The sequence below is a fragment of the Chryseobacterium electrogenes genome (assembly GCF_053553015.1).
This window is the reverse complement of record NZ_JBNPPB010000002.1, coordinates 519,043-576,713: the sequence shown is the minus strand read 5'-3', so window position 1 is coordinate 576,713 and position 57,671 is coordinate 519,043. Positions and strand designations below refer to the sequence as shown.

Below are 57,671 nucleotides of genomic sequence, written 5' to 3'. Positions count from 1 at the left end.
TTTTAAAGTCAATTCCTGAAATCTAGAACTCGGCATGATAAAGAAGTTATAAGCCCGGAGCTTTGTCGTATGTTCTATCGAGAAAAGATTGCCTTGCTCTATTGTCGGAACATTCTGATCAAAAAACTTAGTAAAGGTCAAAAAAGGTCTGCTCTTTTCGCCAATGATTTTATCTTTTAATTTCTCAGATTTAATAACAATTCCTTCTATGGCTGTTTCTTTTTTAGCTAAAACAATATTAGGATTAGCAAGTAATTGTTGATAACTTAATCGCTCTTCTGCATAACCATTAGTAGAGAATATGATTGAATCTTGAGCTGTGACATTCTCAGGAAAATCCAATTGATACGCGCCATCTTTCTTAGTTACACTTGCAATTTTAGAATCTTTAACACCAATAGAAACATAAGGCAAAGCCAGATTCTGGTCGTTAGTGACGCGACCAGAAATCTTACTTTGTGCGGGAGTTTTTACGATTGATAAAATTATCCCTAGTGTTAATATGAAAAATCTGAGTATTAGGTTTACCATAATTTAGAAGTCAATGTTCATTAATTCTATCCCAATTTGAATTCCGTTTTTATTAGGAATTGAAGCTTTATTATTAAAAATAGGCGTGAAATCTTTCTTGATAAATAGATTGAATCCTCTGTAACCTAACGACAATTTCCCACCGAAAAGAAATGGTTCTACGCCATTATCTAAAGTATATTGATACTTATCAAACTTACCTTCTGGATTATAATATTTAACTTTTACAATGCTTCTTGTATTAATACCAGCATAAGCGCCAATGCCTAATTTCCACATTTTTTTTCTTGTATCAAGATAAGAACCCCCTTCATATTCTGTATATTTAGGATTCAATACCAACTGAAATTCTACTGGTAATGTTAGGTAGACATTTCTTAGTTTTGATCTCTTAAGACTTCCATTTTGGAAATTCTCAAGCGATAATTGATTTTCATTTTGAACAAAAATCTGTGGCCTTTTCGGCATATAAGTATCAGCACGATAAGCCAATCCATATCTTATAAATAATGGGCTAGAAAGCGATCCCAGCTGTCTGTCCTTGCGATATTGTATCTCCACACTATGAGAATTGCCAATGCGCATCTCAGAATCCGTCTCAAAGGGATTAAAACTTCCTTTATCCTTAGCAAGATTCATAAATCCGTAACTTACACTAAGTGTGTTCTTATTGATTGATGGGCGACTATTTTTCTTTTTAACATTAATCCCCAAGCTTAATAAGCTGTTACTAGAATTGATCTGTTGATTTTCAACTTTATTAATCCCGAACACTGATGCTACAACAGAAGATTTTGTAATACTATCCATCTGTGTTCTTTGTTGCTCTATTCTATCGTTGATTTGGATTTCGTATCGTTTTGCGATGGCATCTTTCTGAGAAATCTGCTCATCTTTTGTAATCTGTCCAGAAAGAAAAGCATCGTCTACTTTTTGTAATTCGGCTTTCATTTTAGTTTTCTCTGTGATAACGATATTATCAATTTTTTTAGTATAATCTTTTACTTGATTATCGAGCGTAGTTTGTGCTGTAGCAAAGCTAGAAAGCAGTGCTAAAGATAGTAGTTTCAGTTTCATATATAAGTTTATTTTTTAGTTAAAGAATCACTTTCGTAGACTGTAATCCCGAATATTTTGAGGCTTTTCGGGCTAAAGTTATTTTGATCTTTTGGATGATGTTTCAGGTCATTAAGACCTAATTTTGAATTGGGTGAGGCTTGTTCTTTTCTACTTTTATCTATTTCTACTCCAAAAAGTAAATCCGAAGCGCTCACATATTTAGTCTTTTCTTTATTTTCTATCTTAGGTTGCGCAGCCAGTAAGTCCTCTTTTTTATCAATTGTTGTTGTAATCTTCGGTTCTACACTTAGAGAATTATGATTTTCAATATGCTCTAATTCTTTTGTAGGAGCTACAGCTTTATCCTTAGAATTAGTATGTTCTGCTACACTATTTTTTATATTATTTTCTGTAACATTTAGCTTAGTTTTATCAGGTTTCTCTGTAACAATTTCGGTTTTAATAATTTCTTTAACGATAACATTTTGCTCTTTTTCTTTAGGACTTAACATCCAGATAATATTTCCTAAAGTCAAAAGTAATATAGCTACAGCTGCATATCTACTCCACTTTTTTTCAAAAATATCTTTTTTCTCAGAAGGAAGATTGGATATAGGTTGATTTTGATTAAGTTGCTCTTCTAGCTTGTCCCAAAGCGAATCAGAAGGAAGTTCTTCTAATTTTTCATATTTTGATTTCAAATTATTCAGCATAATGTTTTTCCTTTTGTTGTTGAAAATAATCCAAAAGCCATTTTTTAGCTTTGTTTAATTGACTTTTACTTGTTCCTTCAGAAATATTAAGAATCTCTGCAATTTCTCTGTGTTTTTTATCTTCAAAAACCGAAAGATTAAAAACTAATCTATAACCAGCCGGCATATTGTGCAGAATTTCTTCGATGTTAATATCATTGTTTAATTCTGTTTCAATATCTGGTGTACTTTCTATAATCTGATCGTCAAACTGGGTTTCTAGATAAAGAATATTTCTATTCTTCCTGAGAAAAGAAATAGAGTCATTTACGACAATCTTCCGAAGCCAAAACGGAAAACTATTGGCATCTCGACAATCAGAAAGTTTACAAAAAACCTTATAGAAAGCCTGCAACAGGACATCTTCTGCATCTTGAGAATTACCAACATAAGATTTAGCAATTGCCAACATCCTCGGTGCATATTGCTCGTATATTATTTTCTGAGCATGCCGATTAAGTTGTTGCGCTTGTAAAAAAATAGCTTCGAAATTATCTTTCATAACTTAGTTCTATCTATAAGATGCAGAAATTAGAAAAAGGTTGCCTAGATTGTAAATTTTATATAAAATAAATTACTAAAAAACTGTTTTACAGCAATATAAATTCATTTAACTATATAGAAAAAAAATATTTTATCCGAAGCAACATGAGATTCAAAAATAAGAATTTTATATCAATTTAAAATTATTCTTAATTCATAAACATCCATAAGACTTCTTTACATAAAAAAAACGCTCTAATAAGAGCGTTATCAAGAACTAATGATAATTAAATTAGTTATATGTGCATCACAAATCCAAAGGACTTTTGATATTTCTTTTAGACAAATCCGTAATGTGCGTATAGATCTGGGTTGTAATTAGATTATTATGGCCTAATAGCTCTTGTACATATCTAATATCTGTACCGTTTTCTATAAGATGCGTTGCAAAGCTGTGTCTTAAAACATGTGGCGTAACAATTTTATTAATTTTCGCCAAAAAAGCAGCTTCTTTAACAAGTTGCTGAATGCTTCTTGCTGAATACGAGCTACCTTTAGCACCTTCAAAAAGATATACCTGTGGTTTATATTGCGTAAAATACTCACGTAGTAATGGCAATATACTTTGTGGGAGCATTACATAACGATCTTTTTTTCCTTTTGCTTGTACTATAGCAATGGTATTAGATTTAGAATCTATATCAGAAATCTTCAGATTTACTATCTCATTAACTCTCAATCCACATCCATATAACAGACTAATGATAGATTTATGCTTAATGTTATCAGTACATTTAAGCATCTTCATGATATCTTCTTTATGTAAAAATTTCGGTAATGAGTGTTGTACCCTTTTAGGATAAAGATGTGATACAGAAAGTTTTTTATTAAAGACAACTTCATAAAATAGTTTTATACCTCCCAATGTATGTTTTTGATAAGACTGAGAGATTTCTTTTTCTTTCACCATTTTATAAATATATTGTTCTACCACCAACTCATCTACATCCTCAATGTTGACACCTTTAATATCTCTAAAAAATAATGAAAGTGCAGAAATATAAGATTTTATCGTTGATTGGCTATATCTTAATACTTCTAATTTCTCTTTAAAAATGACAGAATATTTCATGTGATTATCCAATAACATTCGCAAATCTAAAAAATATATTATTAAAAAACAACGCCAACTATTTTATTTTAAAATAGTTATGAAAAATTATAAAATAAATCAAAATTAGGATTGACGCAAGTTATATAAATCGGATTGACGCAATGCGTAAATTTGATCGTTACCTGCCATATTATCCGACCATACGTCAAGACCGAACATCGAGAAAAAATCAGTAGCTTTGAACAAAATTTAACAAACGGAAATAATGAAATTATCAGGACAGGAACTTTATAATAAATTGGTAAACGAATACAAGATTATTGGAGAAAAAGGAATTATCAATTTTTCACTTAAAGACCTGACTATTTCTATTGAAACTAAAGATACTGTTGGAAATTTGCTTCAAGAATGGTTGAAAGCTTGGATGATGGTGGAAAAAATTGAATTTGAAGAAAATACAAATTCGCAAGTTTTCCCTGATTTCAATTTAGACAAACACAACAAAAAACTGGACTTGCTTGAAGTAAAAACTTTTGATTGGGACAGAGGTCCAGGTTTCGATTTGGCTAACTTCGACTCTTACTGCAATTCGCTTTTAACTTCAGCTTACAGACTTAATTCCGATTATCTGATTTTTGCTTACCAAATGAATGGAAGCGAAATAACGATTAAAAATGTTTGGATAAAAAAGATTTGGGAATTGGCTTGTCCGAGCGGAACTTATCCGTTAAAAGTTCAGGAGAAGAAAAGCGTCATTTACAATATTCGTCCTTCAACTTGGTATTCGGAAAGAACAACCTTTAAACCATTCAATTCGTTAGAAGAATTCCTTACTGCACTCAACGAAACACGTTACCAATATCCGCAGACACGCCACACCAACGGACATTGGTTACAAAATGTTTTGAAAAATTACGAAGAACATACTGGCGTTAAACTACAAGTTCGCTAACATAAACTTGGGCTAATTTGTTGGCTACAAATTCCACCACAGGAACCGCAACCGTATTTCCCAACAAATCAAAAGCATCGTATTCTTTTGTTGGAATTTCGTACCATTCTGGATAGCCAAACAAACGTAAACCTTCACGAATAGTCAATCTACGCAAACCGTTTCCGTCTGGAACAGCTAAGCGAGAAACATCTGTTGCTACCAAAGTTGGAGCAATATCTTTCGGGTCAAGTACTTTGTTGATTTCAAAACTCAATTTTCCAGTTACAATATTATAGCCTTTTGGTTTAGTTTCGTCATAAACTCGTGAAGTTGAAATACCATTTTCCGTTTGAAGTTTAACCAACTTTTTAGGATGCTCAAATTTCAAATATCCTTTTTTGGTAAGGTCTTCTAATAAGGTTTTTAATTCAGTTTTTGGCAAGTCTATGAACGTATTTATTTGTTCTAAAGTCAATGCCATTCCGTCCATCCAATCAATGCCAATTTCTTCTGCCCATTGTTTTTTACGTCTTTGTTTAAACAATTTATTAAGAATTTCGGCTTGTTGTTTTGACACACTTCCTTTAATTTCAATATCCCAACTGTGAATATTATTGTCGCCACCTCTTTTGTCTTTTATAGATTTTCCGTACAAATCTTCAAACGGAAAATGAGCCAGAAGCTTATCAATAAAATCAGATTTTAAGGTTGGTAATCCACTTTCTAAAACACTTTCCAAAGCTTTAAACCGTGGTTCGTTTCCGTTCAAATTAATCTTCTCATCTTTTGTTCCGACTATGAAAATTCTTTTTCGAGATTGAGCCAATCCAAATTCCAAACTATCAAAAACTTTCCAACTTGTTTTGTAGCCCAATTCATTTTCGAGTGTGTGCAAAATGGTTTTAAGTGTTCTGCCAATTTCATCATTTTTGTTTTCCAAATCGTGTTTTACTAAACCTTCTACATTTTCAAGAATAAAACCATACGGTTTTTTTTCTCTTAATATTCTTTCGATTTCAAAAAACAAAGTTCCTCTTGTATCTAAGAAACCTTGACGTTTTCCGCCTGCACTAAAAGGCTGACAAGGAAATCCACCTAAAAGAAAATCAAAATCGGGAATGAATTCATTGCGAATATCAAAAATATCACCAGCTAAAAATTCGTGACCGAAATTATGTTTCAAAGTCTTTACAGCATAAGGTTTTATTTCCGAAGTCATCACACATTCGGTTTTCATCCCTACATCTTTAAATGCTTTTTCAAAACCTAATCGAATTCCACCAAGACCTGCAAAAAGGTCAATGAATTTTACAGTATTGTTTTTCATTTTACACTTTTTTATAAGGTTCATTCGGTTCTGCAACCATTAATAATTGACTTTCGTAATCTTCAATTTCAATTTTCTGACAACCAATTACGGTAAGACATTGCAATAAAAAAGTAGCACTAAAACTGCCACGACTGATTTTACTATCAATGCCTGCCTTGGTTTCTTCAACACCAATTTCATTCAATAACAGAACCAAATCTGTGTTCGACACGCCACGTTTGACTAATTCTGACTTTAGTAATCGTTTTGCTTTATCATCCCAGTTTGACATAATTCAATGGATTTATATTGCAATATTCGACAATTATTATCATATATGCAAATAAAACAGCGAAAATAAAAATACGGCAGGTAACAGGGGTTTTGCGTAATGGCGGGCGAAGTGCTTCGTATGAAACTTTTTACTAAATTTGAACTTTGGTGCTTCGTATCAACAGTTGTACATAAAATCCGCCACTACGCAAAGCCCCAACCCGTTATCTGCCATTTTATAAAAACTATCGTACCAAAATAGGTTGACTAAAAATTAAACACTTTTAGTATCCTATGGAAACAGAAAACAACGACACCTGTCGAAAAAGAAATGGCAAAGAAACTTCATTTGAGTTCAAAATTTTCGTCATCAACCAAATTGCAAATGGACTAATATCGGCTAACTTTGCTTCGAAAAAGTACAACATTAGCAGAAGCACCATCGCCTATTGGCAAAAGAAATTAAGCAATTATATGACTGAGAAAAAATACAGAAGCAAAGACGACGAAATCAAAGCACTTCGAGAAAAAATCTACGATTTATAAGGCATTAAAGACTTTCAACAAGACATCATTATCGAGTTTGAACGCGTTACAGGAAAGGAACTCTCAAAAAAGTTCTTGCCCGAGAAATTGGCAAACGAGATTCAGCGAAAAAAGAAAAAATTAAAGGACTAAAGCCCTTTAAGAAACGTTGGATTTATCAATCTCTCGGGATCACTAAACAAGCCTATTACCAGAGAATAAAGGCAGAAAACACTCTTGAACATCAACATGAAATCGTTTTAAAAATGGTAGCAGAAATCAGACAAGAAAGACGAAAAACAGGAACTGTAAAATTATACGAAGAAATAGCTCCTAAACTTCAAGAAAACGGAATAAAAATGGGACGAAATAAACTCAACTCCCTACTCCGTTTTCATGGAATGCTGGTGAAGAAAACCAAACGCTTCCACATCACAACAGACTCAAAACATGGCTTTTACAAATCTCCAAACCGAATAAAAGAACTTGAAATAACCCATGCAGAACAGGCTTTAGTAGCCGATATTACCTACATTAAAACAGATCTGGGACATACTTATTTGGCTTTAGTTACGGATCTTTATTCGAAGAAAATAATGGGTTACGCTTATGCAGATCACATGAAGGTAGAACTCGTCTTAGATGCCCTGAAAATAGCTAAAAAGAATTGCAAATTTCATTTCAAAGACATAATTCATCATAGCGACAGAGGAATCCAATATTGTTGTCCAGCTTTCTCTGAGTATGCTGAAAGAAATGGTTTTGTGTTAAGCACTACTCAGCAATCAGACCCCTATGAAAACGCTGTTGCAGAACGAATTAACGGAATATTGAAATATGAATTTGGATTAAAAGAAACCATTAAAAACAAAGAAATAGCCTCTAAAATGATTGCACAAGCGGTCAGAATTTACAACGAAAAAAGACTGCATTGGTCCCTTCAATTTAGAACTCCAGAAGAGGCTCACAACAGTTACAATGAAGCAAAATATGTTTCTTATAAAAGAAAAACCGCATAATGTTGTCGAAAAACCTACGCACAGAGCGGGAAATAAAATGTGGGAAAATTGGATGGAAAAAGAAATGGAAATTTTTCCAAATTTTATTCTCGAAAAAAAACAAAAATCAACTATATTTGAATTTATAATTAACCCCAAAAATGGTCAACCTATTTTGGAACATGACAAAAAGCGTGCCAAATAGAACTTTAATATAATAAACAAATGAAAAAAACTATCTTGACTTTAGCGATTTCTTTCGCTTCTCTAAACTATGTAAATGCACAAATTAATGACACTTCAATTGAGGGAATTAATTTCAGCAAATATCCTGCAATAGTGGAAAATTCAAAAGCCAAACTTAATCTTGCAAGTCATTCTCTCGGAAAAACTTACAAAACTGCTATTTCTGAACAATATAAGTCTGAGCCAATAAATTTCGGAGGTCATTACGTAATGACTTTTTGGGGTGCTGGAATGGGAATGACACAAGGAGCAATGGTTGATGCAAAAACTGGAAAAATTATCCCTTTACCATTAACTGAAGAAAATGCAATTCGTGATTGCGCTTATAATGACAATGACAATATATTTCACAAAAAGAATAGTAATCTTTTTGTTACTTTTAAGTGCCAAAGAGTAGGTGAATATAATCAAAGCACAGATACACAAAAAATTAAATTGACATTTTACTATTACAAATGGGATGGAAAAAAATTCAATTTGATATCCACCAAAACGAAAAACGCTGTTGAGGATTAAAAAAAACGGCAGATAACATAGTATTGGCAAAATGCGGGAGAAAGTACAAAGTTGAAAGTTTTGAAAAATTTATCCGCCGATGCTTTTTCGTATTATATTTTTTGTAATTTAACAATCCGAAAAAAGCATCGGCTTCGTTAAGTCTAAATTGAACTTTTCGTTCCATTTAGCCCGCACTTCGCCAATACTTTTTCCGTTATCGGCAATTTTACCAAAAACACGTCTATGAACCAATTTCCTAAAAATGTAATTGAGAATTTAAAAAATTACGTTTATATTTATTCAGATCCAATAACAGAAAAAATATTTTACGTTGGAAAAGGAAAAGGCAATAGAGTTTTTGACCATTTGAAAGATAAAAAGGAATGCGAAAAAGTTGAATACCTCAATGAACTTCTTGAAAAAGGTCTTAAACCAAAAATTGAAATTTTAATTCATGGAATTGAAGATGATTCAGTTTTAAGAATTGAATCTGCAATTATTGATTTGCTGGGAATTAAAAATTTAACGAACAAACAAATTGGTTTTAAAAGTGCTGAATTTGGAAGAATGACTATAAAACAAATTATTTCTGCATATTCTAAGCAAAAAATCCAAATTGAAGAACCTTCATTACTTATTAGAATAAATCAAAATTTCAGATATTCGATGAATGAAATGGAACTTTATGACTTTACAAGAGGATATTGGAAATTGAATATTGATAGAGCAAAAAATGCAAAATATGCTTTTGCTGTGTATAATGGAATTATTCAAGAAGTTTACGAAATAAAAACCTGGTTAAAAGCTGGAGAATCAATGAGTGTGCGAGGGAAAATAGAAATAATTGATGATAGAGTCGAATTTATAGGAAATATTGCGTCAATAAATATTCAAAAAAAATACAAGTATAAATCCGTTGAAGATTATTTCAAAAAAGGAAATGCAAACCCAATAATGTATATAAATTGTTGATATGGAAAAAGAAGTTTATTCATATACAAAGTATTTTAAGGGAGAAAAAGAGAATCCTTTTAATGAAGAAGAAAATTATTGGGCTTATAAATATTGGTTTTATGAAAAAGATTATTTTGCCAATAATACAAAACCAAATGAAGAAGATTTCAAAGAATATATTTTGGGAGTAATTGAACATATTGCAGATTATTTCTATGCTCCTATTGAAAAGCATATAAAAAATTATTTTGGGAAAATATAAAAAACTGCCGATAACATTGTATTGGCAAAATGCGGGGTTAAATATAAAATAGAAAAAGCGGAAATATTTATCCGCCGCTGCTTTTCATATAATCTTTTTTTATTAACTTAGCTTATCTGAAAAAGCATCGGCTCCGTTTGGTCTGAACTTGAACATTTGTTCAAATTAAGCCCGCACTTCGCCAATACTTTTCCCGTTATCTGCAACCTTATATCGCTTATGGAAAAACAATTTATAGATATTTTTAAAGAATTTTTATTATCAAAAGGTTATCCTGAAAATAGTCTATTGTTTGAATTCAAATCCTCTAAAATTCACCCAAAATTCAGACCTGATTTATTAGTTATTGATACAGAAAATGACAATTTTTTATGTTTATTTGAATTTAAATCTTCAACTTCGGAAAAAAGTGATTTAATTAATGAAATAAACTATTATCAAGATGATTTTCTATCAAATTTACAAGAAGATATACCTGTTTATTTAGTTTTAAGTTTTGGATTTGGAAAAGATTTTCAAATTTTCGAATTGACAGATGGGGCCCTAAAACTAATTCCAGATGATGAATTCCCAAGATATGAAACCCTTGTATCACAGCAAAAAACTGAAGAAAAAATTGAAAAAGAAAGAATCCAAAAATATAAAATTGGAGACTTAAAAGAAAGAAAGAAAAGAATGTGGTTAAGCTCAATGCTTTCCATTTTAAGTCTTGTCGTTGGAATAATTACTGTGGTTTACTCACTAAATTTGAATAAAAAAACAAACAACTCCTCAACTTTTTCATCATCTTGCAATTGTGATTCGATTAAAACTGAAATAAAAAATTTGAAAACATTAATAAATCAAATTGACAAAAAAACAAATCAAAATGTAAGTTCGTCCAAGAATAACCCTGTAAATTCGGATATAGCAGATTTAACAAATAGAATAGAAGTTATTGAAAAAGGAATTTCAGATAATCCTGAAAAAACACTTTCGTTACTTAATATGAATAACGACATTTCTCAATTAGAAAAAAATGATGAATCTTTAAGGGAAATCAACAAAACAGAAATAGAATCTTTAAAAAATGAAATGGAAAATCAAAACTCGTGGATATCAGGATTACTAATTACAATTTTTGGACTTGTTTTAAGTTTTGCAGTTCCAAATCTTTTGGCAAATATTAAAGAAAATAAATAAAACTAAAAAGGCTGCAGATAACATTGTATTATCCAAAAACGATAAAAGTTTACCTTTAAATAAAGGGTTTTCTTACTTTTTATTAGCATTGGGTTAAACATAGGTAAAACAAATCAGAAAACATCGATGAACAGGTAGATTCCGAGGTGTTGTTGTTTTGCTTGAAATTCTAAACTCTGATAAATAGGGAGTTTTTCGCAATAATAATCGTGGCTAGCCTTTGCATAGCCATTTTTTATAAGTTCTTCATTCAAGCATTTGCCGTTTGGTAAGATAACATAAGCCAATTGGCGTTTCCAGAAATCGACTTGGTGTTTGGATTCAGTGATTAATGTTAGGCGTGTGCCGACAGGCACAAGCGTTAACATAAAATCTAAACTCATGAGTCCAAACTGCACCAACCTAAATGCAGGAACGTGGCTTTTGGCTTCATCTTGTAGCGTTTTACGGCTTATCTTTACTTCGGGAGCATCTAATCCATATAATTTTATTTCTTTGCTTATTTGCCCGAATTCTTCTTTCACAATTAAGCTATCTCCATCCAATACCCTTTCCACAATCATGTGGGTTTCGATTTGAATGTTTTTCATTAGAAAATAATTTTCTTGGTCTTGAGCCTTAAAGCTGCTCTTATTTTCCGTTTCATTTGGTGTAATTTCATTGTATTTCATTGGTTTACAGTATTTTAATTATTGTTTTTATAAAGTTAATTCAAGAAATTTATATCTGTCTAGACAACAGAGTTTTTCAATATTTTTTAACATTTAAAATTTAATATCATGGCAAGACAAAAAGGTCTTATGAAATACGTCGGAACGATTGGCGATGTAAGACATTTCAAAATCAAAGGGCAACAAGGTTTTTTCGCAGGTATGGTGGGCGGACCAACTGCAGAACAAGTGAAAACTGCCCCAGAGTTCGAAAGAACAAGAGAAAACATGAACGAGTTCGGAGGTTGTGCGAAAACAGGGAAATCTCTGAGAACGGCTTTATCTGCGTTAATGGGGAAATTTACTGATCCACAAGTTACAGGTCGATTGACTTCTATTATGAAGAAAATCAATTTGGAGGATGGAACGGAAGCCAGAGGCTACCGAAAAGTAGAAGTTTCTACCCAAAGAAAATATTTAGAAGGCTTTGAGTTTAACAAGAATCTTTCTATCAGTGGTATTTTCAATGCTCCTTATGATGTAAATCATGATGTAAGCCGCAATACTGCGGACTTTATCATTGCTGAATTTAACCCAGTTGATTTGATTTCTGCGCCATCGGGTTCTACGCATTTCCGTTTGCTTAACGCTTTGGCGGTTTTGTCGGACTTTACCTACAACCCTACTACAGGAACTTATGAGCCTGAAGATATGGTTAATAACGAATTAACTAACGTTGAATATTCAACTTATATTCCGTTAGATACTCCTTATGCAGGTTCTACCTTGACATCTTCGTTACCAGGTGCGCCAACATTAGGAGCCAATGTTTCGGTAGTTCAGTGTATTGGGATTGAGTTTTTCCAAGAGGTCAACGGTCAGTACTACCCTTTTGCGAGTGGTAACTGTCTCAAAATTGAGGAAGTTTTTTAGTTTGTGTTTAACAAGAGCCTTCCCAATTCGGGAAGGCTTTTTTAATTCTTAAAAGTCATGAGAACAAAAATAGTTAGAGTTGCCGAAGGCAAACAATCCACACTCTCCCATTTGTATATTGATGGCATTTTCCAATGCTTTCTTTTGGAGGATAAAATAAGAGCCGTAAAAATCATGAAACAAACTGCGATTCCTACAGGTTCATTTTATCTGACTTTAAACACTTGGGGCGGTAAGAATAAAGACTACGCCAATAAGTTTCCCGTTATGCATCGTGGCATGATTGAAATTGATGGTTTACCAACCTTTGACGCTGTGTATATCCATATCGGAAATACATTCACTCAAACGGCTGGATGTCCGCTTTGCGGACTTAGTTATATTAAAAAAGATGGTGATTATAAGGTTCTACAAAGTACCGATGCTTACAAAATGATTTATCCAAAGCTGCTCAATGTTGTACAAGGAAAAGATAAAAGCATCACTATCGAAAACAATTTTCAATTCTAAAATGTGGAAATCATGAATACAAGTTTGGATATCAACATTCTGTTTGGTTCTGTTTCCAGCCTATTGTTGGCGGTTGTGGCTTATTTTATTAAGCAACTACACTCCGATTTTAAGAATATGGAACGTGATATTTCTGAGGTCAAAACAATGGCATTGCTTATCAAAACAGAATTTAAAAACTCTCAAGATCTTCTCAATCAAAAAGTAGAATATTTAGAGCAAAGAGTCAATAAGTTAGAATTTAACGTATCAAAATTACAAGACAATGAAAACAAATAATTTGAATTTAGTAAGTCGGATTCAGGAACCCACACCAAAATGGTTTCGTATTATTCGCACAATTGGACTTACCCTTACCGCCGTTGGCGGTGTTTTAGTAGCTGCTCCGGTCGCTTTACCTACCGCAGTAGTAACGATTGGAGGCTATTTGCTTCTTGGTGGTACTCTCGCCAGTGCACTATCACAAACCGCCATTAAGTCGGAAGAATTCGGGAAAAATCCCGAAAAAATTCAAGAAAATCAATCTGCAGATCAAGATTCAGTACAGGATTTAAAATAATAAAATAGCGTTTAACCTCTTTTAAGCTCGGCAATTCGTCGGGCTTTTTTATTACGCTTCTATTGCATTCCTTTGCTTGCACTCCGTTATTTAAGAGGGTTAAATATGTTGCACTTATCTACCTTTCGAGGTGGGAATAATGTTCAAACAAATGAAAAGTCCCCGATGTGGGGACCTTAAAAATTTAGATTTTAAAATAATACTTTCGGACTAAAACGGAACGAAGTTCGTTAAGCTGTTTGAGTTGTGCAGTAAACTTTTGCTCCAACTGATAAACAGCTTTGATGTCGGAAAGGATTTTGGCATTTTCTTGCATCTTGGCAAGACTTGGAATGATGAAATTTTGCAGGATTTTCTTGAATTCAAACAAGCGAAGCATTTCGATAACACTACCGCATAAATACGGATGAAAAAAGCCGTTTTTCCAGAGTGTGAAAAATGTCCAATACAGATTTTCGCGTTCTTCTTGGTCGTTGCAATAAAGGATAAAACAGTTCGGACAAGGTTCAAAGAGTGGTTTTCCAGCGTTGTGTCCTCTTGATAGGATGAAAATTGCATTTTCAGGCGTTGCTTTCTCGGAATTGTACGTACGTACTTTAAAATTTGTCATGGCGTGGGATTTAAAATTTTATGCTGCGCCGAAAATTTTTCAAAAGAAAACGAAGAAAAAAACCGAAAAAAAAAGAAAAAAAGAAAGCCCTTTTGTAAGGGGGCGGGGAATTGTGTCAAGGTTTTTTGGAAAAAATTTTTGCATATATCGTAGATGCAAAAATCTTTTTGCAAAAACCCGTAGGGCTTGACCTTTACACAATATAGCGGCTGGCTTAGGAAGCCCCCTAACTTTGCCTTCTTTTTTTATTTTTTGTAGGAACCTGATAGTTCTAAGAATGGTTTCAAAGGTGTGGGAAGATGCTTGGCAAAGAATGGTGAGCGGTGGAAAAAGCAGGTGTATATAGTGTTTGGGATATGCTTTGGCGATATACTCCTGCGTGCGGTGACGAAACGGTAGGGATATGCTTGCATATACCTATTGTGAAGGAACTGGAGAAGGATGGATGTAGCTTTGGGAAGATTCGGCAAAAATGGGTAGATAAGCTCGCACAAAAAAGATGCTTTACTTGCCGTTCAATTATGGAAATATTTCATTTGGAAACTAATCGTTCTGCGCGTTGGGAAAGATAGCTGTATGACTGATTGACGAAAGGAGCTTGGTTGGATGTTTTAAAGACCGATGAAAAAATACACTGAAACTATTTGCCTATGAAACTATCGTATTTTTGAATTGGGATTTAAACAAAGCGTTAGCACAAGCTCCTGGAGGATTGAAGGAATACTGCTATGCGCGTGAGTGAAAGTGGCTGATTGCGTGAACTATTTTTTTATTTTCTATAAAATAGTTTCTCGCAAGAAGCGACTGTAACGATTGGCAAAGGACTACTCTATCTGCATCTTTTTTGTGCATCCTATAAAATGGGTGGGTTGGGAGAAAAGCGTTGGCAAGGAAAAGGCACAAAAGGGCTATGCCCGTTGTAAGGGAAGCATTTAACATAATCTCAAATTATAGGCATACCTTGTTGGCTGTTGCGGTAACGAAGTGGACGCAATCCCCGATGCGTTGGCGTATGCGTATAATTTCGATTATGTTATTTGATGGGGGAAGGCGTGGAATTTAGTTTTCAAAATTCAAAAGATAATGCGTACTTCTACCCGATGAGTTTGATTTAATTAAAACTTTCTTTTCTACAAGTTCAGTAATATCACGAAGGGCTGTATCATTAGAACTTTTGGTCAGTTTAGCATATTTTGAAGTTGTGAGATTTCCTACAAAACCGTCTAGCAGTTTAGTGATTACCAGTCGTTGACGTTCGTTTTTGATTTTAGAAGTGTTCTTCATTAAAAAATCATGTTTCATTATAACTCTGCTGATAATTTCATCTGAATTGAGAATTGCTTCTTTTAAGCAGGTTAAAAACCATACTAACCATTCTGTAATCTCTAAATCTCCTTTCTGTGTTTTTTCAAGTATGCTATAATACGATTTCTTATCGGCATTGATTTGTGAAGACATGCTGTAGAACCTGTGATTGCTCCCATCTGCTATGGAAAGTAACATGTCTGCTATTGCACGAGCTATCCTTCCGTTACCGTCATCAAAAGGGTGTATCGTCACAAACCAAAAATGAGCAATGCCCGCTTTCAAAATATCATCCAACTTTTGATCGTTGTTGAACCATTGAAGAAATTTTTGCATTTCATTTTCGAGTTTTTCAGGATCCGGGGCTTCAAAATGAACTTTCTCTCTGCCCATTGCTCCAGAAACCACTTGCATTTTTCCAGTTCTCCACTTTGCGACATCAATTTTATACATACCACTTCTTCCCGCAGGAAATAATGCAGAGTGCCAGCCAAATAACCGATCATCTGAGAGATATTTATCAATGTTTTGGGTCGCATCAATCATCATTTCTACTACACCATCGATATGCCGATCCTTATTTTCTTTACCATGATAATCTAAACCTAGACGAATTGCAATGGAAGAACGTACGAGTTCTGGATTGAGGACTTCCCCTTCAATTTCAGACGACTTTACTACATCTTGAATTAGAGTTTCAAGATTTGCTTCGTTTTTGAGCTCAAATCCTAAAAGTTCTGCTTTACCAAGCAGTTTCCCTTGAAGGTATCGAACTTCAGCAAGCAAGTTAAGTAAGCCTTCATGTTGCCAGTGAAACTGAGGCCATTTACTTAATTGATGGATGTAATTTGCCATGAATTTTAAATATGCGGTAAATATAGTAATTATTCTCCGCATATTTTGCGGCGAATATATTGTTTAATCAACGCATAATTTAGTTTTTAGACCGTATAATAGAATTCTTTTGTTATAAAAATGAGCCGATTAAGTTAAGTAATCGGCTCATATTATTTTAAAAAAGGGATATAAATAATTTTAATTCTAGGTTATTGAAATCAAAATATGGTTAAAAAGAGGTTATTTTATGAAATTTTCTTTATTCGTTTTGAGGCCCTAAAATCCCAAGGACTCAAAGCATTTTTATCTTGCCACAATCCTATTTTTTTTGTTTCCGCATACTTCTGCAATTCCCCTAATAATTTATTATCTGAATATTTAAAATACCACCAACCAAATCCAGCTTTTATAATTTCGGCCGACAAATATTTTTGATCATAATATACTTTAGCAATTGTCCTACCGTATTTATCTTCATTTGTAGGAACAAAAGTAATTTCTTTACCAAAAATCTGTTCTGAAGTAAACTGTTTTGCATTTTTTCCATAGGCTTGTCCCTTTTCTGGGCAATCTACTTCAGCAAGGCGCAATGTTTTTTCTATATTACCTTCTAGCAACACAACAATAGTATCTCCATCCTTTATACCAACCACCTTGGCAGGTATTTGACTTTTAGCTATAAAGAGAAAGGATGAAAAAACGATTATAAAAAATTTCATCATACTATAAATCTTTTAATTAAAATTTTCTGATAGGTAAAATATAATTATAGATTGTCTTAGAGATACTACTCGTGGTCCCATTGCTAAAATTAGTCACGTAGGCAGTAGTAGTACTTGCTTGCGAAGAAGTCCAATAATTAGCTAATGACAACGATAATGCATATTTATTGTAATAAATTTTTTCCAATTCTGTAACACTAGGTAAAAACCAATCTGAAAAACCTCCTGATGTATAATTATATACATAGCCAGCAGCTGAAGAAGAACCACAATATGAATATATTGTATTTGTATTTTGGTTACCTGTTCCGAATGCGGTGCTTGTCGGTACGGAACTGCTATTACATCCCCAAGCGAAGCTAGATATAGGTCGGCTACTGGGAATAATAAATCCATGTACTTGGCCTGAAACATAACCGCTATCTCCTGGTTGGAAAATATACGCAACAACACCTCCTTGAAAGGATTGACCAATTGTTAAATTGGAAGTTGTAAAACTTAAAACGTTTCCATAAGCAGTACCAGCAATATTTGAGGCAAACGATCTTACATAATATTTTGTATTAGGTTCTAAATTACTTACAGAGGCATTAAATGAAGTTAAACCATTTGATGCATTAACTACTGAATTTGAAGTAGTTGGTAATGTATTAGTACTACTATAAACAAATCCTTGGTTTGTAATTGGTGCACCTCCATTATTTGTTAAACTGCCATAAAAAGTAGCACCATTACTTGATATATTTGACACAACAATTGTAGAAAGCCCCACGGGTATTGTAGACGACAGAGTTTTAAAGGAAGTAACATTGCTGTAAGAAATGCCTGCAAGACTTTTGGCGTAAGCTCGTATATAATAAGTAACCCCGCTGCTCAAATTCGAGATACTCATTGCAAAACTCCCTATACCACTTCCCGAATTTATTTTAGAATCATTAACTGTTGGATTATTATTGTAAGTACTGTAACAAACACCTCTTTCAGAAATAGTAGATCCACCATCATCACTAATATTTGCATAAATATTAGCAGAGCTTTGTGTCACATTATTAATCGATATTATTGATATAGATGCAGGTATCGCAGGTGAAGTAGTAAAGGTCAACTCTTCACCATAGGCAGTCCCTTGACTATTTTTTGCATAAGCCTTCACGTAATATTTTGTTCCAGCCGTTAGGTCATTTAACATAACCGAATAACTACCTAAAGAAAGATTGGAGTCATGTTTTCTAAAATCACTAGTTGTGGGATTAGGGTTTGTGCTGTAACATACACCTTTTTCGATTACATAATTGCCATTATCAGTATTCAAAATTGCATTAACTCGCGCGGATTTCTGAAGTACTTCAACAATCTCAACGGTTGAAACTGCTTTTTGATTTTCTCCTAAAAAGTCATATTCTTTATCGCAAGAAAATATAATAAGAGCTATTAATAAGAATAAATATTTTTTCATTTATTTTAAGTTTATTGTTAATCCGAAAGTATATTCTGGAGCGTAAAAATCTTTGTTAATGTCTATGAAAGAGGCACCTCCAACAAGATTGACTCTGTTGCCCAATCTCAGTGTTAAACCTGTATAAGCTGCGTAATATTCTTTCTGTTGAATAGTGTAAGTATAGGCATAATCATTTCTTTGCGGGTATTTATAAAATCCGTAACCGCCTCCTAGATTGAAAAATGCCCATTTTAGTAATTTAAAATTTGCACCAATAATCGCTTCATTTTTGTTTTTAATTTCAGAATTTGTTCGCAATATTTCTTCATCTTTTATTAACGAAGTTCTAACATTAAGGAAAAAACCGACAAAACTTCCTCCACCCACTTCAAACCTTACTCCGTACTTTGCAATTGTACCACCTTCATAACCAAAAGCAATGAAATTTTCTAGAGGCTTTGCATATCGATTTGCTTTTTGTGTTCGCTTTAGATCCTCTTTCAATTTTTTATCTGCAAGTTTCTTTTCATCCTCCTTTCTTTTATTCCATTCCTTTTGGCTTAGAGGATAGTTAAGTCTTAAACGCTCAACAATTAGAGAAGCATCTTGATACTCATTACTACTTTTGTTATTATTTTTACTTAGATATAAATTAAAAGCATTTCTTGCAATCTCGATATCTTCAAATGTTAGTGTATTACTATATTGTTTAGAACAAAGTAATTCGTACAAGGATTTGGATTTATAATACAATAAATCGGTATCAAATTTCGTATTACTAGGAAAGTCTTTAATTAACTGTAAAGTAGCATCATAGTACTTTTTATTATAATTGTTAACAATATTATTGTAAGCTTCTTCTAATTCTTTTTCAAAATCTATACGTTCCAAATCTTTTAATACAAGATTGTATTGTTCCAATGTTGTTGGAAATTTGGCATTTAGTTCTTTCAATCGCGCTTCTACATCATTTGAAAAAACTGAGTCTTTCTCACCATAAGTTTGTAGATATTCATTAAGTGCGATTCGATTCTTTTGAAGATCATTAATATAGTCGTATTTCCTCATTTTTTTAAAGAGCGCGTCCTCAGAAATTGTTTTATAATAGGATAATATATACTCATCAACCTCACTGTCTTTGTAAATGTTGGTGTAATAGACTACATCGGAATAATCTCCACTTACAAATTGAGACCTAAGAATTGAAATTTTGCGGCGTTTTTCTTCCTCTATTTCCTCAAGTTTTCTTTGCTCTAATAATGCATAATACTCCTCTTTTGTATCTGGGTATTCATTAAGATCACGTATAAGATTTTCTATTTCATTAGTATAACTCTTATTCTTGGACGAAAAATTATTTAAATATTGCTTAGCTAAAGATTTGACCTCAAATACTTCATCAATATTATTATCGGTCATTTTTTTTTGCTTTGAAAGTGTATAAAAAAATAAAACTCGATAGTCAGATTTGGGTTCTTTTTCTAATTGGTTGATTACACTCGTGTAATTTCCTTTTTTATATTCTTTAGCAGCAACAATCACTTTTTGGTCAAGGGTAGTCTGTGCCATCACAAAAACTGCAAAAAAAGGTAAAATTAAATATTTTAATATTCTCATGTTTTATGGTTCTAAATTCTTTCTTTTTTTCTAATTAATTATTTACAAGGTAATAGTCCCGAGTTGTATGATTTATAATCTTTTGCCATCTTCGTTATCAAGCCTTGTAAATAAGGATAATCATATTTTTCTTTAAGACTATTATATTTTGCTGCTGGAATATTCTGACTATTATCGCTTGCTAATTTTTGATATTTGTCTAATTGGTCTTTCAATTCGCAAGTTTTACTGCTATAAGCTTCCACTTTTTCGGTAAGTAAATCTTTCGTTTTAGCAAGTTGTTCAAATTCCTTCAAATCAATCAATTCTAAATTTTTCAATAACTTTGAACTAAGCTCCTCGTCATATCTCTTATCAAAAACTGTTTGAGCATCTAGATTAAGCTTGTACAGTTTGATATAAGCAATATTAAATCTTATTGATTTTTTTGCTAATTCTTGATCTTCTTTAGTTTTTGATGTATCTGCTATAATATTATCCAAGACAACATTATAGTTGTGATAAGCAACTGTGTCAATCTCTTTTGACAATCCACGAGTGGAGAATAGAGTCTGATTGTCTTTGTAATTCTTTTCAAAAAGTTTAGTAAAGAAGATTTCGTTATTGTTTTTAATGATCCGTTGATAATCAAATTCTTCTTTTTTTTCTTTTACAGGACTTGCTTTAGAGGCGTTTTCTTTCAACTTTTGTATTTCCTGCGTAAGTTTTTCATTTTTTTGCTTAAGGTCAGTATTCTCTTTTTGAAGGTCAGCCTTATTTTGACTCCAAACAAATACAGACATTAATAGGAAAAACAAAACATATTTTTTTTTCATAAAACATTTATTTAATTAATAGAGGTTGCTTCAACATAATTGACATAATCACTAAAATACTTATTCAGCTTGTTAATGTTATTTGCTTTGGTTGCAGCTACTGATTTCCTTCCTTTTAATGCAGGTTTTGATGGTAAATTTTCTAATTCCGCCTTTAAACTTTTAAACTGATTCGCATTATAATACTCAAATGAACGTTTAGTAAATTTATCAACCTCATTAGGTAAAATTACGTTGTAGTAATTGACTTGATTGACAATTCCTGAGTAAGAATTAATTTTAGCGTTATCGGCTCCAATTGTGCTGAGATGAGACAAAATTGGAGCTAGAGCAGCGTCATTAATAGGATCAGCATTAACAATATTATCTGCCTTTTTAAAAGAAAGCGCTATGTATTTACTTTTGAGGTCTTTCGTTAAGTTTTCGCCAATAATAGGTGTAAATAGCTTTTGATCCTCTGATGATGAAATTTCTTGTAATAAAGTATTGTAATTAGATGCTGATATGTCATCTATTGATAGAGCATCAATCTTTGCTTGCAAATCCTTATGATTAGAAGTAACGATTGTAGTTTTTGCTTCCTTAACAGATGGTGTGGAAGGTGTTTTTATAAACATAAAACCAACCACCAAAAGTCCTGCTACTACGGTACCTCCCATAAAGTATAAAGTTCTTTTATTGTCTTCCATGATTATTGCTTTTTATTTTCAACTCCTTTTCTGACTTCACTTACAGGATTGCCAAGTCCATCACTCTTTTTACTTTCTTCTTGTTCTTGCACTTTTTTCGTAGTTTGAGGAGTCTTTTTTATCTCTTCTTTTTTCCCTATTGGTGCTGTCGTATTAGATGTTGACTGAGCAGGTTTTGGCGCAGGTGAAGCTGCTACTACAGGATTTGAAGCGTCTTTTGAAGCATTCTCTGCTGTCGTTTCTGCTTTTACATCTTTTTCAGGTATTGATTTTCCTGAAAAATTTTCTAACGAAGAAATTACCAGACTATCTATAGAAGCATCTTTTATTAAATCCTTTAAATCTTGTTTGTTTAATGGTTTATAGTTTTCTGTACTTTTGCAATAAAACCACTGTCCAGCCTCTTTAAATTTGAATTTGTAATCTTCTAATCCTGAGATATTATCAGCTACTAAAACCACATCTTTATTATCTGGCGCTAACTTAAAGTTATATGTTGCTGGACTTACATAGGTCGTGTCCTGTGTCTCAGTAACAAGCTCTTGTTTCTCACTAAATAATTTTGGTGCAAAATAACCGCCTGCGCCACCAAGTATAAGGCCTAAGGCTCCAATTAGTATATAATTTCCAATAGGTGCAGATTTTGAAGATGTTTGTATTGTACGCTTTGGCTTTTCAGGTACATACGGTTTTCTTACTTCCAGTTGATTGCCAATTAGGTTTTTCCATTTTTTATCACCCACTTCCTTGTAGGTGATTTTATCGGAATTTTTGCAAAGAATAGAAAACTCTGACTTCCTATTAAAATTAACCTCTTGATCATTAACTTTAATTGCTTCTAAATAGTTGTCCGGATTATTAACCTTAATCTTAACAGAAGAACTAGTAGCTTTCTTCAAACCCAAAGTCTCAGCATTACTAGAATCTACAGCTGTATTTTGGTCAAAAAAATAAACTTTTTCGAAGCTTTTCAATCCTTCACTATTAATTAGATCATTGATTTTACTAAAGCCATCCATGTAGTGGTAAAACTTAGCTTTTTCAGTTTGGGGAACAAGTATTAGTTGTTTTTCTTCTTCGATCACAACACTATTGAGGATGTCATCATAATTTTGATTGTGCAGATTGTTAGTTTCTAAAAATGATAGGTATTTTTCATTAATTCTTCCTAATGCATCCTGAACATCAAGAATTTTTGAATTTTGACTTATTACTAACCTTATAGCATAAAAAGCATTTCGCCCACTCTTATCAACGACGTTGGAATTAATATAAGAATAAATTTTAAAGCTACTATTGTTAAATAACGAATACATGAAAGAACGATGGGAAATTTGAGCCACCTCACGTTCATCTTGTACTCCTTCGTTATTCCTCAACTGCTGTGCTAATTCTTTATTAAAGATTATATCATATCCAGCATAATTTCTATCAATAATTAATTGTATATTTTTCATATCATTTTCTTTTTTAAAACAATTTCCCCCAAAATTTCCCACCTTTTATCACGAAGCTATCTTTCAAAAGATTATCTAAAATTACTTGTGGGTAGACCGTATCAAAGCCCTCCAAGATCTTATCATACTTAACATTTCCTATACTGTAAGGAAAAATCTTAATTTGGAATTTATTTTTTGAGCGATCTCTTGCATCTTTGCAATTATTAACAAGCCCCAAAAACTCTTCCTCCAAGAACTGCATCGCATGATCCGGATCTGAGCCATTAGAAAAAGCAAAACGGGACTCTTTAAGAACATCAAACTTATTAACGACAAGATAAATGGCTTCCGTTTGTTCAAGCACGCCATGGTCTCTAAACATATTGAGAATATTTATATATACTGTACTCTGATCTAACTCATCAAACATATCAACTTCAAATTTATTTTCGTTAGCTAAAGCATCAATTACAAAAATTAAGATTTTTTTGTTGGAATTTTTAACATATTTAATAAACCCTTGTACTTCTTCAGTATCAATTCCCTCATTAAAAATTTTGTTGTAATTTTCCCCCGGTACTTCAACAATATTAAACGGATGTGTTGCACCTTGCTGGTCTTTTAACGAAGTGGCAATATAATTATAAGAACCTGACTTAGTTCCTTTTGGTACAACACCAAAATCAAGATCTTTTAGTAGTTGTGCTTGATACACATTACCTGCATTGTTATAGGAATCTGGGATAATGATTCCTTTTTTATGCGCATATTTTAACAATCCTGCCAGCATTGTAGATTTACCTGTTGCAGGTAAGCCAATAAAAAAAAGATCGGTTCTGCCTGCCTGCATCGTTGGGAGTTCTTCAACTTTATAAGATCTAACAATCCTAGGTGTTTCGTAATATTTCAAGGAAGTTACTAATCTTTGAGAAAGGCCAGCTCCTAACAAATCTTCATATGAATATACTTGTAGTCTAATGTTATTCATAATTTCTTCAACCTTGATCTTATTATTAATAACTTTCTCTATTTCTTCTCTTTTTTTATCAATAATTGGTGGTGGAGGCGGCGGTGGTAAGATAACTGCTTCGCCACGTAATTGTTGCCTCTTTTTTAGTTCATTAACTTTTCCAATCTCTAGATTGAATTGTACAAATTCGTCAATACTTATGTGTCCTTGTTCAACAAAGTTATCCAATGTTTCAACTGTAAACGTATAACTATTACAATCATTAAGGATTTGTTGTTTAGTAATTTTATCCATTTTTTTTTAATATTAGATTGCAACACCACCATCTATTTTTCCTTGTTCTAATTGCTTTTTACTTCCTCCACCAACAGTAATCTTATACGTAAAATAAGGGATTAGTATAAAAAGATGTATTAAAATTATAATGATTGCAGGTATTGCGTAATCAGCTTTATAGATTTTATTTAACTCCAAAGGTTTATCAAGTGGTAGATTCTTACTATTGCTATTGTATGTGATTTGTGACTTATCTAATGGTAACTCCTTAAGCATAGTGTTAACAGAGATATAAGATTTAGCAATAAATTCATTGAGGCCTTCATAATCTTTCATTAATGTAAGACGATCCCAATTATCAAATTTTGCTTTGTATGTGTTCGCAGGAAGTGTTATTGTTTTTTCAATGTTTTTCTTATTGTTTTCAATCTTTAGACGATAGGGTTTTAATTTGGCATCAACTATTTCGGAAACGTTAATAAAAGCTGGTGCAGACAATACCTCCTCATTAATACTAAAAGGCTCAAGATTTAACTCGTTTCTTAGGACATTGCTTTTTGTGGCTTTGTAATCATTTAACTTTTTGGTTAGAGTGCCTTCATAATTAAGTAAGTCATCGTGAGAACGCTGATTGTAAATCTCAGCAAGGGCTTTTACATTAGTAATTTTTTCATCCGTTTCCTTTTGGATTTTCTCTTTGAAATTTAATTCTACGTTTAATGTATGAACCATTAAACCAAAACTTACAGCACCAAAGAATAAAAAAACCAAGAAAAATAGTGATTGTGGTGTTATATAGTTTTTATTGATAATAATTTCTTTGTTCTTTTTGAGAAACTGAATAATGAAATAATAACATACCACCACAAATAAGCTCGCTAATAAGCTTACAGCATAATTACCGTTGGTAATATAAAGTAGTCCCATAAAATTCCCCAACATAAGAACCAGTAGAAAAATGGAGGATACGATGTCTACAAAAAGGAAATTTTCTTGTTTCAAAATACTCATAATATTGTAATTAATTAAATTTTAAAATATTTATATTGTTTTTATTCTCTGAATTTTTGTTGATCATATTAATAACCTCTTTATAACCAATATTTTTATTTTTGGCTTTTAGCGTTGCCACAAAACCTGAAATAATTGGTGCAGCCATACTTGTCCCGTCTAAATACTCATAGCTATTATTGGGTTTAGCACCAAGAATGTGTGTGCCGGGAGCATAGATTGATGTTAGTTTTCCAAAATTAGAAAACTCGGCTTTCTCATAGTTTTGGTTGTATGCACCAACTTTAATAGTGTTTTCCGCGCGTTGAAATGGATCAAATCCTGTTAGCATATTACTATTCCCTGCTGCAATAACACAAATTGTTTTGTTTCTTTCTGCATAATTGAATAGCTCCTTCCAAAAATCTTCTTCATCTTTTGCACCACTAATTATAAATTGATTTTGAATATCCAAGGGAATTCCTTCATTGAAGAATGCGGCACCAAAAGACATATTAACTACATCTGCTTTATTTTTTATCGCATATAGAATTCCTTTGATGATATAAGTTGAAGTAATCAAACCTGAACTGTCTTCAATTTTTACAGGGATAATATTACAAGTTGTACAAACGCCTTCATAGTTGGTTGTCTTGTCATATCCAGCCGCTAACGACGCAATATGTGTTCCGTGGTTTGCATCGCTAGGTGCCACATTTTGAGAATTTTCTGTGACATTATATGGATTCGCTATTCTTCCTTTGATTGCAGGATGCTCTAAATCAAAACCATTGTCTAGAATAGCTATTTTAACATTAGAAGCTTGATTCCTACCTTCAATATTACTAAGATTTGCAGCATCTAGAAACCATTCAGAGTTATTACTTATTGTATACCCTGTTTTAAAAATGCTCTCGTCCCAAACAAGAAGATCATAATTTTGTAAACGTTTCTTAACATCATTTTTAAAAGAAATTCTGACGTCTGCTGGCAATTTAATTTGAATATAGTTTATTGTGCTATCAGCATAAACTATTTGATAGTTTGCATTATATTCTCTGCTAAAATCATCTATAAAACTTTTAGTACGGTTTGTTGTATCTTTAATTGCAACGTTAACATAGTTGGATAATAGTTTTCGTCCAGAATCGCTGTCATCAATTATCTGAGGATTTTCAATTGGTCTTAAAACATAAACAGAAGGATCAATAATTCTATTTTCTACACTTGCCAGCTTATTATTATAATTTTTTGCAAAAAGAAAAAACCAGAATAGTATGCTAACAATAAGTGCTAGCAATAAAAACAAATAATAATAGAATGGATATTTTTTCATTATTCAGGACAGTTCAATCTATAAATCCAAACAGTTTTTTCATTTGGTGCACTTACCTTTACAGTACAAAAATCTGGTTCATTAGAATTAGGTTCATACTGCCAAGAAATTTCTCCAGTATGCGAAACTAATCCATGTGTTGTTGCTACAATTTTACCGTTATAAAATACCGTAAATTCATCTGGAACATTTTGTGCATCATATTCTAAACGTACCACTCCACCCTGTTTTCCAAGGTTATGATCCGTAATTGTTTCTCCTTGTCCGCCAGAATTTACGATTGCATTACAATCTACAACATTTGGTTGTGATGGCTTTATAGGATCTTTTAGCCTTTGACAATCTGCTAATTCATTTTTAAGTCTATTGTAGTCATCAATGTTATACGATTTATTATTCTGCCATAAAATAGCATAGATTAAAATTCCTAGCAGGAAAAAAATCAACAGATAAAAAAGCCACCAATTTCTATAAAAAAAAGTATTCATTTAGTCAATAGTTATATCGTTTTGAATAAGTAAACAAGGACGATTAAAATAAGAAGAACTACAAGCAACCACCAGTACTTTGCAGCAAAGTCTTTTAGAAAGTCAAGGAAACTCTTTTTAGGTTCTACTACTTCATCTTCAATAATATCATTCTTTATGAAGAAATCTTCTACTTTTTCTGGTTTTTGTAAAAAAGGATCTTCAGTTATAGGCTTTTCATTTATTTCTGGAATAGAATCACTTTCTACAGGCTCATTTTTGTGCTCGTCAACATTTTCAGATGTATCAATTAATTCATTTTCTTGGCTTGATGGATGATCGCTAATAAATTCTCCAAGCATCGGTCTTTGGATACTATTATTTTCGAAAACCCACCCCCAAATAATACAAAAATCAGAACCATTGGAATAAATAACATTATTTTTAGGTTCAAACACTAGCTCTAAAAGTGTTATCCAATTTTGAGCATCTTCGTCATTAGAACTTGATAGCTGCTGAATTTGCTCTTCTAATTTATCCTTAAAGTGCCAATATTGATTTAATAAAATATTTTCTTCATGAGTAATTTCACTCAGATCAAGAAATGGTGAATACCATTCGATTTCAAAACCATGCTTTACAGGTTTTGCTAGTAGGTTTTTATACTCAGAGCCAATTCTTGTCTTTATAAAATTCTGAACCTTATCATACTGGTTAAAGAGATAAGTATTATCAAACGAAAGTGGCTTATACTTTTCAGTAGATAATTGATAAAATTTATACATCTTTAATTTTTAGTTTAATGTTAATAGTTTATAATTCTCAACAATTGACTTAAGTTGGTTATTGGAAGCTTCATCATAATTAACAAAACCACTGTTAACGACTAGTGAAAGTCTCATAAATTCGATCCATCTATTGTATTTCTCTAAGGCTATCGTATTAACATCTAAATTGGTATTATCAAATAGTGAGGCAACCGTTTTGTTATCTGTTGGATTTTGTCTTTCAAAAAAGGTAGAACGATTATCTACGTTTAGATTTTTCATTTCTAGCCTTTCTTCCTCCGTCAGATAGTTGATGTCAAAATTGTATGCAATATCATTGATAATTATAGAAAATGTTTCAGCAAGAAATACTTCATTAGTTCTAGCAGAATCTATTTCAGAAATAACATCATTTAGTATCTTAATCAATTTTTTTCGTATTTCTCTTTTTTGCACAACAACAATTAAATGTTGTAGTAGAAATTCTAAACTATTTCTAGAAATACCAAAATCCGTAAAGGAGTTAAAGCGTTTAGCATCAAGCAATCTGTTTTTCCAAAAATCAATAACCAAATCAGTAAAATATTCAGCTTTAGTTGAGGAGTTTTTTGCAACGAATATTTCGTCCTTTGCAATGCCCGAACTTAGAAGTAATTCCTCGACCTCTTTCGTGCTAGGTAACATCATATTACTGCGCAATATTTCTAATGCTTCGTTATAACTAGAGGCTGTGGCTAAATCTGGGTAAGTAGTCACTAAGATCGAACTAGCCGACGTACTTCCCTCTTCTATTTTGCTTGTATCAACATATAAGTTTTCATTCAATAAATTAAAAACTTCAATTGGTTGCAAAGAAATTTGATGTATAAGTTCATTGAACACTCCTAAATCCCTAGCAAGCGCCATATTAAATTGCAGCTGAAATTGGGACATTGCAGACATATTTTTATTTTTATGCTCCGTAATATCGTCTGTTTTAATATAGGTGCTAAGATTACGTTGCAGTTCTTCAACTGTATTATTCAGTAAATTAATATAATGGTTAATTTTAGTATAATTGGTAGAAACCTTCTCGAGATTTGTAATTATTAGCTCTGATCCATCTTTGTTCAAATCTGTTGCTTCATGCCACGATTCCTCAGGTTTTCTGAAATGCTTTTGTACAAAAGGAAAATTGAGAAATGTCTTTTTCATTGCATTGATGAATGGAACACGTTCTTCTCTAATTTCTGTTTCGATATTTTCCGTTTCGTATCCGTCGTACGTATCTGTAGAATATTTATAATCTCTTAGTAGATAAAAATTTGTAAAGTCTTGAGATTGATGGCTCCATTGCATATGCCAATCACGAGATTTTGTAACAACTTCATTTTCGAAAAAACGTACAAATCTCGTATCCCATTTATCATTAAGTTTGTTTTCATTAATTAGATAACCTTCGTCGTTAGTAATGTCATATCGAAGCTGATTATTAAAAAATGTAAATATCACAAAAAGTGGATAGATTTCGGACTTACCCAAAGAATGTGATCGATCATCAATGTTTGAACCAATATTTGTAGAAATCCAATTATATAATAAGTATGATAGTTCACTTACTTCCAATAGCTTATCATTAGTACAAAAAAGCAAATTATTGATACTGTAATCATCACTGTATTTGTTGAATAAGTAAGATACCTTGCCACGTAACAACATATCAGACAAATTACTTTTTACACTATCCTCTTCAATGCCCAATCTTGATCTAGCTCCAGGGAAATCTAATAAATCAGAATTTTTCAGGAAGGGTTTTGTATCTATTAAATCCTTTGGTATGGAAAAAATAAGTTCAGACAGGAGTGCTGACAAATATGAAATGTTAATTTGTATTTCGGAGCCACTATCTAGCTTAAGAGTTGTAAACTCTATGTTAGTATAAAATTCTAAAAGTCTCTTCACATCAAGAATTTCACCTCCAGCCCTAAGGACATCATTAAACTTAATATAGCCTTGTGATGTGAAATGGATACTGTTCAACTTACTCAACAGATCGCTAAACAGTCCGGAAAGATCCTCATTATTATTCCAAAGTATTTCAAAAATCGATGTCCATTCTTTATAATCAAAATATTCGATAATAGATGCTATTCTTTCAAAGTAACGGGTTTCTGTCAAACCTTCAAAAAGCAAAGTATGCTTCGATAAATGATTTCCAAAATACTCTTTTACCTCCAAAACATCCTGCTCAGACAAGTAGTTTTGTTTTACACTATCTTTTGCAAGTTCATATTTTTTAATATGAGACTCTATTGCACGACGATTATTAATTGTCGCACTAGTAATCTTTTTTAAATCTAGAAAATAAGAATCTAGAATAATTGTTAGGATATCTTTTGCCGATAAAAGTTTGATTCTAATAGGAAAATCTACAAATTTGATATCTTGGTCAACCGAAAAACGCGTAACAACCCCTGTACTTTCTTTACCCGTTCCCGCAGGATTAATATCTTTCAAAAAATCGTAGCTATCTTGGTTATTGATAATTTTAAAAGATTCTCCTTTTTGGCTTAACAAATTTTTGATTAGATAAGATTTCCCTACTTGACTCGCTCCAAAAACAGCAATAACAGGTTTAGCTTCAATATTCGAAGCAATCTTATTTAATTTATTTTGTGCCCTCTTCAGCGATAACAAGGTTTTACTTCTATCTTCATGCTTTAGATTTCCGTCAACCCACTTTATCGAATCAGCTATTAACAAAGACTTTTCGGAGATATAACTTTTTATTTGGTTTACCTGTTCAGGAGTATAATTTTTCACATCCATTTCTAATTAACATTTAAAGTAAACTCACAAGTATCCAACCAATAATCACCACCAATACTAGGTAATGTTTGATATCCTAATGTGAAATATTTTATTGATTTGTTATTACCATCAGAATCCTCTACACTCTCAATCTTTACAATTTCTTTACTTTCTTCATAATCACGAGAAATAACGATTTTCAAAGGTAGATTCTGATTAATACTATTGACTTCAACATCAACTTGATTTTTCAAATACTGTGCATCTCGCCCAGCATATCTCTGCTTGACAATTGTTTCAATTTCCTTTCTATTAATCTTGATTGTATAAAGGTCAGAGTAAGGATAATTTTTGGTTTCAAATTTTGAATATCCAAATTGATAAGGCAGATTTTTAATAATTAGAGTATTTTCATTATTAGTCGGTGTTAATAATACTTCTTTTGTATTCTCTATATTTTTAACCAGGTAATCAGCTGTAGAAACATTGTTTTTTGCTAGCCTGCTAGTGTCAATCTTAATATCCTTTAGTTTTATTAGTTTGCCAGACATTAATGCGATTATTGACCCAACGCCAACAATAGTTTTTGGATCATCGATAAAGCCATTATTATCGGTAAAAGGATACCACCTTCCGATCCAATAATTATTTAGATTTATAATATTATTTGGTGATGTAGTCAGATATTTTCTAAAAATATCTTCGAAGCTTTTCAATGAAGCTGGCTTGCCAGATAATACCACGTAGTCACATTGGTAATGGTTGAGCAGAACTGAAAGCTGTCTAATTAAACTATCAAAGATACTTCCCACAATTTCATTTACTTTCTGCGGGGATAGCTTCCATTTTATGTCTAAGAAACTAAAACCAAAATGCCTTTCAAAATAGGTTACTAACTCTTTATTAATAAAAGGTTTGCCAATTATCTCTTCAAAAGTTTTGAAAGGCGCTTCATTTGTATTTGCATTGTTTAAATATTCTAATGCAATTGGTATAGCCACTTGATGAATAAACGCTTTTCTAATAACCTGCCCTTTATACCCTAGTAAATTAGAATCTTCACCGAAAAAACCATTCAGTTTTTCAGAAACATTTGTAATTCCCTTAGATTTAAGGATATTTTCAATAACTCCCGTACAAGATTCGTCGTTCCCATCTTTTACAACACCCTCAATTATAATTTTCTGAATTATTGCTTTAAGAAGATCATCACCTGCATTTTTAAATGTATCCCAAAATACAGGTACTGGTTTAATACTTTGTAAATCCTGATCAGCATTAAATGTATATCTATTAATTGATAAATCTGTTGTTCCAGCTCCTATATCAATTGACCCAACAACTATACTGTCTCTATTTTTGAAAAGATAATGGTCTAAAACGTAGGAATTATTTTTCAACTTTTTTGCAAATAAACCATATATAAAAACAAGCTGACTACTAGTTGCTTCATCATAATGCCAATCTGTCCTTTCCTCAATTCGAGATTGCTTTAGTGCTAAATCCTTAATAGAAGGAATTACCTCAGGCATCTCAAACCAAAAATTATTGATTTCGTCATCAAAATAAAACTTAATATAAGTATTTAGAAGTTTACATGCATCTTCTGCTGCCTGACGAAGAGCAATTTGCTCATGCTGTATCATACCTGTTGGACATGATATTGTAATACGTCTTAAAGTTCGTGGCACCGTCATATCACCGTGTTCTTCCCGAAATTCAAATGAATTAATTTGCACATAAGCATGCATAATCATTTCCAAAAAGACGAACTTCATTAAAGACTTCCTAGAAAACAATGCCTTTGAGCCAAACAATCCACCCTTTTCAATAGATGAGCCATCAGATTTTAACTGTTCGGAGATGCCATTGAGGTATACTTTTTTTACTTCATTAGATTTAATTGGATTAAACTCCCATTCTCGATCAGCAATAACATCGTCCCAAAGATATCTTTTAGGGCTAGAATTATAAGTTTTTAATTCATAACCCAAACTTAGATCTGTTACAGACTTATTTATTAAATATTCTGCTTCATATCCAATTCTCACAAAACTAGGAACTATAAATTTGTTGTTGTGATATACTTCATTATTTAAAGAACCAAATTTCGAATCAGAGAATATGAGATTCATGGGGAACGGTTTATCGTACTGATCATTAGGATTAGTATAATCCTGAATTTTCAACTTTTTGACGCTGTTAAAATCAAAACTATTGTCATTCTCATTTTCAAATAATAGTGCACAAGTAGATGAATTACCAATATCCACAACTAAGTCAACTTCTTTTTTTCGAACATCATTAGTAAACAATTGTATCTCTGGAACTTCTGCCAATGATGCCAACCAATCAATTAGCAAAAAATACGCAGATGCATATTGCTTAATAGGCTTCTCATACCTTTCTTCTTCGTCATTTTGATAAAAAATATCTTCAAGATAAGAGTTTATCCATGCTGTTGATGACTCTTTACTAAACAAAAATTTAGAAAGGTTTAAATGATCCGTATACAGCTTAAAAATATTTTCGTCCGGATTGAGGCTTAATAAGGGACTGGTTTTGTCCAATTCATCTTTAGCTAATAGAGTGTCAACAGCCAAAACAATTTTAGCCAACCTAAAATCAGTATCAACTTCAAAATAAATTCTCACCCAATCCGTTGGAAAAAGTGTGTCTTTATTAATAGAATTATCCTTGAAATAAGGAAGTGGAATCCACTTCTTCTGGAAGCGTTTAAAAGTACGTTTTAGATTAGTTTCATCAAAATATGAATCAATATTCTTTAAACTAGATAAATCTGCTCCATGTTTTATTTTCCCGTTGACCAACAGATCATTATCTACTAAATCCTGATTTCTATAAAATCTATCTTCATTTTCAATTTTTGTTAGTGGATCCAATATAAATCCTAATGACAAAACATCAAATGGCTCATGAAAATAAAATTTGTTAGCTTTTCCAAAATTAAGATCAATCTCAGATTCGAATTTATAATATTGCAGACTTGAATTTGCAATTAAAGAGATTCTCTTCATTAATAGTTATTGTTATTATTGATTAACCAAATTATGTTAATTATTCTTAAATTAACAAAGCAGTAAATATACAAAATGCAATTGAATAAAAAATACGGAAAACCGTAAAAAGTAAGTAAAGTAAGTAAGGTTTTGAAAAAAACTTTTTCATAAAAATTAATTTGAAAAAAAACTATTCTATATGAGGTATTGAACGCAGAAGAATGAAGTGCGCTTCGTGGTTTGCTTTGTTCTACTCTATTTCAGCATTTTTTTTTCGGAGGAAAAAAATAAAAAAATGTTTTGTCGTTTTTAGCTTACTTTACTTACTTTCTAAAATTAAAGAAAAGAGGCTGTCTCAAAAGCGAGATAGCCTTTTTTAAGCAAAAAAGGAAAGCCGAGGCTTTCCTAATAATTGCAAATTTCGTAATTTGCTGTGTGTTAACTAAGTCGTAGTCTTTAAAGATTACAATCCCAAAGGAAATTTGCTTTTTCCTCCGAATTTATCGGAGTTGATTGATGACAAGCATCCTGTGAAAATAGTTTCAAACATCATCGATGGTTTGGATATTAAAAACTTAATCAAAAGGTACAAACCTGGAGGAACTTCATCTTACCACCCGAAAATGCTTTTGAAAGTATTGATTTATGGCTATTTGAGTAACATTTATTCAAGCCGGAAAATGGAACAAGCATTGAAGGAAAACATCCATTTTATGTGGCTTTCGGCGATGAGCCGTCCTGATCATAATACTTTGAACAGGTTTCGTAGCGAGCGATTAAAGGGTGAAGTAAAAGCCATCTTTACACAAATTGTTTTGCTCTTGGAGAAGGAAGGTTTGGTAAGCCTGGAAACCATTTTTGTAGATGGGACCAAGATAGAGGCCAACGCCAACCGCTATACTTTTGTTTGGGGAAGAGCCATCAAGAAGCACCAGGTAAGAATTGCAGAGCAACTGGAAGAGCTATGGAATTATGCAGAAAGTGTGGCAAAAGAAGAGCTTCAAAACACTGAAAATATTGATTTTAAGGAGATTGATTCAGAAAAAGTAACACAAACCATCGACAAGATCAACGAGGTGTTGAAGGATAAAAAAATACCTTCGAAAGTTCGTCAGAAACTGAATTATGCCAATAAAAACTGGGCAAACAATTTGGATAAATACAAAAAACAACAGGCGATTTTACAAGCCAGAAACTCTTATTCCAAGACCGATACAGATGCTACTTTTATGCGGATGAAAGAGGATCATATGCGAAACGGACAGCTCAAAGCGGCCTATAATCTACAGATTTCTACGAATAAACAATTTATTTTACATTATTCCATCCATCCCAATCCTACGGATACCAAAACATTGGAGTCTCATTTAAAAGGTTTTGAAGAGAGCTATCGTAAAGTTCCGAAACAGCTCGTTGCCGATGCAGGTTATGGTTCGGAAGAAAACTATAACCTACTGAAAAATAAGAAAATAAAACCTTATGTTAAATACAATTACTTCAGAAAAGACCAAAAATCGGGACAAATAACCACTTCTCAAAACAATCCCAAACTGGCAAAAATCAGAGAAAAGGCTTTTAAACTTCTCAATACCAAGAAAGGCATTAAACTCCGAAAACAGCGATGTCACGATGTTGAACCTGTTTTTGCAGAGCTCAAACACAACAAAAACTTTAAACGCTTTATGCTTCGAGGAAAAACCAAGGTCGAAGTAGAAATCGGCATTCTCGCCATTGCCCATAATCTCAAAAAAATGGCAAAAGCAGCTTGAAATAGATTGCTTTTTTGAATTTTATCTTCATTTTTCAAAGTTTTTATAAAAACAAAACCCTAAAAATGTTTTTTTTCAACTCAATACAAAAACGAGGCTGCCCTTTTGAGACAGCCTCTTTTTATTTCGGGAATCTGAATGGAATTTCTTGTTGGGTTTCTCTAGGTTTTGGAGGTTCACCATTTTGTTTATTGTTCTTATCTACTTCTTCATGTTCCAATAAATTAACCGCATATACATAAGAGTTGTTTTTCATAATTCTTGTGAAATTGTATTTCCGTAATGCTTTGCCAAGCTTTAGAACGGAAGCATCCGTAATATTTACATTTGCACGACTTGCCAATATTTGAAGTATCTGTGTGGTATTCAGAAAGTATTTTGCAGTAGTTTTTGTAGCAGGTTCAAACCAAGTAAGCAACAATTCTTCTTCTGGACTTTTTAATTGATATTGTTCGTTATTGGCGTTTATTTCTTTGATTTCTTCTTGGTTGAACCAATGGCGGAATCCTTCTTTGTGAAGTTTTAAAGCCTGGGAATATACTTTGTTGATGTCTATTTCGTGAGTGTATTTAATATGCTCCACTTCAAAACACAGGAAACGGCGTGAGCCGGTTGTGTCGTTCAGGAATTGCGCAGTGTTTACACTGCCTGCAAAACTGGCGCGGCGCGGCATATTTTCATTGTTGTGGCCGTAGGCTTTCCTCATTCTGATATGGGTTTTGGTTATGATTTCTTTTAGTGAACCAATTTCGGTTCTGTTCAGGTTTTCCAGTTCGTCCAGGTTGATTAACATACATTCTGCCAGGTGAATTAATGTGTCTTTGTTGCTGGGGTTTATCGTTCCTGAAAAGATGTATTCTTTTAATGGTTTAGGCATCAGTTTTTCTATCCAAGTGGTTTTTCCCAAGCCTTGTTTTCCAGAAAAAACTATTACTGTTTGGTTTACCTGCTTTTCATCCAATACACAAGCCACCATCGCTACAAACCATTTCTTGAAACATATTCTCCAGAGATCTTGTTTTGTGGTGGTAATGGTGTCTGCCAGTTTTTCTATCCAATCGGTTTCATCTTCATTTTCCGGAAGATTTTCAAAATAAATATTGAACGGATCAAACATATCGCAGTAATCGGAATGAAGAAGGTTTCTCAATGAATTGATACTGCATTTTACTTTAGCTTTTAGGATTTCACGAAGGATTGAGTTTTCTGCAAAATCGGTCATCGGTTTATATTTTATCGCTTTAATTGTTTTAAACTCAAGCTTTCCTAAAACCTTGTTATAACGAAAGTTATAACGATTATTTAAAAACATTTCTAGCTTATCAATGAAACTCGGTTTGTCCTCATCATCTTCGAATTCGGGATCTTTTTCATTCTTGTTATTAGATTCTTCGACTCCGCTCAGCATGACAGATTTTTTACGCACGTTTGTTGCAGAATTATTTTTTGGTTTGTATTCGTCGGAACCAAAATCTGAAGTATTTGAATATGCACTTTGAACAGCTTTTGTAACTTCAACATCATTAAAATTATAATCAGCTAAAATGTAGCCCAACGCCATAGCTTCAGGGACACCTTTCCTATTAAGATTGTTTGCTAATTGAAAAACAAAATTGTTGCGGTTGCCTTCTGTAAATTGTTCTTTTTTTTCTGTGAAACGGACTGCGTGCTCATAGATTACATCGTAGTTGATAGTTGTCGGTTGATGGTTTTTTGTGGTGCTTCGACTTCGCTCAGCAACCTGAGAGGTTGAAGTTTCAGAAGTTGAAAAAATACTAGAGTTTTCGTTCACGAATAATTCAGGATCGAAAGAAATAAAGCACAATCTTGTAATGTCCTTTCCCGACTTATCGATTTCTACCTCCAATAATTCTTCGAAATATCGTTGCAATTTTAAAAAGGTTTCTTTGTGGTTTTCTTGGGTTGAATCAGTTTTTACAAATAGTTTTAATCCATTGCCAGAAGGACTTATGAACGCTGCATATACATATTGATCTTGAATAGCTTTCGCCTTTGAATCGGCTAATTTTTGTTTTTCTAATTTGTCAATATCCAATACCACTAAACTGTTGTACTCTTGCAGGAATTCCATTTTTCTACCGCCTTTGAAGGTCGCACTTGGTGTAAATGCAGGAAGTGATTTTTTAATTCGTTCCGCCGCTTCTTTTTTATCATCTGCTATGGATTTTCTTAGGTAAACGATTTGGTTTCGGTACGTTCCGTTTTGGATGTTTTCTAAGATTTTACAAATGAGCTGTGTGTCTGTAACTTCGTTGAAGTTCTGAAATATTGAGGTTTTCATTTTGATAGATGTTAGAAATTAGACTTTAGTTTTTAGATAAAAACCCTCTGAAAAATAGAGGGTTTTAGGTTTTCAGCATTTGAAATAAAAGCATTCACTTTTTTGCAAAAGACTTGTTATAGTAAGTTTCCATACACTTTTCGACATCTGATAATTTGTAATAAATCTTGCTTCCTACTTGGCTGAATGAGATTTTACCTTCGTCCCGCCATGTTTGAGCGGTTCTTGGTGAAATTTTAAGCATTTCCATAAACTGTTTGTTGTCTAAATAGGTTTCTTGTGCGGCACCTGGTTTAGTGTTTACTTTGCTTGCGATGTCATTAATTTTTGAGATTAATTCTTCGAATTGGTCTTTTGATAGGATTATTGCTTCCATGATAAAAATTTGTTTAAGATTATGAAGCAAAGGTGTGAGAAAGAAAAAAGTCCGATAAGTACTTTTTAGTCCGATCGGACTAAAAAACTTGAAAAGCCCTATCTAGTAAGGCTTTTCTATTTTTGGAATTTTGTTAAAAATCGGACTATAACTTCACAGCGTTATCAGAATTTGGATCTTTATCGTTTCGATTGGGTGAAAGATAAGTTTGAACGGTGTCTTTTGAAATAGGATTTCCGTTTTCATCTTCAAAATTTTCACAGATAAACAAGGCTATGTCTTTGATTTTGTTTTGAATATAAGGTAAACCAGATGGCTTAATATCAGTCATCATTTGCTTGAAAGCATTGGTTAAAATATTTAACGGACCAACTAATCTAATTTTATCAATAGATTTTTGATTGGCTTTTGATTTTTTATTCTGTTCCTCCAGTTCTGCTTTTAGTTTTGATAATGTTTGAATTTCGTCAATGTATTTTTGGCATTCTTCATCATAAGCAGGGAGTTTGGAGTTTATCATTTCGATGTAAGAACCTCTGTAATTAAAGCTTTCCTTTGTTAAGTATAGAATTTTTTCAGCATCAGTACTCATTTCATTCACTTTATTTTTGGTTTCTTTGAATGAAAAATAACGTTCCTCAGTTTGTGCGTTGATATACTTTGCATTTGGTCTTATCGGACTTTCTTTAAGTTTGTCGGACTTCAAAGCAGTGCGTTTTAGCTCAATACAGGTATAAAGTTTCATTTTCTTACTCTCGTTTCTTGCACCAGTAAATAATTCTGAATTGACTTCAATTAACTTTTCCATTTTGTTTAACCATAGCATTGGGTCTTTAGAATGGTTGCATTGATAATCTAGGAAATCGGGAATTTCGGAATGTTTTAAAGAAAATAGCTTATTGAAAAGCAGTTCGCAGTAAGAATGTAGGTCTGTTACCAGCGAAAAATCGACATCATAATCCTGATTAAAATCTTTAGAATTTAATCTTGTCATATAATCCGCAAACGGAACAGCTTCCAGAATTTGATAGCGGCTTGACATCTCTACAATAGATTTTTGAATTTAAGACTGTGTTTGTTGTTTTATTCTTTCGCATTAAAATAGTTTTTGGTAGAAATAATTCAAGTTTCTATCGTGAAAATCGAATTTTCTCATCCTATTGTGCTGATAACGAATGTAAGAAAAAGAACGCAAAAAAAATCACTTCAATAAATGAAGTGATTGAAATTTTACTAACAAAAATCAAGAAATCTTTATTAATCGTTCTTTTAAAGTTTTACATTTTTACGAAATTATCAACAGCCTTATCCAATTCCTCGCTGATGATTTTTGCATAAATCTGAGTAATCCCGATATCTGTGTGATCCAGTAGTTTACTTACATATTCTATTCTCATTCCGTTGTTTAGTGCATTGGTTGCGAATGTGTGTCGGCTAAGGTGGAATGACAAAGTAAACGGTAACTCCAGATCTTTACCAATTTTACGCAACCTGATACCGCATAGGCTTGTATTATTGTCAATCATTTTTTGTTGGTATTCGATATTTTTGTCAAAGAAATCTACATCTGGAATTAATGGAAATATGAAATCATTTTTGGTTGCATCTGTAGTTTTGTACTTGTTGAGAATTGCAACTGCATCTTCGCCAATACGTAATGCGTGAAGTCTGCCTGTTTTTCGGATGACTTTAGAAATTCTTTGTTCCTCTTGATTGTATTCTTTCCATTTCAACGAAAGAACATCGCTAAATCTCAAACCTCCTGCAAATACAGAAAACATAAACATATCTCTGTAAATGTCTTCTTTGCTCATAGGTTCCAAATCGAATTCTTTAAATTTTCTAAACTGCTCTTTGCTTAAATACAATCTTTTGCCTTTTTCTTTTTTTACTTTCACTTTTGAAAATGGATACATTGTTTCGGGAATTAGATCTTCATTCATGGCTGCTTTAAACATAATTGACAAAACCAACAAGGAATAGTTTTGTGTTGTTGCTCCATTTTCCAACTTGTTACCCATGTACGAAACATAGTCGTTAAGCAAGGTTACAGAAATATCATCAAAATTAACGTCCCGATGACCTATGAATTTTTCAAACTTTTGAGTGTACTTTTTGTAATTGGAAGCCGTTTTTATAGACAATGATCCTTTCAGTGTTTCCAATCGTTTATAAACATACTGGAAGAAGTTAACAGAAGGCATTCCTTTGATGGCTCGCTTCAACTTTTTTACAGATACTGTTGTAGATTTTCTTTCTTCATCAGCTACTAATGATTCAGCATCTGCAATTTTAGAAGCTAAAAAAGCATTCATCCTTGCAGAATTTTCTTTGTTTTTCTTTACTCTTTGTTTATCCTCGTCCCACTCATTAACTTTAAGTTTCACACCTGTACTGACGTACTTTACCTTTCGGTCTTTGATCACTCTGATATAAAGAGGACAATGCCCAGAAGCATCTATTTTCTTTACAACCAATACTAATTTTATTGAAGCCATAGCGATAAAAATTTGGTTAAAAAATCGTAATATTACAAAGTAATGCAAAAGACTGCAACTAATTAAAACACCCAATAATTAAACTACTGCATTACAATACAAAGGTAAAACTTTTGGTTAAACAAATAGCATATTTATTTACTTTTTTCTGCATTATTTTAATATACCAAATTCAACAAATCGCTATTTAACAGGCATTTAGAAGCAATTTATTTCTACCGATTTAATATTTCGGATAACATTGTATTGGCAAAATGCGGGAGGAAGAGTAAAGTTGAAATATTTGAAAAATTTATCCGCCGCTGCTTTTTTATTCCACAAAAAAGAGTAATTTAGTGTAAGAAAAAAGCATCGTCTCCGTTTGGTCTGAACTTGAACATTCGTTCAAATTAAGCCCGCACTTCGCCAATACTTTTTCCGTTATCTGCAATGCTTCAAAAACGCTCCCAATCAATATTAATATGGATTCTGAACAACTAACTGACAAACAAATAAAAACAAGATGGAATGATATTAAGAAGCAAATTAATGCTCGTCAATTATTAGCTTATAGAGTTGGAATTCCAGTTGAAAAATGGGATGAGTATATGCATTCAATTCCTTCAAAAGAAGAAATAAATCGAATTTATGAAGCAATTCAAACTGACAGAATTAATAAAACTACAAGATTAAAAAATGAACTCGGAAAAATTGTTGGATATCGAGAATCTGTCATTTTTAGTAAGAAAATTAGAGTTTCAGACACTTCTCTAAGAGAAATATTAGAAGGAAAAAAAACAAAAGCAGGATATGAAACAATTGACAAAATTGAATTATATCTAAATACGATTATGCCAGACTTTCAGATGTCAATTGAAAATCCATTATCTTTGAGAAACTTTACTCAAGATTTTGCAAATGAAATTGGAGTTGAATTAACCAAAGTTGCAGAAAATTTAAAAGATTTTCGTTTTAAACTGATTCAATTGGCAACAAAACAAGAAGAGAATACAGATTGGCGTGGAAATAAAATTCCAGCTTCAAATACAATTGAATATTCAATCAAAAAACTTTCTGAATTAAAAAATGATATCGATTCGTTTTGGAATGTATATATTGAAAAACAAAAATAGCACTGCAGATAACATTGTATTGGCAAAATGCGGGGTTAAATGTATAATAGAAAGATTTGAAATATTTATACGCCGCTGCTTTTACTTTCCACATTTTTTTGTAATTTAGTTCCAAGAAAAAGCATCGGCTCCGTTTGGTCTGAACTTGAACATTCGTTCAACTTAAGCCCACACTTCGCCAATACTTTTTCCGTTATCGGCAATTTTCACAGAACTCGCGTACAATGATCCACTTTCCAAAAAATGTAATAGAAAATTTAAAAAACTATGTCTATATCTACTCTGATCCTACAACTGAAAAAATATTTTACGTTGGAAAAGGAAAAGGCAACAGAGTCTTTGACCATTTAAAAGACAAAAAGGAATGCGAAAAAGTTGCTTACTTAAATGAACTTCTTGAAAAAGGTCTAAAACCCAAAATTGAAATTTTAATTCACGGAATTGAAGATGATTCTGTTTTAAGAATTGAATCTGCAATTATTGATTTATTGGGAATTAAAAACTTAACAAATAAACAAATTGGTTTTAAAAGTGCAGAATTTGGAAGAATGACTGTAAAACAGATTGTTTCTGCATATTCTAAACAAAAAATTCAAATTGATGAACCATCATTGCTCATCCGTATAAATCAACATTTTAGATACTCAATGACAGAAATGGAACTTTATGATTTTACAAGAGGATACTGGAAAATGAATATAGAAAGAGCAAAAAATGCTAAATATGCTTTTGCTGTATATAATGGTATAATCCAAGAAGTTTACGAAGTAAAAACATGGTTGAAAGCAGGAGAATCAATGAGTGTTCGTGGAAAAATCGAAACCATTGATGATAGAGTAGAATTTATCGGAAACATTGCTTCAGAAACAATTCAAAACAAATACAAATATAAATCTGTTGAAGATTATTTTAAAAAAGGAAATGCAAATCCGATAATGTATATTAATTGTTAAAATGAAACAAGAAAGCGTTGAATTTTTTCTTTATTACAAAGGTGAAAACGAAAGTCCAATAAAATCTGGAAATTTCCCACTTTATTGGTGGTATGAAAAATGTTTCTATGAAAAAAACAAAAATCCAACCGAAGAAGAGTACAAAGATTTTATCTTTACTTTGATTGACCAAAAAATATCAGAGCATTTTATGTCTTTTGATAAAGCGTTAAAAGACTATTTGAACGTTGAAAAAAATAAAAACTGCCGATAACATTGTATTGGCAAAATGCGGGGTGAAGTAACAAGTTGAACTTTTAGAAATATTTATCCGCCGTTGCTTTTCAATTCCACATAATTTTTATAATTTAGTTCCATTGAAAAAGCATCGGCTACGTTTGGTCGTTCTTGAACTTTTAGTTCTTCGAATTCCCGCACTTCGCCAATACTTTTTCCGTTGTGCGATATGTCATAAAAATGCCGTGTAAAAAGCTATGAAAGTGAATTTTGAATCTGAAAAAGACAAACTAAAATCTTTAATCAAAACTAAATTTGCTAAACCAATAAACTCGCAAAAAAGTTTTGAAGAACTTTCAGAACTAACCAAATTAAGTTCACAAACTTTACGGAGATTTTTTGGAAAAATTGAGCAAAATCACAAAACTTCAACAACCACACTTTCTTTACTTTCAAAATTTGTTGATTTCCAAGATTGGTCACATTTTCTGCAACAAATTGATAATGAAAAAACAATTTCAGAGCGTGACAAAATCCTAATTGAAAGTATGTCTACTTTTTTCAAAAATGGAGAAAAATACAATACATACTATTTTCAAAAAACAAATACTGTTGACACTCTAAATGATTATGCTAAAACAATATATTCGTGCAAAGAAAATGTAGAATATTTTTACGCTCTATATCAAAATAATAATTGGGCAACAGATTATATTTTAGCCTGGATCCCAAATTATAATTATTATGGACAAGAGTGGTTCAGAAAAATACTTTTTGATAAATCACAAAAAACAAAAATCTCACACGTAAAGCTTGTACAAATAAATTTTTTACATTTTGGGGCATTTCTGTCAGAAAGTAATTTTAATTTCACAGAAAATTTTAAAAAACTACAAATTTATTATTCTGAATACAAAAAAGATTTCGGTTATTTGCCCTACCACGAAATGCGTTATTGCACAATTCGTTTGATTGAAGCCAAAAGAAACAATCAAAAAATCAACAGAATAATTTCGGAATATCTGCAAAATCTTAAAGAACAAAAATACTCTCAAGAAAATTTTCAAGAATTGCTGATTTTCTTTTGCAACACATTGTTTTGGTTGCAGGAATATGAAATAGCTTATGAAATAATTAAAACAGCAAAACCATATTTAAAAAATCTAAAAGGAGTAAGTAAACAAAAAGCTCTTCATTATTACGGTTTAAATATGGCTTTTATAAAAATTACTTTTGCGCTCATTTATTTAGCAAATGGTAAAGAAATCAAAGATTTTATAATCAAAAGTGAAGATTTTAATGATTATGCAGATTTGCTTTATCACGACTATATTCAAGTAATGTATCTTTCAAAATGTATTCTTTCAGAGAATGGTTTAGAACACAAAAAGAAACTTTTTGCTGAATTAAAGCACTTTGTGGAAAAAACAAATTACACTCAAATCTATAATATTCTTGAAGATTTGGATATTGCATATTCAAAATATTGCGCTTAAATTTTCTCTTAATTTGGACTAACTTGGACTTTTATTTTAATCCGTCAGTTCCTTACTTTGTTCAAATATAAAAAGTAATGGAACAAATTATCTTAACCGTTCAATCTTGTGAAAAAGTAACTGAAAAATGTAAAGTGAAATATCGCTTGGGGATTTCACTTTATGATTCTAAAAATATTTTTAAAGAGAGGAGTCTAAAAGTAATTTTAATTCTTGAAGAAAAAGTAATAATTACTAAAACAATTTGTGGCCCGCCCTTAAACAAAGGCTTTGATTTATATCAAGAAGATTTAGATACTTGGATTAAAGAAAAAAAATTCTGTAATTACGAAAAAGGGAAACCGACAAAATTAATATTTGAGATATTAGAAAATATTCAAGAAACTTACATAAAACTGAAATTTTTAAAGAAAAAATAGTATGGAACAAAATCTTCGCGAACATAATTTCAATGGACTAAATATGAAATTGACTAGCGAAAAATTATTTGTCAATTCACCCACTTCAAACGAAATTTTTGCACTTCGGTCTGTTAACTGAATTGGAATTGCGAATTTAGTAGGTAAAAATTAAACTTTTGAGAATAAAAATAAACTTATAAAACAATCAAAACTATGAAAAAGTTATTTCTTCCTTTTGCACTTTTTTGTTTAACAATTTCTTGTGATAAAAAAATGCCTGCTGATTTAGAGGCTGCTAAAGACAATCTTAACGAGAGATTTAGTCAAATTAATTCAATGAGTATTTCTGAACTCAAAAGTTTGAGAGCAGATGTTGTCAGTTACACTAATGAAGCAAATAATCGCGGAATTTCAAAAAATAATGATAATATATTAAGTTCCATTGATAACCAAATTAGCAAATTAGTTGGACAGAATAGTTACAGTAGTAGTTCTTCTGAAAATTATTCACAAAGCGAACAATTTTCAATAGAGGCTTATAGAAAAGGTTACAATGATGGACAAATGGCATATGGTTTATCTGCTTCTGAATCAGCGACTGCGGACGAATCTTATATGGCTCACGGTTACAATTTTTCAAGTGCAGACGTTGTAGTTTATAAAATGGGTTACAATGATGGTATGTATGGAAGACCTCAGCAATACTAATTTAAAAAATGATAAAAAAAGCGGATTCAAAAAGTTCGCTTTTATCTTGATGCATAAAGACACAATCGCACAACATAGTATTTGCAAAAGGCGGGGTTGAAGGAATAATAGAACTACCAGTTGCATTTAGTCGCGCCTGCTTTTCCACTTCACATATTTTTTGTAATTTAGTTTCGTGGAAAAAGCATTCGCTTCGGTCAGTCTAAATTGAACTTTTCGTCCAATTTATCCCGCCCTTCGCAAATACTTTTTCCGTTAGCAGAAATTTTATAAAAAAATAGTGTTAAAAATGAAAAAATTAACAATAATCCTAATTTTATTCTCAACATTTTTATTTTCTCAACAGTCAATTTTTTGGAAAATATCTAAAGATGATAGTGAAAGTTACATATTCGGAACTTACCATTATTTAGGCAAAGATTTTATAAATGAAAACAAAATTATTCTTGAAAAATTAAAACAATCAAAAATTGCACTATCTGAAAATATTGATTCAGCAAATATTTTCATAAATAAAAGGGACGAAAATTTAATACTCAAAAAACTTGACAAAAACGAGATTGAAACTATTAAAAATATTGTTCCAAACTATGTTGATGCAAAAAAGATGACTTTACGAGAACTAATAATTACAATTGATGGAAAAATTTCAAGTAAATTTTGTTTAACGGAAAAAGAAAAATCTGACAACATAAAAATGGATGATTATTTGAAAAAATATTCTCTTGAAAATAACTTAAAATTAATTGGATTAGAGCCGACGAAAAACACTTTTGACTACATAAATAATTCATTATATTTGGGTGCTACAGATGAAAAATTATTACAAATTTTAAAGACTAAGATTATTTTATTAAATTCTGAAAAACAAAATCTCAATTGTTCTATAATAAATGAATATAGAACAAAAAAACACCTGTTTAATTTTACAAAAGAGAGGCAAGAAAAATTAATTACGGCAAGAAACAAAGATTGGATTGATAAGATAGATAATGCAATAAAACAAAATAAAAAGGTCTTTATTTTTGTTGGTCTTTTTCATTTGGACTTTAAAGATGGTTTATTAGAATTACTGAAAAAAAGAGATTATAAAATTGAAGAAATAGAACTAAAATAAAAAACTTCTGCTAACATCGGTTTTGCAAAAGCGGGGGTGAAGTTCCCTTGCGGTGAACTTTTCGTTAAATTAATCCGCAAAAAACCATTTTCTTTTACAAATTTTTGTATTTTAGCAAAAGAAAATGGTTTTTGCTCAGTTCGGTTTCTAACAGAAAGTTTCGTTTTTCTTAGCCCCGCCTTCGCAAAGCCGTTTCCCGTTGGGCGCAATTTAAAAAATCGATGAAAGTCAATAAAAAAATACTTGATTGAATAGTTATATACAAATCAAAAGATTAAATTTGTCGAATTAAAAAAGCATATACATTTTATGAGGCAATTCATTCAAAATAAATATTTTCTACTCATCTTTATTGCTATAATCTGGGGTTCTTCTTTTATACTCATAAAAAAAATACTACCAGTATTTGACCCATATCAAATCGGAGCCTTTAGGGCAGGATTGTCAGGCTTGCTTTTGTCATTTATTGGATTCCCAGCTTTGAAAAGAATGTCAAAAAAGGACGTTTTTTGGATTGCTCTATCAGGATTATTTGGTAACTTTTTAGTGGTCTTTATTTTTCCTATTGCACAACAAGGCGTAAGTAGCTCATTGGCAGGCATCATAAATGCATTAGACCCAATATTCACACTCGTTTTAGGAGCAATTCTGTTTGGAATCAGAAATAAAGTTATTCAATATGTTGGTGCAATAATTGGATTTATAGGTGCTATCATTTTAGTTTACTCTTCCAATTCAGAAAATGGCCAAAATCATCTTTATTATACGGTTTTATTAGTTATAGGTTCGGCACTTTATGCCGTAGCCGCACTCATTATTGAAAAAAAATTACATCACATAAAATCGACAGATATATCAACAGGTATTTACACTATTTGGATGGTGCCCTCTCTTTTTATTTTAAGTTTTTCAGGTTTTTTTACAGACTTTGATTACAGCCAAAATGAAACTTTAACGGCTCTAGGCTATTTAGTCTTTCTAACCGTCATTAGCACTACTTTGGTAATGTTTTTGTTTTTCAAGCTTGTTCAAGATACCTCTGCGGTTTTTGTAAGTACCATTTCACTTTTATTACCAGTAGTTGCGGTAATTTGGGGAATTTTGGACAAAGAGAAATTTACAGTTTGGTATGCAATCGGTGGATTATTAATTTTGATTAGTGTATATCTCATTAGAGAAAAGAAAAACAAATCATTGGAAAAGGAATAAAAACTGCGCCCAACATAGTATTGGCAAAATGCGGGGAGAAGTGCAAAATTGAAAAGCAGAAAAAATAATCCGCTCATGCTTTTCAATTCTGCATTTTTTTTGTAAGTTAGCATAATCGAAAAAGCATTCGCTACGTTTGGTCGTTGTTGAACTTTTAGTTCTTCGAAAGCCCGCACTTCGCCAATACTTTTTCCGTTAGCTGTAATTGCAAAACCACGATTGCTCATAAATGAAAAATTTAATAATATTCTCTTTTTTTTTACTTTCAAATCTCATTTATTCTCAAGATAAAATTAAATATCAAAAACTTGAATTCAATGACTTTCTTGGAAAAATTCCTGATAGTCTAAATGAATATTCAAAATTTGCTGCTGTTTCAATGATTTCAATAGAATCAAAAATTGTAAAAAATTCTGTTTGGACTGGAAAAATTAAAATTGAAATTTATCCAATGTTTTCTAAAAATGAATCTTGGGTTAGAGAAAATCAAAAAACAAAAGAGCTATTAAATCACGAACAAAGACATTTTGATATAGCTAAAATTTATTCAAACAAATTACAGAAAATCATAAATAAGAGAATTAAGAACATTAAAGATTATAACGAGAATTTTCAAAATCTTTATGATGAAATTTATGCTGAGTATTTTGATTATCAAACAAAATATGAGGAAATAACTGATAGAGGTTTAAATTTCGAAAATCAGAAATTGATTGATAAAGAAATAGATGAAAAACTTAACGAAAAATAATTATGTAATTGCAACTACAGCTAACATTGTATTGGCAAAATGCGGGGTGAAGGAAAAGTTGAACTTTTTGTATAATTTATCCGCCGCTGCTTTTTTATTCCACAAAAAAGAGTAATTTAGTGTAAGAAAAAAGCATCGGCTACGTTCAGTCTAAATTGAACTTTTCGTTCCATTTTGCCCGCACTTCGCCAATACTTTTTCCGTTATGTGCAATGCGATTTGAACAGTTGACCATAATTAAATTTTTTTTATCTTCTTTTCCTCCTAAAACATTACAGCTTCCCCAACACATAATTTATTCTTTTTTCCAGCACCTTTTTTGCCAACGCTTATTAGCACATTTGCAAAAATCCAACACCTAATCAGCAACTTATTTTGCAAAAGAGCTAATTTTTTCCTAAGCTTTTTCATATTTATAAAAATTAATATGGTTAACTTATGAAAAACATTATATTTACAAAAATCTAAAAAACAAAGAAAAGAATGAAAAGAAAACTTTTATTATTTGCATTATCGGTATGCTTACTCTCTTGCAAAGACAGAGATGCAGACCCTAACGTCTTACCCGAAGTTACACAATCTGGTAAAAATACTGCAGGCGCATTAGTCGATGGTAAAGTATGGGTAGCAACTACCGAAAGACTTCCAACCAATCAAGATGGTACTTTTTGTGAAAAATTTGGAAACTTCTATGACATTCGATTAGATTTTAGAAAAGTAGCAAATAGTTTGAAAAATCGAATATATATTAAAGCACAGATTGAAAATTTTGAATTAAATAAAGTATATTATTTAAACGAAAACATTGATACGTCAGATTATAATTACACTTATTATTCTGATAACAATGGAAATACTTATATGACACAACCTAATTCAATTTATAAGGGGACATTAAAGATAACTCGTCTTGACTTTACAAATCAGATTATTTCTGGATCTTTTGAATTCAAAGCAATAAACAAAGATGGAAATGTCATAAGTATTACTGATGGACGATTCGATAAAAAATTCGATTAATCATTATAAAACATATTTTATGAAAACAAAACTACTCTTTTGGGCAGTATTATTTTTACTGTCAAGGTCTTTCTATGCTCAAATTTCAACCCAGCAACAGCAGGTTGTTGTCCAGCCCGACAATCCCCAACTCGAAACTAATACATTACTACTACCTTTTACAGATTTAGATAAATCGAAGATTGAAACTGGATTGCTTTTAGATGCAGGAATGGAATTTGCTGATCTTAAAAAATATAATGGTATTCCAACTGACAGCTCATTTACGAGCTCCAAAATCATTAGCGACGTATATAGTACACTTATAATGAGTAAAATTTCATCTAATGGTGGAACTCTTAAAGATCCCAACTCTTTTCAAAATGAATGGTATGCAAACCAAACTGTCGATTTAATAACAGTTGCTGGTATGTATTTCAAGTACAACCAGTTTTCTGAAAGCAATCAGAATGCATTCAAAAATATGGCATCAAGCTTTACAACAAACCGCACTGCGAATGTTGGAACAAGTTCACTTGCTATAACACCGCAGAACAAGATAGTAGATGTTTATTCCAATGGTATATGGCAAAACCCTTATGATATTAATAATGTTTTTGCAATGTCTCCCATTACTAATAGCCATAATAAACTGCACTTCAATGTCGTATTTCCCGCCACATTATTCGTAAGCAATTATGGTAGCCAGGTTTCATCTTTAGAAGTTAAGTTTTCAGATAACTCCAACTTTCAAGCAATTAAAATGGATCAGTTAATATCTGTAAATTATCCTGCAATTGGTGAATACATTTGGACTTACAGGCTTACATTAACTAATGGACAAGTTTTATATTCTAAAAATAAATTTATAGTTTCTGGAGACTTAGAAAAATATATTGACATCGGTAGTTCTGGATCCAATGTTAATAATCTAACAAGCAATGGACAATGGAAAGTTGAGTTGGAGAAATACCAATACTTTATTCCTTTTCCACCTACAGTTGTAAACAAACCCAAGCTTACCTTATATATTAAATTACGTGAAGGACAAACACAAATAACAAAACCTTTTATTGTAGCAGAAGGCTTTGACTCTGGACATATTACTTCCCCAAAACAGGAAGGTGGAGATAACACAATTGAAACTTTTTTAGGAAACATAAATCAATATAGCCAATTAGGTGTAAAGTTGAATGATTACGACATCATTTATGTTGATTGGGGCATTGGGACAGATTATATCCAAAACAATGCAGAGCTTTTCAAAAAAGCAATCCGTTGGGTCAACCAGCATAAGATAGGCAATGCTAAAAATGTAGTAATGGGACAAAGCATGGGAGGTCTTATTGCAAGATATGCACTTAAGGATATGGAGGATAATGCTGAAAATCATGATGCTAATTTGTTTATTTCTCATGACTCTCCTCATTTAGGAGCAAATACTCCCATTAGCTTACAATATATGATGAGAAATATATCTAAAACGTTTTTACGCTCACCAATAGTAGCAGGAATTAATTATATGTTTACTCCTATTTTTACAGGAGGAGCCCCAATTAGTGATATTTTTAGTGTTGCTGATACTCCAGCATCAAGACAGATGCTAATTAATTATGTCAATAATAATTATACTATTGATAATTCTGTACATGATACTTGGCAAAATACATTGAAAGCAAAAGGCTATCCCCAACTTACAAGAAATGTGGCAATATCTAATGGGAGCGAATGTGGTACTGACCAAAATCTCCAGAATTTACTATCATATCATTATGTTAGTAAAGGCTGGTTCATTGATATTGTTGGGTCTCTTATTGGTGGAGTAACGCTAGACCCATGGCAACTTTTTATTTCTATACTACCAGGAGAATCTAGATACCATTACGATTTTGATGCATATCCAATGACCAAACTTAATGAATCAAAACAATTATATTCTGGCAAAATTGTTTACAAGAAAAAAATTCTGTGGGCTATTCCAGCTCAAAATACTTTGTTATCAGGTACTAGGAATCAACCAAATAATATCTTACCTATTGATAAATATGGAGGTGGTAAATTTCGGTTTCCTATTAGTTCAATGCCTAGTTTCATAAAAGATAATGCTTCTGTTTCATACTTTTCATTCGTTCCTACACCTAGTGCATTAGACTATAAATTTGGAAATAGTGTTTTAAATGAAGAAGATTATCAAAAAACGTATTCTCCAGTAGATGACGCGTCTAATGTTCCATTTGTGAATTTTGTTGCTGAGCAGATCGGAAATTCGCAATCAGAAAATAATAATCATATTTCTTTTAGTACAAGAAATCGTCAATTTATTATTAACCAACTTTCAGGTATCCCTTCTCAACAAAATGAGAAAATTACAACATCTTATCTTTGCGGAAGCAATGTGAAAATAGGTGGAGAGGCTATTCTTTGTGGTAATTCAAACGTTACTTATACTACTGGTTTTGCCCCTACTATTCAATGGTCAATTGTTGAAGGCGCTAATCTAGTTGATGTTACAGGACCATATAATCAACCACAATTATCATTTACACCTAAGCAAAATGTAAAAGGACTTGTTAAATTACAAACATACCTTGCAGGAGGTGGAGCAAGCAATACTGTTACAAAAAACATTTGGATTGGTCCGCCTGCAATTAGTGTTTCTCAAATTAATGATCCCTCTTTCTATTACAAATCTGAATTTTTTTTAAGTGATTATAGTGGGAATCCAGTTAACATTAATGATCAAGGTATTACACAAATAAAATGGACTAAAGTTTATTCGAACCCCTCAACAGTAAGACTATTTGCTATGAATAATCATACGGAAGCTTGGGCTACAGGAGACGATAATTTTTGGAATATGGACGTAAAAGTTGAAGTCACCAACGCTTGTGGCACAACCGAATATATTGCAGTGATATCTCCTCCAGCAAGCGAACCTTGCGATACATATATTTTAGCAAAAGCATCCTCTACAGAAAATACATATGTAGTAATGCGTCCGCCTGTTGATCCCTGCAATAACAATAAAAACTCATCAAATACACCTTCCTCATCTAACAATACAAGTAACAAAAATGAGTTGTTCAATATCAAAGTAGCCAACAGCATGGGTGTTATAATAATAGATAAGATGAGCGATAGTTTCGACTTATCAAGCTACCCTACTGGCACCTACATTGTTAACATTACAAAAGACAATAAAGTTATTATCAACCAAACCATAGTCAAATATTAATTTTTTTTTCGTTATACTATTATCAAACAGGCATTTATTGCCTGTTTTTTTATTATATTTAGATATTCATCAAAAACACAACATTATGTCATCAACATCAGAAGTAGGACACGCTAAAAATGTAGCGAACTTTCAAGAACTTATTGGTTATTGCACAGCATACGGAACAGCCTACAATCCGTCAAAGACCGCTTTGCAATTAACTTCACTTAATACATTGCTTACTTCTGCACAAGCAGAATTAACCAATGTAACAACTGCAAAAAATACTTTCGATACAGTAACAGGTGACCGTCAAGTCGCATTTGAACCATTAAAATCTTTGGCAACCAAAGTATATAATTCTATTTCAGTTACAGATGCTACAGAACAAACCCTTGCAGATGCCAAGACCATCAATAACAAATTACAAGGCAAAAGAGCAAACCCAACATCGCAATCTCCATATCCCGACAACGGACAACCAACCACCACCAACCAAGTCTCTGTTTCACGTCAAAGCTATGATAGTCTTACGGAAAACTTCTCTGCGCTTTTAGATTTGGCATCATCAATTCCCTCTTATACCCCAAATGAAGCGGATTTAAGCACAACTTCGCTCACAATGTTTAGAGATAATTTACAAACTGCAAATACCAATGTTATCAATGCAGAAGTTGCATACAGTAATGCAAGAATTTCGAGAGATAATATCCTTTATTCCAAAGATTCTGGTTTAGTTGAAATCGCAATGAATGTTAAAAACTATGTAAAATCTGTTTTCGGCGCAACTTCCCCACAATACAAACAAGTAAGCGGAATAAAATTTACAAGTAGAAATAATTAAGAGAAACTACCATCAAAATACACAAGAGTTGCCTTCCAGATTAAGGTAACTCTTTTTAGTTTGTAGTTAAGAACAATCAAAAATTAGTATTCTCTGACCATCATTTAGAAAACTTCTGCCGAGGTTTAGTATTTCCGAATCATACTTTAGAAAACTACCACAAAACTTTAGTATTTTAACATAAACAATTAGAAAACTCGTTTGGGAGCTTAGTATTTTTCAATCGGAGCTTAGAAAGTTACAGTGAGGTAGTAGTATTTTAACATAAATCATCAGAAATTTATAATAGGAGTTTAGTATTCTCATACAAACTACAAGAAGTTAAACAGAAAAGCCCAGCGCATAGGAAAAAGCACATTTGCAAGTCGCACATTCCAACACCAAACTCACACTTGCAAAAAAGCTTTTCCTTTCCCTCTTTTTGCCACAGCTAAAAAAGAATAAATTTCCCAATGCAATAGGTTTAAAATATTTAGGTATAGAAAATATCCGCACTGCACATAACATCGGTTTTGTAAAAGAGCGGGATACGCAGCAGTAGAAAGATTTTCCATATAACCCGCAAAGCCTATTTTTATTTGCTTAAAAAATGTATATTAGCAAAGAAAAATGGCTTTGCTAATTTTAGCCTCCATTGAAAGATTTGTCTTTCTATGCCGCTCCTTCGCAAAGCCGTTTCACGTTAGCGGTCAGGCTACAACGACACCCCACGAAACAAAGAGATGACAGAAACAGAAAAAATTTTTACCGAAATCGACAAAATAATAGAAACGGTTGACCTGTTTAAAGCCGACCCATTATTTAGTGACGAAAAAAACAGACGACAAAGTAAAATTGTTTCAATCATACCAAGCGACAACGAAATATTAAAGACACTTTCTTATTTAATTGCGTTTAGCCAAAACTCTAATTCTGAAATTGTTGAACAAGTTCTAAAATCAGGAAAATTTGACAAAGCATTTAATGACTTTAAAATTGAAGAAGTCGTTAAGCTAAACCCTTGCGACATTGCAGACAATCATTGGACTTCAATAAAAGGAATTAGACAACAAGCAAAACTCTTTCACATTGTAAGTTTAGCTCGAAAAATTAAAAATATCGGTTCATTTGCAGACATTTTAAATCAGACGAACATTCCGAAATCAATAAAAACACAGAATGATATTTATGATTTTTGGAATGGCTTTGACCAGCTTTTGAATACTCTTAAAAACAATAAAATTCCATTCTTTCAATCAACTACATCTTTACTTCACTTTCTTTTAGACATCGGCTATGACTGTGTGAAACCTGATTTAGTTGTTATGAAAGTAGCGAAGAAACTTAACATCGTTGACAACGAAACAGGCGACAAAAATTTCAGAAAAACAGTTAAATTTATACAAGAGTATTCCGTTGACAGACAAATAAGACCTTCCATTATTGACTTTTATTTTCTAATTGACGAAGGACAAATGGGAGCGAAAAAATTTGTAAAACAAGAATTTTATAAACGAGTAATTTGAAATTAACGAACGACATAGAACAAGCCCGAACCGCTAACAAGGTATTGCCAAAAGCGGGGCTGAACAGCTTCGATTGGACATTGGTGCAGGGTTCAGCATTCGTTCTTCGACTGAACTTTAGTGCTAAAATCCCCGCCTTCGCCAATACTTTTTCCGTTATCTGCAAGTTTGTTACAACCGTTATCCATAGAAATAAAATGTAAATAAAAGAATGTGTAGCAAATGTTTTGAATCTGAATATTCTAATTTTATTGATGAAGAAACCAATTCTAAAATCGATGAAAAAATAAAAAATCTGCTTGCAGAAAAAGTATTGGTCTTTCTGAGCAAAGTAAGAAGCGAAAAATTCATTTATAAAAATTATTCTGAATATAAATGTAGTTTTTGCAATGAAATTTGGTGCTATTCTTTTGCTGATTTGTATTGGCGCGGATTTTTAGTAAAGAAAGAGAATATTCAAGAAATAATTTCAAAATTCAGAAATGCAGAGAGAAAAAGAAAAAACATACTCATAATTCTAATTTTTCTAATAATTACAGTTATTGTAATATTTCTAAATTCCTGTTCCACTTCAACCAATATTCAAGGAAAATATAAATCAAATTTTGCGGACTTAGGTTTTTTTATTAATACTATAAACCTCAAAAATGATGGTACGTTCGAATATAATTATTCTGGTGATTTAACAAATCAAGATTTGACAGGAACTTATAGAATTGATAGAAATAAATTGTACTTAAAATTCAAAAAAGAAAAATATGATATTGAATCTAATAATGATACAATATCAATAACAGAAATGATTTCCGGTAATTATCACAATTATGATTTAAAGACCGAAAATGAAATTGAATATCATAGAAAATTCAAAATTGGAAATAAAAAATTATTTGGTTATCGAATTGACAATGGGAAACTTGTGAAATATGAAAAAAAATATACTAACAAAAAAAGATATATTTTATTTGGACCAAACTGGAAAATGAAAAGATTTTATTTGAAAAAATTGAATAAAAAAACCTGCAGATAACATTGTATTATCCAAAAACTATATAAGTTCACCTTTAAATAGAGGGTTTTTGACTAACTTTTTACCCATAGGTTAAACATAAGTAAAACAAATCAAAAAACATCGATGAATAGGTAGATTCCGAGTTTCTGTTGTTTGGCTTGAAATCCTAAAGTCTGATAAATAGGAAGTTTCTCACAAAAATACTCATGGCTGGCTTTTGCCCAGCCATTTTTTATAAGTTCTTCATTCAAGCATTTACCATTCGGAAGGATCACATACGCCAATTGTCTTTTCCAGAAGTCTACTCTATTTTTCTTTTCAGTAATCAGCGTTACCCTATCTCCTACTTTTAGAATACTAAGCACATAATCTAAACTCATCAGTCCATACTGAACCAGTAAGGCAGCAGGAACTTGACTTTTGGCTTCGTCTTCTTTTGTTTTACGGCTTATTCTTACCTCCGGAGCATCTAATCCATACAATCGAATTTCCTTGCTTATTTGACCGTATTCTTGCTTCACGATTAAACTATCGCCATCCAATATTCTTTCTACTATATAATGGGTTTCTACTTGGATGTCTTTTATCAAGAAATAATTTTCTTGTTCCAGAGTGCTGATGCTACTCTCTTTTTCTGTGCCATTTGGTGTGATTACATTGTATTTCATTGGTTTACAGTGTTTTAATCATTGTATTTATAAAGATAATTCAAGAAATTTATATCTGTCTAGACAACAGTGTTTTTCAGTCTTTATAACTATTTAAAATTTACAATCATGGCAAGACAAAAAGGTCTTATGAAATACGTCGGAACAATCGGCGATGTAAGACATTTCAAAATCAAAGGGCAAGAAGGTTTTTTCGCTGGTATGGTCGGTGGACCCACAGCAGAACAAGTAAAATCTGCTCCGGAGTTCGAAAGAACAAGAGAAAATATGAACGAGTTTGGAGGATGTGCGAAAGTTGGTAAATCCCTTCGTACAGCTCTATCGGCGTTAATGGGAAAATTTACTGATCCGCAAGTGACAGGAAGATTAACTTCTATTATGAAGAAAATCAATTTGGAGGATGGTACGGAAGCCAGAGGTTATCGTAAAGTTGAAGTTTCAACCCAAAGAAATTACTTGGAAGGATTCGAGTTTAATAAGAATCTTTCTATTAGTGGTATTTTTAATGCTCCTTATGATGTTACGCATACAGTTGCAAGAGATTCATCTGATTTTGTGGTTGCTCCATTTAATCCAAGTGATTTGATTGCAGCTCCTTCGGGTTCTACTCATTTCCGTTTAATCAATGCTTTAGCAGTTTTATCAGACTTTTCATACA

The 57,671-nt window shown here is 32.0% G+C and carries 55 protein-coding genes and 1 pseudogene (2 of these 56 only partly in view); 28 read left to right on the top strand and 28 right to left on the bottom strand.

What is annotated here, in order from left to right:
• The 5 genes from ACQQ6V_RS02600 to xerA form a co-directional block, all read right to left on the bottom strand.
• On the bottom strand, positions 1-531 hold the 5' end (the start) of the coding sequence (locus tag ACQQ6V_RS02600) for an alpha/beta fold hydrolase (RefSeq protein WP_448844034.1). The gene continues 1,128 nt to the left of window position 1, outside the view; the window shows 531 of its 1,659 coding nt (coding positions 1-531); it begins with the start codon at positions 529-531; the stop codon falls past the left edge of the window.
• Between the two features lie 3 nt (positions 532-534).
• A complete protein-coding gene (locus ACQQ6V_RS02595; protein ID WP_448844033.1) occupies positions 535-1,608 on the bottom strand; it encodes a hypothetical protein in 1,074 nt (357 codons plus the stop codon).
• 8 nt (positions 1,609-1,616) lie between these two features.
• Positions 1,617-2,303, bottom strand: coding sequence for a hypothetical protein (locus ACQQ6V_RS02590; protein WP_448844032.1), 687 nt, complete (start codon positions 2,301-2,303; stop codon positions 1,617-1,619).
• Complete coding sequence (locus ACQQ6V_RS02585; RefSeq protein ID WP_448844031.1) at positions 2,293-2,844, bottom strand: RNA polymerase sigma factor; 552 nt, start codon at positions 2,842-2,844, stop codon at positions 2,293-2,295. The genes ACQQ6V_RS02590 and ACQQ6V_RS02585 overlap by 11 nt, the downstream gene beginning before the upstream one ends.
• Before the next feature lie 288 nt (positions 2,845-3,132).
• Positions 3,133-3,957: a site-specific tyrosine recombinase/integron integrase gene (xerA, locus tag ACQQ6V_RS02580; RefSeq protein ID WP_448844030.1), complete on the bottom strand. Its 825-nt coding sequence runs from the start codon at positions 3,955-3,957 to the stop codon at positions 3,133-3,135.
• Between the two features lie 247 nt (positions 3,958-4,204).
• Here xerA and ACQQ6V_RS02575 point away from each other — a divergent pair, with 247 nt between their 5' ends.
• Positions 4,205-4,891, top strand: coding sequence for an NgoBV family restriction endonuclease (locus ACQQ6V_RS02575; RefSeq protein WP_448844029.1), 687 nt, complete (start codon positions 4,205-4,207; stop codon positions 4,889-4,891).
• Here the strand turns inward: ACQQ6V_RS02575 and dcm are convergent.
• The gene (gene dcm, locus ACQQ6V_RS02570; protein ID WP_448844028.1) at positions 4,872-6,200 is read right to left on the bottom strand and encodes a DNA (cytosine-5-)-methyltransferase; all 1,329 of its coding nucleotides are present in this window, start codon (positions 6,198-6,200) and stop codon (positions 4,872-4,874) included. The two genes, ACQQ6V_RS02575 and dcm, sit on opposite strands and share 20 nt — an antisense overlap.
• A gap of 1 nt (position 6,201) precedes the next feature.
• The gene (locus ACQQ6V_RS02565) at positions 6,202-6,474 is read right to left on the bottom strand and encodes a DUF6471 domain-containing protein (RefSeq protein ID WP_448844027.1); all 273 of its coding nucleotides are present in this window, start codon (positions 6,472-6,474) and stop codon (positions 6,202-6,204) included.
• 275 nt (positions 6,475-6,749) lie between these two features.
• Between ACQQ6V_RS02565 and ACQQ6V_RS02560 the strand changes: the two genes are divergently transcribed.
• From ACQQ6V_RS02560 to ACQQ6V_RS02530, 7 genes are all read left to right on the top strand, one after another.
• Complete coding sequence (locus tag ACQQ6V_RS02560) at positions 6,750-7,001, top strand: hypothetical protein (RefSeq protein ID WP_448844026.1); 252 nt, start codon at positions 6,750-6,752, stop codon at positions 6,999-7,001.
• 86 nt (positions 7,002-7,087) lie between these two features.
• Positions 7,088-7,999, top strand: a complete 912-nt coding sequence (locus ACQQ6V_RS02555) for an IS3 family transposase (RefSeq protein ID WP_448846168.1) — start codon at positions 7,088-7,090, stop codon at positions 7,997-7,999.
• Complete coding sequence (locus tag ACQQ6V_RS02550; RefSeq protein ID WP_448844025.1) at positions 7,959-8,183, top strand: hypothetical protein; 225 nt, start codon at positions 7,959-7,961, stop codon at positions 8,181-8,183. The genes ACQQ6V_RS02555 and ACQQ6V_RS02550 overlap by 41 nt, the downstream gene beginning before the upstream one ends.
• 20 nt (positions 8,184-8,203) lie before the next feature.
• Entirely contained in the window at positions 8,204-8,740 is a 537-nt protein-coding gene (locus ACQQ6V_RS02545) for a hypothetical protein (protein WP_448844024.1), read from the top strand.
• Positions 8,741-8,965: 225 nt separating this feature from the next.
• On the top strand, positions 8,966-9,694 hold the full coding sequence (locus tag ACQQ6V_RS02540; protein ID WP_448843951.1) for an LEM-3-like GIY-YIG domain-containing protein: 729 nt from the start codon (positions 8,966-8,968) through the stop codon (positions 9,692-9,694).
• Between the two features lies 1 nt (position 9,695).
• Positions 9,696-9,938, top strand: coding sequence for a hypothetical protein (locus ACQQ6V_RS02535; protein ID WP_448843950.1), 243 nt, complete (start codon positions 9,696-9,698; stop codon positions 9,936-9,938).
• A gap of 219 nt (positions 9,939-10,157) precedes the next feature.
• The gene (locus tag ACQQ6V_RS02530) at positions 10,158-11,120 is read left to right on the top strand and encodes a hypothetical protein (RefSeq protein ID WP_448844023.1); all 963 of its coding nucleotides are present in this window, start codon (positions 10,158-10,160) and stop codon (positions 11,118-11,120) included.
• Between the two features lie 113 nt (positions 11,121-11,233).
• On the opposite strand, the gene ACQQ6V_RS02525 is transcribed toward ACQQ6V_RS02530, so the two are convergent.
• Positions 11,234-11,791 (bottom strand): thermonuclease family protein, encoded by a 558-nt coding sequence (locus ACQQ6V_RS02525; RefSeq protein ID WP_448844022.1) that lies wholly within the window; start codon positions 11,789-11,791, stop codon positions 11,234-11,236.
• A gap of 108 nt (positions 11,792-11,899) precedes the next feature.
• Here ACQQ6V_RS02525 and ACQQ6V_RS02520 point away from each other — a divergent pair, with 108 nt between their 5' ends.
• Genes ACQQ6V_RS02520 through ACQQ6V_RS02505 form a run of 4 tightly spaced genes read left to right on the top strand, consistent with a single transcriptional unit; the run spans position 11,900 to position 13,772 of the window.
• On the top strand, positions 11,900-12,703 hold the full coding sequence (locus ACQQ6V_RS02520; RefSeq protein ID WP_374330696.1) for a hypothetical protein: 804 nt from the start codon (positions 11,900-11,902) through the stop codon (positions 12,701-12,703).
• A gap of 57 nt (positions 12,704-12,760) precedes the next feature.
• On the top strand, positions 12,761-13,213 hold the full coding sequence (locus ACQQ6V_RS02515; RefSeq protein WP_448844021.1) for a DUF5675 family protein: 453 nt from the start codon (positions 12,761-12,763) through the stop codon (positions 13,211-13,213).
• Between the two features lie 12 nt (positions 13,214-13,225).
• Positions 13,226-13,492 (top strand): hypothetical protein, encoded by a 267-nt coding sequence (locus ACQQ6V_RS02510; protein WP_374330700.1) that lies wholly within the window; start codon positions 13,226-13,228, stop codon positions 13,490-13,492.
• Positions 13,479-13,772 (top strand): hypothetical protein, encoded by a 294-nt coding sequence (locus tag ACQQ6V_RS02505; RefSeq protein WP_448844020.1) that lies wholly within the window; start codon positions 13,479-13,481, stop codon positions 13,770-13,772. The genes ACQQ6V_RS02510 and ACQQ6V_RS02505 overlap by 14 nt, the downstream gene beginning before the upstream one ends.
• A gap of 184 nt (positions 13,773-13,956) precedes the next feature.
• On the opposite strand, the gene ACQQ6V_RS02500 is transcribed toward ACQQ6V_RS02505, so the two are convergent.
• From ACQQ6V_RS02500 to ACQQ6V_RS02430, 15 genes are all read right to left on the bottom strand, one after another.
• Positions 13,957-14,382, bottom strand: a complete 426-nt coding sequence (locus ACQQ6V_RS02500; protein ID WP_448844019.1) for a DUF6943 family protein — start codon at positions 14,380-14,382, stop codon at positions 13,957-13,959.
• Between the two features lie 1,059 nt (positions 14,383-15,441).
• Positions 15,442-16,542, bottom strand: coding sequence for a Fic family protein (locus ACQQ6V_RS02495; protein WP_448844018.1), 1,101 nt, complete (start codon positions 16,540-16,542; stop codon positions 15,442-15,444).
• Between the two features lie 227 nt (positions 16,543-16,769).
• Positions 16,770-17,246: a thermonuclease family protein gene (locus ACQQ6V_RS02490; protein WP_448844017.1), complete on the bottom strand. Its 477-nt coding sequence runs from the start codon at positions 17,244-17,246 to the stop codon at positions 16,770-16,772.
• A gap of 16 nt (positions 17,247-17,262) precedes the next feature.
• Positions 17,263-18,702 carry an Lcl C-terminal domain-containing protein gene (locus ACQQ6V_RS02485; protein ID WP_448844016.1) on the bottom strand — a complete coding sequence of 480 codons (1,440 nt, stop codon included), beginning with the start codon at positions 18,700-18,702 and terminating at the stop codon, positions 17,263-17,265.
• Positions 18,703-20,301, bottom strand: a complete 1,599-nt coding sequence (locus ACQQ6V_RS02480) for a hypothetical protein (protein ID WP_448844015.1) — start codon at positions 20,299-20,301, stop codon at positions 18,703-18,705.
• Positions 20,302-20,339: 38 nt separating this feature from the next.
• A complete protein-coding gene (locus tag ACQQ6V_RS02475; RefSeq protein ID WP_448844014.1) occupies positions 20,340-21,116 on the bottom strand; it encodes a hypothetical protein in 777 nt (258 codons plus the stop codon).
• Between the two features lie 11 nt (positions 21,117-21,127).
• A complete protein-coding gene (locus tag ACQQ6V_RS02470; RefSeq protein ID WP_448844013.1) occupies positions 21,128-21,805 on the bottom strand; it encodes a hypothetical protein in 678 nt (225 codons plus the stop codon).
• A gap of 2 nt (positions 21,806-21,807) precedes the next feature.
• Positions 21,808-23,262: a hypothetical protein gene (locus ACQQ6V_RS02465; RefSeq protein WP_448844012.1), complete on the bottom strand. Its 1,455-nt coding sequence runs from the start codon at positions 23,260-23,262 to the stop codon at positions 21,808-21,810.
• A gap of 13 nt (positions 23,263-23,275) precedes the next feature.
• Positions 23,276-24,508, bottom strand: coding sequence for a hypothetical protein (locus ACQQ6V_RS02460; RefSeq protein ID WP_448844011.1), 1,233 nt, complete (start codon positions 24,506-24,508; stop codon positions 23,276-23,278).
• 12 nt (positions 24,509-24,520) lie between these two features.
• Positions 24,521-25,501 (bottom strand): hypothetical protein, encoded by a 981-nt coding sequence (locus ACQQ6V_RS02455; protein WP_448844010.1) that lies wholly within the window; start codon positions 25,499-25,501, stop codon positions 24,521-24,523.
• A gap of 10 nt (positions 25,502-25,511) precedes the next feature.
• Positions 25,512-26,816, bottom strand: coding sequence for a S8 family peptidase (locus ACQQ6V_RS02450; protein WP_448844009.1), 1,305 nt, complete (start codon positions 26,814-26,816; stop codon positions 25,512-25,514).
• Positions 26,816-27,304, bottom strand: coding sequence for a hypothetical protein (locus ACQQ6V_RS02445; protein ID WP_448844008.1), 489 nt, complete (start codon positions 27,302-27,304; stop codon positions 26,816-26,818). The genes ACQQ6V_RS02450 and ACQQ6V_RS02445 overlap by 1 nt, the downstream gene beginning before the upstream one ends.
• Positions 27,305-27,315: 11 nt before the next feature.
• Positions 27,316-28,068 carry a hypothetical protein gene (locus ACQQ6V_RS02440; RefSeq protein WP_448844007.1) on the bottom strand — a complete coding sequence of 251 codons (753 nt, stop codon included), beginning with the start codon at positions 28,066-28,068 and terminating at the stop codon, positions 27,316-27,318.
• A gap of 9 nt (positions 28,069-28,077) precedes the next feature.
• Positions 28,078-30,858 (bottom strand): virulence factor SrfC family protein, encoded by a 2,781-nt coding sequence (locus ACQQ6V_RS02435; RefSeq protein ID WP_448844006.1) that lies wholly within the window; start codon positions 30,856-30,858, stop codon positions 28,078-28,080.
• A 2-nt stretch (positions 30,859-30,860) separates the two neighbouring features.
• On the bottom strand, positions 30,861-33,878 hold the full coding sequence (locus ACQQ6V_RS02430) for a virulence factor SrfB (protein WP_448844005.1): 3,018 nt from the start codon (positions 33,876-33,878) through the stop codon (positions 30,861-30,863).
• Between the two features lie 431 nt (positions 33,879-34,309).
• Between ACQQ6V_RS02430 and ACQQ6V_RS02425 the strand changes: the two are divergent.
• Positions 34,310-35,629: pseudogene (locus tag ACQQ6V_RS02425) on the top strand (IS1182 family transposase); the annotation flags it as partial.
• Between the two features lie 121 nt (positions 35,630-35,750).
• On the opposite strand, the gene ACQQ6V_RS02420 reads toward ACQQ6V_RS02425, so the two are convergent.
• From ACQQ6V_RS02420 to ACQQ6V_RS02405, 4 genes are all read right to left on the bottom strand, one after another.
• A complete protein-coding gene (locus ACQQ6V_RS02420) occupies positions 35,751-37,931 on the bottom strand; it encodes a VapE domain-containing protein (RefSeq protein ID WP_448844004.1) in 2,181 nt (726 codons plus the stop codon).
• A gap of 94 nt (positions 37,932-38,025) precedes the next feature.
• Entirely contained in the window at positions 38,026-38,307 is a 282-nt protein-coding gene (locus ACQQ6V_RS02415) for a helix-turn-helix domain-containing protein (RefSeq protein ID WP_448844003.1), read from the bottom strand.
• A 145-nt stretch (positions 38,308-38,452) separates the two neighbouring features.
• The gene (locus ACQQ6V_RS02410; RefSeq protein WP_448844002.1) at positions 38,453-39,349 is read right to left on the bottom strand and encodes a hypothetical protein; all 897 of its coding nucleotides are present in this window, start codon (positions 39,347-39,349) and stop codon (positions 38,453-38,455) included.
• Positions 39,350-39,584: 235 nt separating this feature from the next.
• Positions 39,585-40,805, bottom strand: coding sequence for a tyrosine-type recombinase/integrase (locus ACQQ6V_RS02405; RefSeq protein WP_448844001.1), 1,221 nt, complete (start codon positions 40,803-40,805; stop codon positions 39,585-39,587).
• A 461-nt stretch (positions 40,806-41,266) separates the two neighbouring features.
• On the opposite strand from ACQQ6V_RS02405, the gene ACQQ6V_RS02400 reads away from it, so the two are divergent.
• From ACQQ6V_RS02400 to ACQQ6V_RS02335, 14 genes are all read left to right on the top strand, one after another.
• Entirely contained in the window at positions 41,267-41,917 is a 651-nt protein-coding gene (locus ACQQ6V_RS02400; RefSeq protein WP_448844000.1) for a hypothetical protein, read from the top strand.
• A 224-nt stretch (positions 41,918-42,141) separates the two neighbouring features.
• Entirely contained in the window at positions 42,142-42,870 is a 729-nt protein-coding gene (locus ACQQ6V_RS02395; RefSeq protein WP_448843999.1) for an LEM-3-like GIY-YIG domain-containing protein, read from the top strand.
• A 1-nt stretch (position 42,871) separates the two neighbouring features.
• Positions 42,872-43,123: a hypothetical protein gene (locus ACQQ6V_RS02390; protein WP_448843998.1), complete on the top strand. Its 252-nt coding sequence runs from the start codon at positions 42,872-42,874 to the stop codon at positions 43,121-43,123.
• A 220-nt stretch (positions 43,124-43,343) separates the two neighbouring features.
• Positions 43,344-44,582, top strand: coding sequence for a hypothetical protein (locus tag ACQQ6V_RS02385; RefSeq protein WP_448843997.1), 1,239 nt, complete (start codon positions 43,344-43,346; stop codon positions 44,580-44,582).
• A 77-nt stretch (positions 44,583-44,659) separates the two neighbouring features.
• The gene (locus ACQQ6V_RS02380; RefSeq protein WP_448843996.1) at positions 44,660-45,001 is read left to right on the top strand and encodes a hypothetical protein; all 342 of its coding nucleotides are present in this window, start codon (positions 44,660-44,662) and stop codon (positions 44,999-45,001) included.
• A gap of 195 nt (positions 45,002-45,196) precedes the next feature.
• Positions 45,197-45,691, top strand: coding sequence for a hypothetical protein (locus tag ACQQ6V_RS02375; protein WP_448843995.1), 495 nt, complete (start codon positions 45,197-45,199; stop codon positions 45,689-45,691).
• Positions 45,692-45,980: 289 nt separating this feature from the next.
• Entirely contained in the window at positions 45,981-46,808 is an 828-nt protein-coding gene (locus ACQQ6V_RS02370) for a TraB/GumN family protein (protein WP_187477922.1), read from the top strand.
• Between the two features lie 309 nt (positions 46,809-47,117).
• Complete coding sequence (locus ACQQ6V_RS02365) at positions 47,118-48,017, top strand: DMT family transporter (RefSeq protein ID WP_092910460.1); 900 nt, start codon at positions 47,118-47,120, stop codon at positions 48,015-48,017.
• A gap of 229 nt (positions 48,018-48,246) precedes the next feature.
• Entirely contained in the window at positions 48,247-48,768 is a 522-nt protein-coding gene (locus tag ACQQ6V_RS02360; RefSeq protein WP_448843994.1) for a DUF922 domain-containing protein, read from the top strand.
• A gap of 483 nt (positions 48,769-49,251) precedes the next feature.
• Positions 49,252-49,788, top strand: a complete 537-nt coding sequence (locus ACQQ6V_RS02355; protein WP_448843993.1) for a Riean_0653 family protein — start codon at positions 49,252-49,254, stop codon at positions 49,786-49,788.
• 19 nt (positions 49,789-49,807) lie between these two features.
• Positions 49,808-53,002 carry an alpha/beta hydrolase gene (locus ACQQ6V_RS02350; RefSeq protein WP_448843992.1) on the top strand — a complete coding sequence of 1,065 codons (3,195 nt, stop codon included), beginning with the start codon at positions 49,808-49,810 and terminating at the stop codon, positions 53,000-53,002.
• 85 nt (positions 53,003-53,087) lie between these two features.
• Complete coding sequence (locus ACQQ6V_RS02345; protein ID WP_448843991.1) at positions 53,088-53,828, top strand: hypothetical protein; 741 nt, start codon at positions 53,088-53,090, stop codon at positions 53,826-53,828.
• 722 nt (positions 53,829-54,550) lie between these two features.
• The gene (locus ACQQ6V_RS02340; RefSeq protein ID WP_448843990.1) at positions 54,551-55,333 is read left to right on the top strand and encodes a hypothetical protein; all 783 of its coding nucleotides are present in this window, start codon (positions 54,551-54,553) and stop codon (positions 55,331-55,333) included.
• Between the two features lie 211 nt (positions 55,334-55,544).
• Positions 55,545-56,363, top strand: coding sequence for a hypothetical protein (locus ACQQ6V_RS02335; RefSeq protein ID WP_448843989.1), 819 nt, complete (start codon positions 55,545-55,547; stop codon positions 56,361-56,363).
• Between the two features lie 92 nt (positions 56,364-56,455).
• On the opposite strand, the gene ACQQ6V_RS02330 is transcribed toward ACQQ6V_RS02335, so the two are convergent.
• The gene (locus tag ACQQ6V_RS02330; protein ID WP_448843988.1) at positions 56,456-57,013 is read right to left on the bottom strand and encodes a thermonuclease family protein; all 558 of its coding nucleotides are present in this window, start codon (positions 57,011-57,013) and stop codon (positions 56,456-56,458) included.
• 108 nt (positions 57,014-57,121) lie between these two features.
• Here ACQQ6V_RS02330 and ACQQ6V_RS02325 point away from each other — a divergent pair, with 108 nt between their 5' ends.
• Positions 57,122-57,671, top strand: the 5' portion of a protein-coding gene (locus tag ACQQ6V_RS02325) for a hypothetical protein (RefSeq protein ID WP_448843987.1). Its footprint extends 254 nt past the window's final position; 550 of the gene's 804 nt are visible here — the first part of the coding sequence; the start codon lies at positions 57,122-57,124; the stop codon falls past the right edge of the window.

Bases quoted from the DNA above. Each gene is read 5' to 3' on its own strand.
- ACQQ6V_RS02595 (WP_448844033.1), bottom strand. From the start codon at position 1,608: ATGAAACTGAAACTACTATCTTTAGCACTGCTTTCTAGCTTTGCTACA.
- ACQQ6V_RS02590 (WP_448844032.1), bottom strand. From the start codon at position 2,303: ATGCTGAATAATTTGAAATCAAAATATGAAAAATTAGAAGAACTTCCT.
- ACQQ6V_RS02585 (WP_448844031.1), bottom strand. From the start codon at position 2,844: ATGAAAGATAATTTCGAAGCTATTTTTTTACAAGCGCAACAACTTAAT.
- xerA (WP_448844030.1), bottom strand. From the start codon at position 3,957: ATGAAATATTCTGTCATTTTTAAAGAGAAATTAGAAGTATTAAGATAT.
- ACQQ6V_RS02575 (WP_448844029.1), top strand. From the start codon at position 4,205: ATGAAATTATCAGGACAGGAACTTTATAATAAATTGGTAAACGAATAC.
- dcm (WP_448844028.1), bottom strand. From the start codon at position 6,200: ATGAAAAACAATACTGTAAAATTCATTGACCTTTTTGCAGGTCTTGGT.
- ACQQ6V_RS02565 (WP_448844027.1), bottom strand. From the start codon at position 6,474: ATGTCAAACTGGGATGATAAAGCAAAACGATTACTAAAGTCAGAATTA.
- ACQQ6V_RS02560 (WP_448844026.1), top strand. From the start codon at position 6,750: ATGGAAACAGAAAACAACGACACCTGTCGAAAAAGAAATGGCAAAGAA.
- ACQQ6V_RS02550 (WP_448844025.1), top strand. From the start codon at position 7,959: ATGAAGCAAAATATGTTTCTTATAAAAGAAAAACCGCATAATGTTGTC.
- ACQQ6V_RS02545 (WP_448844024.1), top strand. From the start codon at position 8,204: ATGAAAAAAACTATCTTGACTTTAGCGATTTCTTTCGCTTCTCTAAAC.
- ACQQ6V_RS02540 (WP_448843951.1), top strand. From the start codon at position 8,966: ATGAACCAATTTCCTAAAAATGTAATTGAGAATTTAAAAAATTACGTT.
- ACQQ6V_RS02535 (WP_448843950.1), top strand. From the start codon at position 9,696: ATGGAAAAAGAAGTTTATTCATATACAAAGTATTTTAAGGGAGAAAAA.
- ACQQ6V_RS02530 (WP_448844023.1), top strand. From the start codon at position 10,158: ATGGAAAAACAATTTATAGATATTTTTAAAGAATTTTTATTATCAAAA.
- ACQQ6V_RS02525 (WP_448844022.1), bottom strand. From the start codon at position 11,791: ATGAAATACAATGAAATTACACCAAATGAAACGGAAAATAAGAGCAGC.
- ACQQ6V_RS02520 (WP_374330696.1), top strand. From the start codon at position 11,900: ATGGCAAGACAAAAAGGTCTTATGAAATACGTCGGAACGATTGGCGAT.
- ACQQ6V_RS02515 (WP_448844021.1), top strand. From the start codon at position 12,761: ATGAGAACAAAAATAGTTAGAGTTGCCGAAGGCAAACAATCCACACTC.
- ACQQ6V_RS02510 (WP_374330700.1), top strand. From the start codon at position 13,226: ATGAATACAAGTTTGGATATCAACATTCTGTTTGGTTCTGTTTCCAGC.
- ACQQ6V_RS02505 (WP_448844020.1), top strand. From the start codon at position 13,479: ATGAAAACAAATAATTTGAATTTAGTAAGTCGGATTCAGGAACCCACA.
- ACQQ6V_RS02500 (WP_448844019.1), bottom strand. From the start codon at position 14,382: ATGACAAATTTTAAAGTACGTACGTACAATTCCGAGAAAGCAACGCCT.
- ACQQ6V_RS02495 (WP_448844018.1), bottom strand. From the start codon at position 16,542: ATGGCAAATTACATCCATCAATTAAGTAAATGGCCTCAGTTTCACTGG.
- ACQQ6V_RS02490 (WP_448844017.1), bottom strand. From the start codon at position 17,246: ATGATGAAATTTTTTATAATCGTTTTTTCATCCTTTCTCTTTATAGCT.
- ACQQ6V_RS02485 (WP_448844016.1), bottom strand. From the start codon at position 18,702: ATGAAAAAATATTTATTCTTATTAATAGCTCTTATTATATTTTCTTGC.
- ACQQ6V_RS02480 (WP_448844015.1), bottom strand. From the start codon at position 20,301: ATGAGAATATTAAAATATTTAATTTTACCTTTTTTTGCAGTTTTTGTG.
- ACQQ6V_RS02475 (WP_448844014.1), bottom strand. From the start codon at position 21,116: ATGAAAAAAAAATATGTTTTGTTTTTCCTATTAATGTCTGTATTTGTT.
- ACQQ6V_RS02470 (WP_448844013.1), bottom strand. From the start codon at position 21,805: ATGGAAGACAATAAAAGAACTTTATACTTTATGGGAGGTACCGTAGTA.
- ACQQ6V_RS02465 (WP_448844012.1), bottom strand. From the start codon at position 23,262: ATGAAAAATATACAATTAATTATTGATAGAAATTATGCTGGATATGAT.
- ACQQ6V_RS02460 (WP_448844011.1), bottom strand. From the start codon at position 24,508: ATGGATAAAATTACTAAACAACAAATCCTTAATGATTGTAATAGTTAT.
- ACQQ6V_RS02455 (WP_448844010.1), bottom strand. From the start codon at position 25,501: ATGAGTATTTTGAAACAAGAAAATTTCCTTTTTGTAGACATCGTATCC.
- ACQQ6V_RS02450 (WP_448844009.1), bottom strand. From the start codon at position 26,816: ATGAAAAAATATCCATTCTATTATTATTTGTTTTTATTGCTAGCACTT.
- ACQQ6V_RS02445 (WP_448844008.1), bottom strand. From the start codon at position 27,304: ATGAATACTTTTTTTTATAGAAATTGGTGGCTTTTTTATCTGTTGATT.
- ACQQ6V_RS02440 (WP_448844007.1), bottom strand. From the start codon at position 28,068: ATGTATAAATTTTATCAATTATCTACTGAAAAGTATAAGCCACTTTCG.
- ACQQ6V_RS02435 (WP_448844006.1), bottom strand. From the start codon at position 30,858: ATGGATGTGAAAAATTATACTCCTGAACAGGTAAACCAAATAAAAAGT.
- ACQQ6V_RS02430 (WP_448844005.1), bottom strand. From the start codon at position 33,878: ATGAAGAGAATCTCTTTAATTGCAAATTCAAGTCTGCAATATTATAAA.
- ACQQ6V_RS02420 (WP_448844004.1), bottom strand. From the start codon at position 37,931: ATGAAAACCTCAATATTTCAGAACTTCAACGAAGTTACAGACACACAG.
- ACQQ6V_RS02415 (WP_448844003.1), bottom strand. From the start codon at position 38,307: ATGGAAGCAATAATCCTATCAAAAGACCAATTCGAAGAATTAATCTCA.
- ACQQ6V_RS02410 (WP_448844002.1), bottom strand. From the start codon at position 39,349: ATGTCAAGCCGCTATCAAATTCTGGAAGCTGTTCCGTTTGCGGATTAT.
- ACQQ6V_RS02405 (WP_448844001.1), bottom strand. From the start codon at position 40,805: ATGGCTTCAATAAAATTAGTATTGGTTGTAAAGAAAATAGATGCTTCT.
- ACQQ6V_RS02400 (WP_448844000.1), top strand. From the start codon at position 41,267: ATGGATTCTGAACAACTAACTGACAAACAAATAAAAACAAGATGGAAT.
- ACQQ6V_RS02395 (WP_448843999.1), top strand. From the start codon at position 42,142: ATGATCCACTTTCCAAAAAATGTAATAGAAAATTTAAAAAACTATGTC.
- ACQQ6V_RS02390 (WP_448843998.1), top strand. From the start codon at position 42,872: ATGAAACAAGAAAGCGTTGAATTTTTTCTTTATTACAAAGGTGAAAAC.
- ACQQ6V_RS02385 (WP_448843997.1), top strand. From the start codon at position 43,344: ATGAAAGTGAATTTTGAATCTGAAAAAGACAAACTAAAATCTTTAATC.
- ACQQ6V_RS02380 (WP_448843996.1), top strand. From the start codon at position 44,660: ATGGAACAAATTATCTTAACCGTTCAATCTTGTGAAAAAGTAACTGAA.
- ACQQ6V_RS02375 (WP_448843995.1), top strand. From the start codon at position 45,197: ATGAAAAAGTTATTTCTTCCTTTTGCACTTTTTTGTTTAACAATTTCT.
- ACQQ6V_RS02370 (WP_187477922.1), top strand. From the start codon at position 45,981: ATGAAAAAATTAACAATAATCCTAATTTTATTCTCAACATTTTTATTT.
- ACQQ6V_RS02365 (WP_092910460.1), top strand. From the start codon at position 47,118: ATGAGGCAATTCATTCAAAATAAATATTTTCTACTCATCTTTATTGCT.
- ACQQ6V_RS02360 (WP_448843994.1), top strand. From the start codon at position 48,247: ATGAAAAATTTAATAATATTCTCTTTTTTTTTACTTTCAAATCTCATT.
- ACQQ6V_RS02355 (WP_448843993.1), top strand. From the start codon at position 49,252: ATGAAAAGAAAACTTTTATTATTTGCATTATCGGTATGCTTACTCTCT.
- ACQQ6V_RS02350 (WP_448843992.1), top strand. From the start codon at position 49,808: ATGAAAACAAAACTACTCTTTTGGGCAGTATTATTTTTACTGTCAAGG.
- ACQQ6V_RS02345 (WP_448843991.1), top strand. From the start codon at position 53,088: ATGTCATCAACATCAGAAGTAGGACACGCTAAAAATGTAGCGAACTTT.
- ACQQ6V_RS02340 (WP_448843990.1), top strand. From the start codon at position 54,551: ATGACAGAAACAGAAAAAATTTTTACCGAAATCGACAAAATAATAGAA.
- ACQQ6V_RS02335 (WP_448843989.1), top strand. From the start codon at position 55,545: ATGTGTAGCAAATGTTTTGAATCTGAATATTCTAATTTTATTGATGAA.
- ACQQ6V_RS02330 (WP_448843988.1), bottom strand. From the start codon at position 57,013: ATGAAATACAATGTAATCACACCAAATGGCACAGAAAAAGAGAGTAGC.